Annotated in this window: 47 protein-coding genes and 5 tRNA genes (2 of these 52 cut by a window edge); 26 read left to right on the forward strand and 26 right to left on the reverse strand. The window is 68.5% G+C overall.

The genetic code is table 11. From position 1 onward, the window contains the following. Nucleotides 1–945: the 5' portion of an XdhC family protein gene (locus tag HUN07_RS17655; RefSeq protein WP_174911509.1), read on the reverse strand. It extends 183 nt beyond the left edge of the window; the window shows 945 of its 1,128 coding nt (coding positions 1–945); it begins with the start codon at nucleotides 943–945; its stop codon lies beyond the left edge, outside the window. A gap of 88 nt (nucleotides 946–1,033) precedes the next feature. Between HUN07_RS17655 and HUN07_RS17660 the strand changes: the two genes are divergently transcribed. Next, nucleotides 1,034–1,990, forward strand: a complete 957-nt coding sequence (locus tag HUN07_RS17660; RefSeq protein WP_114724095.1) for a LysR family transcriptional regulator — start codon at nucleotides 1,034–1,036, stop codon at nucleotides 1,988–1,990. A gap of 47 nt (nucleotides 1,991–2,037) precedes the next feature. Next, nucleotides 2,038–2,114: transfer RNA gene (locus HUN07_RS17665), tRNA-Arg, on the forward strand. A 19-nt stretch (nucleotides 2,115–2,133) separates the two neighbouring features. Here the strand turns inward: HUN07_RS17665 and HUN07_RS17670 are convergent. Next, nucleotides 2,134–3,096, reverse strand: coding sequence for an esterase/lipase family protein (locus HUN07_RS17670; protein ID WP_174911512.1), 963 nt, complete (start codon nucleotides 3,094–3,096; stop codon nucleotides 2,134–2,136). Between the two features lie 199 nt (nucleotides 3,097–3,295). Beyond that, nucleotides 3,296–4,672 (reverse strand): DUF4185 domain-containing protein, encoded by a 1,377-nt coding sequence (locus HUN07_RS17675; protein WP_174911515.1) that lies wholly within the window; start codon nucleotides 4,670–4,672, stop codon nucleotides 3,296–3,298. A gap of 425 nt (nucleotides 4,673–5,097) precedes the next feature. On the opposite strand from HUN07_RS17675, the gene gdhA reads away from it, so the two are divergent. After that, entirely contained in the window at nucleotides 5,098–6,441 is a 1,344-nt protein-coding gene (gdhA, locus tag HUN07_RS17680; protein ID WP_174914830.1) for an NADP-specific glutamate dehydrogenase, read from the forward strand. A 66-nt stretch (nucleotides 6,442–6,507) separates the two neighbouring features. Here the strand turns inward: gdhA and HUN07_RS17685 are convergent, their stop codons facing one another. The 3 genes from HUN07_RS17685 to HUN07_RS17695 are packed head-to-tail and all read right to left on the reverse strand — an operon-like array spanning nucleotide 6,508 to nucleotide 9,075. Further along, a complete protein-coding gene (locus HUN07_RS17685) occupies nucleotides 6,508–6,738 on the reverse strand; it encodes a hypothetical protein (protein ID WP_114724092.1) in 231 nt (76 codons plus the stop codon). Between the two features lie 14 nt (nucleotides 6,739–6,752). Next, entirely contained in the window at nucleotides 6,753–7,940 is a 1,188-nt protein-coding gene (locus HUN07_RS17690; protein ID WP_174911518.1) for a fatty acid desaturase family protein, read from the reverse strand. Between the two features lie 34 nt (nucleotides 7,941–7,974). Then, the gene (locus HUN07_RS17695) at nucleotides 7,975–9,075 is read right to left on the reverse strand and encodes a ferredoxin reductase (RefSeq protein WP_217487142.1); all 1,101 of its coding nucleotides are present in this window, start codon (nucleotides 9,073–9,075) and stop codon (nucleotides 7,975–7,977) included. Between the two features lie 173 nt (nucleotides 9,076–9,248). On the opposite strand from HUN07_RS17695, the gene HUN07_RS17700 reads away from it, so the two are divergent. Together HUN07_RS17700 and HUN07_RS17705 are read left to right on the forward strand one after the other, a co-directional pair. Then, entirely contained in the window at nucleotides 9,249–9,878 is a 630-nt protein-coding gene (locus tag HUN07_RS17700; protein ID WP_254622583.1) for a TetR family transcriptional regulator, read from the forward strand. Nucleotides 9,879–9,900: 22 nt separating this feature from the next. Next, a complete protein-coding gene (locus HUN07_RS17705) occupies nucleotides 9,901–10,746 on the forward strand; it encodes an alpha/beta fold hydrolase (protein ID WP_174911521.1) in 846 nt (281 codons plus the stop codon). 10 nt (nucleotides 10,747–10,756) lie between these two features. On the opposite strand, the gene HUN07_RS17710 is transcribed toward HUN07_RS17705, so the two are convergent. After that, nucleotides 10,757–11,326 (reverse strand): TetR/AcrR family transcriptional regulator, encoded by a 570-nt coding sequence (locus HUN07_RS17710; RefSeq protein ID WP_174911524.1) that lies wholly within the window; start codon nucleotides 11,324–11,326, stop codon nucleotides 10,757–10,759. A gap of 91 nt (nucleotides 11,327–11,417) precedes the next feature. Between HUN07_RS17710 and HUN07_RS17715 the strand changes: the two genes are divergently transcribed. Next, nucleotides 11,418–12,248 (forward strand): acyl-CoA thioesterase, encoded by an 831-nt coding sequence (locus tag HUN07_RS17715; RefSeq protein ID WP_174911527.1) that lies wholly within the window; start codon nucleotides 11,418–11,420, stop codon nucleotides 12,246–12,248. Between the two features lie 33 nt (nucleotides 12,249–12,281). On the opposite strand, the gene HUN07_RS17720 is transcribed toward HUN07_RS17715, so the two are convergent. After that, the gene (locus tag HUN07_RS17720; RefSeq protein WP_174911530.1) at nucleotides 12,282–13,652 is read right to left on the reverse strand and encodes an MFS transporter; all 1,371 of its coding nucleotides are present in this window, start codon (nucleotides 13,650–13,652) and stop codon (nucleotides 12,282–12,284) included. An 834-nt stretch (nucleotides 13,653–14,486) separates the two neighbouring features. Between HUN07_RS17720 and HUN07_RS17725 the strand changes: the two genes are divergently transcribed. The 7 genes from HUN07_RS17725 to HUN07_RS17750 all read left to right on the forward strand — a co-directional run bounded on the left by HUN07_RS17725 (nucleotide 14,487) and on the right by HUN07_RS17750 (nucleotide 22,263). Then, on the forward strand, nucleotides 14,487–15,800 hold the full coding sequence (locus HUN07_RS17725; protein WP_368077023.1) for a sodium:solute symporter family transporter: 1,314 nt from the start codon (nucleotides 14,487–14,489) through the stop codon (nucleotides 15,798–15,800). Nucleotides 15,801–15,863: 63 nt separating this feature from the next. Further along, complete coding sequence (locus HUN07_RS26665) at nucleotides 15,864–15,995, forward strand: putative transporter small subunit (RefSeq protein WP_217487143.1); 132 nt, start codon at nucleotides 15,864–15,866, stop codon at nucleotides 15,993–15,995. Between the two features lie 108 nt (nucleotides 15,996–16,103). Then, nucleotides 16,104–16,667, forward strand: coding sequence for a PadR family transcriptional regulator (locus HUN07_RS17730; protein ID WP_114724085.1), 564 nt, complete (start codon nucleotides 16,104–16,106; stop codon nucleotides 16,665–16,667). A gap of 19 nt (nucleotides 16,668–16,686) precedes the next feature. Continuing rightward, complete coding sequence (locus tag HUN07_RS17735; protein WP_174911533.1) at nucleotides 16,687–18,717, forward strand: NADPH-dependent 2,4-dienoyl-CoA reductase; 2,031 nt, start codon at nucleotides 16,687–16,689, stop codon at nucleotides 18,715–18,717. A 45-nt stretch (nucleotides 18,718–18,762) separates the two neighbouring features. Next, nucleotides 18,763–19,566 carry a mycolate reductase gene (cmrA, locus tag HUN07_RS17740; RefSeq protein WP_114724083.1) on the forward strand — a complete coding sequence of 268 codons (804 nt, stop codon included), beginning with the start codon at nucleotides 18,763–18,765 and terminating at the stop codon, nucleotides 19,564–19,566. Nucleotides 19,567–19,707: 141 nt separating this feature from the next. Next, nucleotides 19,708–21,051 carry a diaminopimelate decarboxylase gene (gene lysA, locus HUN07_RS17745; protein WP_174911536.1) on the forward strand — a complete coding sequence of 448 codons (1,344 nt, stop codon included), beginning with the start codon at nucleotides 19,708–19,710 and terminating at the stop codon, nucleotides 21,049–21,051. Between the two features lie 93 nt (nucleotides 21,052–21,144). Further along, nucleotides 21,145–22,263, forward strand: coding sequence for an NDMA-dependent alcohol dehydrogenase (locus tag HUN07_RS17750; RefSeq protein ID WP_174911539.1), 1,119 nt, complete (start codon nucleotides 21,145–21,147; stop codon nucleotides 22,261–22,263). A gap of 24 nt (nucleotides 22,264–22,287) precedes the next feature. Here the strand turns inward: HUN07_RS17750 and HUN07_RS17755 are convergent, their stop codons facing one another. Then, on the reverse strand, nucleotides 22,288–24,030 hold the full coding sequence (locus HUN07_RS17755) for a helicase HerA-like domain-containing protein (protein ID WP_174911542.1): 1,743 nt from the start codon (nucleotides 24,028–24,030) through the stop codon (nucleotides 22,288–22,290). A gap of 84 nt (nucleotides 24,031–24,114) precedes the next feature. Between HUN07_RS17755 and orn the strand changes: the two genes are divergently transcribed. The 3 genes from orn to HUN07_RS27300 all read left to right on the forward strand — a co-directional run bounded on the left by orn (nucleotide 24,115) and on the right by HUN07_RS27300 (nucleotide 25,366). Continuing rightward, nucleotides 24,115–24,714, forward strand: a complete 600-nt coding sequence (gene orn / locus HUN07_RS17760; protein WP_114724110.1) for an oligoribonuclease — start codon at nucleotides 24,115–24,117, stop codon at nucleotides 24,712–24,714. A gap of 83 nt (nucleotides 24,715–24,797) precedes the next feature. Beyond that, nucleotides 24,798–24,870: transfer RNA gene (locus HUN07_RS17765), tRNA-His, on the forward strand. 361 nt (nucleotides 24,871–25,231) lie between these two features. Beyond that, the gene (locus HUN07_RS27300; protein WP_258558152.1) at nucleotides 25,232–25,366 is read left to right on the forward strand and encodes a hypothetical protein; all 135 of its coding nucleotides are present in this window, start codon (nucleotides 25,232–25,234) and stop codon (nucleotides 25,364–25,366) included. A gap of 107 nt (nucleotides 25,367–25,473) precedes the next feature. Here HUN07_RS27300 and HUN07_RS17770 read toward each other — a convergent pair whose 3' ends face one another. Both HUN07_RS17770 and HUN07_RS17775 read right to left on the reverse strand, forming a co-directional pair. Further along, nucleotides 25,474–25,707 (reverse strand): hypothetical protein, encoded by a 234-nt coding sequence (locus tag HUN07_RS17770; RefSeq protein ID WP_114724079.1) that lies wholly within the window; start codon nucleotides 25,705–25,707, stop codon nucleotides 25,474–25,476. Between the two features lie 46 nt (nucleotides 25,708–25,753). Continuing rightward, complete coding sequence (locus HUN07_RS17775) at nucleotides 25,754–26,998, reverse strand: L,D-transpeptidase (protein WP_254622584.1); 1,245 nt, start codon at nucleotides 26,996–26,998, stop codon at nucleotides 25,754–25,756. A 274-nt stretch (nucleotides 26,999–27,272) separates the two neighbouring features. Here HUN07_RS17775 and HUN07_RS17780 point away from each other — a divergent pair. Continuing rightward, nucleotides 27,273–27,345: transfer RNA gene (locus HUN07_RS17780), tRNA-Lys, on the forward strand. A 41-nt stretch (nucleotides 27,346–27,386) separates the two neighbouring features. Then, nucleotides 27,387–27,459: transfer RNA gene (locus HUN07_RS17785), tRNA-Lys, on the forward strand. Between the two features lie 158 nt (nucleotides 27,460–27,617). On the opposite strand, the gene HUN07_RS17790 is transcribed toward HUN07_RS17785, so the two are convergent. Next, nucleotides 27,618–27,839: a DUF3618 domain-containing protein gene (locus HUN07_RS17790; RefSeq protein ID WP_031936604.1), complete on the reverse strand. Its 222-nt coding sequence runs from the start codon at nucleotides 27,837–27,839 to the stop codon at nucleotides 27,618–27,620. A 186-nt stretch (nucleotides 27,840–28,025) separates the two neighbouring features. Between HUN07_RS17790 and bcp the strand changes: the two genes are divergently transcribed. Next, nucleotides 28,026–28,496, forward strand: coding sequence for a thioredoxin-dependent thiol peroxidase (bcp, locus tag HUN07_RS17795; protein WP_174911545.1), 471 nt, complete (start codon nucleotides 28,026–28,028; stop codon nucleotides 28,494–28,496). A 10-nt stretch (nucleotides 28,497–28,506) separates the two neighbouring features. Here bcp and HUN07_RS17800 read toward each other — a convergent pair whose 3' ends face one another. Beyond that, a complete protein-coding gene (locus HUN07_RS17800; protein ID WP_114724076.1) occupies nucleotides 28,507–29,880 on the reverse strand; it encodes a dipeptidase in 1,374 nt (457 codons plus the stop codon). Nucleotides 29,881–29,938: 58 nt separating this feature from the next. Beyond that, nucleotides 29,939–30,667 (reverse strand): TetR/AcrR family transcriptional regulator, encoded by a 729-nt coding sequence (locus HUN07_RS17805; protein ID WP_174911548.1) that lies wholly within the window; start codon nucleotides 30,665–30,667, stop codon nucleotides 29,939–29,941. Between the two features lie 104 nt (nucleotides 30,668–30,771). Between HUN07_RS17805 and HUN07_RS17810 the strand changes: the two genes are divergently transcribed. The 3 genes from HUN07_RS17810 to HUN07_RS17820 all read left to right on the forward strand — a co-directional run bounded on the left by HUN07_RS17810 (nucleotide 30,772) and on the right by HUN07_RS17820 (nucleotide 33,281). Beyond that, complete coding sequence (locus HUN07_RS17810; RefSeq protein WP_174911551.1) at nucleotides 30,772–31,725, forward strand: ATP-binding cassette domain-containing protein; 954 nt, start codon at nucleotides 30,772–30,774, stop codon at nucleotides 31,723–31,725. Continuing rightward, nucleotides 31,722–32,522 (forward strand): ABC transporter permease, encoded by an 801-nt coding sequence (locus HUN07_RS17815; RefSeq protein WP_397484757.1) that lies wholly within the window; start codon nucleotides 31,722–31,724, stop codon nucleotides 32,520–32,522. Before HUN07_RS17810 ends, HUN07_RS17815 begins: the two co-directional genes overlap by 4 nt. Nucleotides 32,523–32,627: 105 nt before the next feature. After that, nucleotides 32,628–33,281 (forward strand): TetR/AcrR family transcriptional regulator, encoded by a 654-nt coding sequence (locus HUN07_RS17820; protein WP_397484756.1) that lies wholly within the window; start codon nucleotides 32,628–32,630, stop codon nucleotides 33,279–33,281. Between the two features lie 22 nt (nucleotides 33,282–33,303). Here the strand turns inward: HUN07_RS17820 and HUN07_RS17825 are convergent, their stop codons facing one another. Together HUN07_RS17825 and HUN07_RS17830 are read right to left on the reverse strand one after the other, a co-directional pair. Next, nucleotides 33,304–34,896, reverse strand: a complete 1,593-nt coding sequence (locus tag HUN07_RS17825) for an MFS transporter (RefSeq protein WP_174911554.1) — start codon at nucleotides 34,894–34,896, stop codon at nucleotides 33,304–33,306. Nucleotides 34,897–34,903: 7 nt separating this feature from the next. Then, nucleotides 34,904–35,338 (reverse strand): hypothetical protein, encoded by a 435-nt coding sequence (locus HUN07_RS17830; RefSeq protein WP_114724072.1) that lies wholly within the window; start codon nucleotides 35,336–35,338, stop codon nucleotides 34,904–34,906. On the opposite strand from HUN07_RS17830, the gene HUN07_RS17835 reads away from it, so the two are divergent. Beyond that, nucleotides 35,337–35,474, forward strand: coding sequence for a hypothetical protein (locus HUN07_RS17835; RefSeq protein WP_174911557.1), 138 nt, complete (start codon nucleotides 35,337–35,339; stop codon nucleotides 35,472–35,474). The two genes, HUN07_RS17830 and HUN07_RS17835, sit on opposite strands and share 2 nt — an antisense overlap. Nucleotides 35,475–35,689: 215 nt before the next feature. Here HUN07_RS17835 and acpS read toward each other — a convergent pair whose 3' ends face one another. Both acpS and HUN07_RS17845 read right to left on the reverse strand, forming a co-directional pair. Beyond that, the gene (gene acpS / locus HUN07_RS17840; RefSeq protein WP_114724071.1) at nucleotides 35,690–36,091 is read right to left on the reverse strand and encodes a holo-ACP synthase AcpS; all 402 of its coding nucleotides are present in this window, start codon (nucleotides 36,089–36,091) and stop codon (nucleotides 35,690–35,692) included. After that, entirely contained in the window at nucleotides 36,091–45,405 is a 9,315-nt protein-coding gene (locus tag HUN07_RS17845; protein ID WP_174911560.1) for a type I polyketide synthase, read from the reverse strand. The genes acpS and HUN07_RS17845 overlap by 1 nt, the downstream gene beginning before the upstream one ends. A gap of 446 nt (nucleotides 45,406–45,851) precedes the next feature. Here HUN07_RS17845 and HUN07_RS17850 point away from each other — a divergent pair, with 446 nt between their 5' ends. Together HUN07_RS17850 and HUN07_RS17855 are read left to right on the forward strand one after the other, a co-directional pair. After that, the gene (locus HUN07_RS17850; RefSeq protein WP_174911562.1) at nucleotides 45,852–46,559 is read left to right on the forward strand and encodes a hypothetical protein; all 708 of its coding nucleotides are present in this window, start codon (nucleotides 45,852–45,854) and stop codon (nucleotides 46,557–46,559) included. A gap of 78 nt (nucleotides 46,560–46,637) precedes the next feature. Then, a tRNA-Leu gene (locus HUN07_RS17855) sits at nucleotides 46,638–46,719 on the forward strand. A 68-nt stretch (nucleotides 46,720–46,787) separates the two neighbouring features. On the opposite strand, the gene HUN07_RS17860 is transcribed toward HUN07_RS17855, so the two are convergent. Together HUN07_RS17860 and HUN07_RS17865 are read right to left on the reverse strand one after the other, a co-directional pair. Further along, nucleotides 46,788–48,053: a glycosyltransferase gene (locus HUN07_RS17860; RefSeq protein ID WP_217487144.1), complete on the reverse strand. Its 1,266-nt coding sequence runs from the start codon at nucleotides 48,051–48,053 to the stop codon at nucleotides 46,788–46,790. After that, nucleotides 48,050–48,763: a TetR/AcrR family transcriptional regulator gene (locus HUN07_RS17865; RefSeq protein ID WP_174911565.1), complete on the reverse strand. Its 714-nt coding sequence runs from the start codon at nucleotides 48,761–48,763 to the stop codon at nucleotides 48,050–48,052. Before HUN07_RS17865 ends, HUN07_RS17860 begins: the two co-directional genes overlap by 4 nt. Nucleotides 48,764–49,156: 393 nt before the next feature. Between HUN07_RS17865 and HUN07_RS26670 the strand changes: the two genes are divergently transcribed. Beyond that, nucleotides 49,157–50,152: an ester cyclase gene (locus HUN07_RS26670; protein ID WP_217487145.1), complete on the forward strand. Its 996-nt coding sequence runs from the start codon at nucleotides 49,157–49,159 to the stop codon at nucleotides 50,150–50,152. Between the two features lie 182 nt (nucleotides 50,153–50,334). Here HUN07_RS26670 and HUN07_RS17880 read toward each other — a convergent pair whose 3' ends face one another. The 6 genes from HUN07_RS17880 to HUN07_RS17905 form a co-directional block, all read right to left on the reverse strand. After that, nucleotides 50,335–51,420, reverse strand: a complete 1,086-nt coding sequence (locus HUN07_RS17880; RefSeq protein ID WP_174911568.1) for a metal-dependent hydrolase family protein — start codon at nucleotides 51,418–51,420, stop codon at nucleotides 50,335–50,337. Nucleotides 51,421–51,428: 8 nt separating this feature from the next. Beyond that, nucleotides 51,429–53,009: a signal recognition particle protein gene (ffh, locus tag HUN07_RS17885; protein WP_114724065.1), complete on the reverse strand. Its 1,581-nt coding sequence runs from the start codon at nucleotides 53,007–53,009 to the stop codon at nucleotides 51,429–51,431. A 190-nt stretch (nucleotides 53,010–53,199) separates the two neighbouring features. Then, on the reverse strand, nucleotides 53,200–55,737 hold the full coding sequence (locus HUN07_RS17890) for a [protein-PII] uridylyltransferase (RefSeq protein ID WP_174911572.1): 2,538 nt from the start codon (nucleotides 55,735–55,737) through the stop codon (nucleotides 53,200–53,202). Next, the gene (locus tag HUN07_RS17895) at nucleotides 55,727–56,065 is read right to left on the reverse strand and encodes a P-II family nitrogen regulator (protein WP_114724063.1); all 339 of its coding nucleotides are present in this window, start codon (nucleotides 56,063–56,065) and stop codon (nucleotides 55,727–55,729) included. Before HUN07_RS17895 ends, HUN07_RS17890 begins: the two co-directional genes overlap by 11 nt. Before the next feature lie 58 nt (nucleotides 56,066–56,123). Further along, nucleotides 56,124–57,383, reverse strand: a complete 1,260-nt coding sequence (locus tag HUN07_RS17900) for an ammonium transporter (protein ID WP_174914840.1) — start codon at nucleotides 57,381–57,383, stop codon at nucleotides 56,124–56,126. A 205-nt stretch (nucleotides 57,384–57,588) separates the two neighbouring features. Next, nucleotides 57,589–57,671: the 3' end of a phosphodiester glycosidase family protein gene (locus tag HUN07_RS17905; protein ID WP_174911575.1), read on the reverse strand. It continues 1,078 nt past the right edge of the window; the window shows 83 of its 1,161 coding nt (coding positions 1,079–1,161); its start codon lies beyond the right edge, outside the window; its stop codon occupies nucleotides 57,589–57,591.

Consider the following 57,671-nt stretch of genomic DNA (forward strand, 5'->3'; position numbering starts at 1 on the left):
CTCACGCAGGCGCGCGAGCCGGTCGAGATGCGTGCGCTCGGACCCCATCGCCCCCACGTACCCCACCTCCGGCAGCCGCAGCGCCACCTCGAGCAGCGGGACGTCGAACTTGGGATCGTGCGTGAGGACGCAGACCACGGTGCGGCCGTCGATCCGGCCCGCCGCGGCCTCGGTGGCCAGGTAGCGGTGCGGCCAGTCGACCACCACCTCGTCGGCCGTCGGGAATCGGCTCGCGGTCGCGAACACCTCGCGGGCGTCGCACACCGTGACGCGGTACCCGAGGAACGCACCCTGCCGAGCCACCGCGGCAGCGAAGTCGATCGCCCCGAACACCAGCATCCGCGGCGGTGGGGCGTAGCTCGCGACGAACACGCGCATCCCCTCGCCGCGGCGCTGGCCGTCCGGCCCGTACTCGAGCACCGCCGTCCGCCCCGCCGCGAGCAGGCCGCGTCCGTCGTCGGCGACGGCCTCGTCGGCGCGCGGGGAGCCGACCGAACCGGTGACGGTGTCAGGGCGGATGACGAGGTGCCGGCCGACACGCGCCCGGTCCTCGTGGTCGACCACCGTAGCGACGGCCACGGGCCGACGGGCCTCGATGTCGGCGGCGATCTCCGCGAGATCCGGGAACGTGCGCGGTGAGACGGGCTCGACGAACACGTCGAGGATGCCACCGCACGTGAGCCCGACCGCGAACGCGTCGTCGTCGCTCACGCCGTAGCGCTCGAGCACCGGCTCGCCGGTGGCGACCACCTCCGACGCCAGCTCGTACACGGCGCCCTCGACGCACCCACCGGACACGGATCCGGCGACGACACCGTCGGACGCGACCACCATCGCGGCGCCCGGGGCACGCGGCGCGGACCGGAATGTGGCGACGACGGTGGCCAATCCGGCGGTGTCCCCGGCCCGCCAGATTTCGAGCAGATCGGACAACACGTCACGCATCGAGTCGGCCTCCAGCCCCGGCCGTCGACGCAGGTCCGACGGGCCGAATCGCGGATGTCGATCTTTGCCGGGACGTACCCTCGAATCCGTGACACCCGCCCAACTGCGAGCCTATTCCGCGGTGGTGCGGCTCGGATCGGTTCGAGCGGCCGCCCGCGAATTGGGCATGACGGATTCGGGCGTGTCCATGCATATCGCCCAACTCCGCAAGGAACTCGACGATCCGCTGTACTGCCGCCGACCGTCCGGTCTCGCGTTCACCCCCGGCGGGCTGCGCCTCGCGAGCCGGGCCGTGGAGATCCTGGGGCTCCAGCAGCAGACGGCGCTCGAGGTGAGCCAGGCCGGGCACGGACGACGCCTCCTGCGGCTCGCGGCGTCACCGCTGTTCGCCGAGCACGCCGCCCCCGGGTTGATCGACATGTTCGCCGGGCGGGCGAAGGACCTGGCGGTGGAGCTGAGCGTCCACCCGGTCCGCCAGTTCGCGAGCCTGATCTCGTCGCGCGCGGTCGACGTCGCTCTCGGACCCCGCATCGTCGGCAGCGGCGAACCGCTGTGCGTGCACCCCTTCCTGCACTACGAGGTACTCACCGTCTGCGCACCCGATCACCCACTCGCCCACACACACCCGTCGCGGTCCCGACTGCGCGAGCAACAGTGGTTCCTCGGCCCGTCCGCGGCCGGCGGCGACGGCGCGATGCGGCACCTGCTGCGCGCCCTCGACATTCCCCGGGACCGGCAGCGGATCTTCCAGAGCGACGCCGCCGCCGCCGAGGCCGTCCGGCGCTCGTCCGCGCTCACGCTGGCCCTGGGCTTCACCGTCGGCGACGAACTGTCCGACGGGTCGCTCGCCCGGGTCGACGGCCCCGACCTGCGCGCCACCGGCGAATGGTGCGCCACCACACTGCACCACCAGCATCTACAGCCCGCGGCATCCGAACTGCTGCGCTTCGTCAGCACACCCAGATGCATCCAGGCCATGATCCGTGGCACCGGCGTCGAGGTGACGCACTTCAAGCCGAAGGTGCACGTGACGCTCTGGAGCTGACCCGGATGCACGGATCATCCCCATTCAGCGGGTATGCTTTTCCGCGCGCCTCCGTAGCTCAGTTGGATAGAGCAAGAGCCTTCTAATCTCTAGGTCGCAGGTTCGATTCCTGCCGGGGGCACCACAACCGCAGGTCGAATCGTTCACCCGACCGGTGAGCCGGTGAGCGGCGAGATCACCATGCACGGCACCGGACGCGGGTGCTCCGGATCGAGCGCATTGAGCACGTGCGCGGCCGCGATCGGCGACGCCCCGAGCGCGGCGTGCTCGGAGTAGTCCTGCGGGCACTGGTCCTGCACCACGATGTTGGTCGTGTCGGGTCCGGGCACCAGTCCGCTGGTGTACGGCACCACCAGTTCGTCGTAGCGGGTGGCGATGTTCGTGTAGGTGACGCCCGGTGCGTAGGGGCTTCCACCTTCGTTGATCTTGTCGACGAAATCGGCGCCCGGTGCCATGTCGAGACACGAGGCGCAGAGTTGGCCGAACGTCTGTTCCTGCAACGGCATCAGCCCGTTCTGCTTGGCGAAGGCGGTGATCTCACCGGCCCAGAAGGCGCCGGCCCCGCCCCACAGTGGCGCCAACGAGACGTACTTGTCCACCTTCGCGGCGCCGCCGAGGAACTTCACGTAGTAGTTCGGCATCAGGGTGCCCTGCGAGTGCCCCACGATGTCGACTTCGGTTGCACCGGTGGCCGCGAGAACCTCGTCCACGAAGTCGGAGAGTTGCCCGGCGCTCTGGTCCAGAGGTGTCAGCGCGCCGAAGGCACTCGCCGGCCACGTCGCACCCGGTCGCGTGCCGTAGGTGGGAGCGAAGACGCAATAGCCCTCGTTCTTCAGCAGCGGAACATAAGTGGCCCAGTTGGTTTGCCGGTTGGCGCCGGTGCCGTGAACCAGGACTACCGGCTCGGGGTGTTCCGGAGTCGGCCTGCAGGTCCAGTCGTTCGATCCGGGAATCGACCCGCCGGGATTGGCGGCCTCCAGCCCGATCCCGTCGTAGAAGTTGTGCGGGACCGGCATCGGGTCGGCCGCAGCCGTCGGCTGTAGTGCCGCCGGACCGAATCCGGCTATCGCCGCAAGCGCGAGCACGGCAATGAACGACGTGCGCATCTGGTTCCCCCTGAGTCGTCGCTCTGACGTCCCCGACCGGTCGAAACCTAACACCCGGAGGGCAATCCGGACCCAGAATTCCCCGCTGTGCGCACTTATCGTTCCACGGCCCCGCCCTCGAACACCGATACGTGCGCAAAACGCGGGCGGCCCGCCCCCGGATGCCGGGGACGGGCCGCACTTCACGAAGCCGGCGAACTCACTCGCCGTCGACGGTCTCGACGAATCCCTCGGGAGTCTGGAAGCCCTCGAGCTTCTGCTCGCCGGTGGCCGCCGGGTCGGGGCTGTCCGCCGGAACCGCGGTCCGGAGGTTCATACCGCCCAGGTCGGTCTTCATGTAGATCACGTTGTACCGATCCCAGGTCGTCAGCACGAAGTACAGGTCACTGCCGGTCGACCAGGGATGCATGAAGCCGCCGTACAGCGACGGCAGCGTCGTTCCGCTGATGAGGGTCTGCTTGCCGACCCACGGGCCCTCGGGGCTGTCTGCGACGCGGATCACAAGACCGTTGAGGTCGGTGTACATGGCCACGTACTTGCCGAGGAAGTCGTTCCACTGCACCGACAGCTCGCTGACCTTCCCACCGATGACCGGGACCGCGTCTGCGATGTTCGAACTCCACGCCGAACCGTTCCAGTACTCGTAGGCACCCAGGTTTCGGATGTCCGCCTTGGGCACACGAGCGAGGCGCGCCTCCCCGGATCGGCCGGAGGGCGTGCCGAACTCATAGACGTAGCCGTCACCCTGAGCCGGCACGAACGCACTCATCTGCCAGTTCTTGTTGCGTGGCGAGAAGGCCGGGATCTGATCGACGCCGGGGATCGGGATCGGCGTATCGAAGACCCCTTCGCGATTGACACGCACGGTCGCCGGGTCCGTCTGCCAGTGGTCTCCGTTGTCAGTGGAGTAGGCGAGCCCGGAGTAGTTGGTGGTCCACTCGCCCGGCGTGTCCCACGAACGGACGGACATCCACCGCACGTACTGCACACCGTCGACGGCGACGCCGCCGGTCGGGATCACCGTGAACTCGGGGAAACCGCCCGGCTTCTCAGAGAGCAGACCCTGGATGACCTGCCTGGAGAAGTTCGGCGGCGCCGCCGCGAGCGGTGAGTCGTCGATCCGCATGCCGTCGGTCAGGTTAGCGTCCGTGCTGCGGAACAGGACGTTGCTGCGCCACTGATCGCCCTCGATGCCACAGTCGCCGACAGTGTCACCGAACAGCATCATGACGCCGTGGTCCGCGTCTCCGCTGTCCCACATGATCCCGAGGTCGGTACCGGAGACGCTGTACTTCTCGATGCTCTTGTTCGGGCTACCCGGTCCGGTAACCATTTCGATGGCCTTGGTCTTGCCCGACAACACCGGCAGCGCACCGTTGGGCGCGCCGGTGATCCACGGGAGCGAGTTGATGAGCGAACCCGTCGCGCTGCCGAGGCTGCCCGAAGCCAGGCTGCCGAGACTGCCGGAGCTCCCCGCGCTGCCGGCACTTCCCTGGCTACCCGAACTTCCTGCGCTACCGAGACTTCCGCCGTTCTGCCCGCACGGACCCCCGACCGCGTTCGCGGGTGTCGCCATTGCAACCGAGAGTCCGACAGTGACTGTCGCAGCGGACAGTGCCGCCGTCCATCTTCTCTTCGTTGCTCTCACAGACCGTTTTCCTTCCAGTGGTCGGGGAGGCAATGTGTGCGCGGCCCAACCGCTGTATCCCCCCGGAGACGTGCATCGATCAATGAGCAAACCATGAAACGCCCAAGATTCGGGTGTTACTCATGGGATTTCTGTGGAAATTGAGACGTGAATAGGGTAATCGCGCCCGGTCTCCGCCGCGAACACCGTCCGGGTTCAGGTGACGCCGAACCGATCTCGCCCATCCTGCGTAACACGATGTTTACACGTGGCCAATCTCACTTTCCCCAGGTAACCGTCGAAGTGTAGGCCAGCTACGGACTATCGTGTAACGGAAAGATTAATAAGTTCTCACGGAATCAGGTAGGTGAATGTTGTCTGTACGCGACCGCGTTGAGGAGATCTACGAGCAGGTCCTGCTGCGCAATGCCGGCGAGCCCGAATTTCACCAGGCAGCAGCCGAGGTCTTCGAATCTCTGCATGTGGTCCTCGAGCGTCACCCTCGCTACGCCGATTCCGGCCTGATCGAGCGGCTCTGCGAGCCCGAGCGTCAGATCATCTTCCGCGTGCCGTGGACCGACGACAACGGCAACGTGCACGTCAACCGCGGTTTCCGTGTTCAGTACAACAGCGTGCTCGGCCCCTACAAGGGCGGCCTGCGCTTCCACCCCAGCGTCAACCTGGGCATCGTCAAGTTCCTCGGTTTCGAGCAGATCTTCAAGAACGCGCTCACCGGCCTGCCCATCGGCGGCGGCAAGGGTGGCTCGGACTTCGATCCCAAGGGTCGCTCCGAGGCCGAGATCATGCGCTTCTGCCAGTCGTTCATGACCGAGCTGCAGCGCCACATCGGTGAGTACACCGACGTGCCCGCCGGCGACATCGGCGTCGGCGGCCGCGAGATCGGCTACCTGTTCGGCCAGTACAAGCGCCTCACCAACTCGTTCGAGTCGGGCGTCCTCACCGGCAAGGGCCTCAACTGGGGCGGCTCGATGGTCCGCACCGAGGCCACCGGCTACGGTGTCGCCTACTTCACCGCCGAGATGATGGCCGCCAAGGGCGAGAGCCTCGAGGGCAAGAAGGTCGTCGTGTCGGGCTCCGGCAACGTCGCGATCTACGCCATCGAGAAGGTCCACCAGCTCGGTGGCACCGTCGTGGCCTGCTCCGACTCCGCCGGCTACGTCGTCGACCCCAAGGGCATCGACCTCGAGCTGCTCAAGGAGATCAAGGAAGTCAAGCGCGCCCGCATCAGCGAGTACGCCGACCAGGTCCCCCACGCCACCTACGTCGAGGGCGGCTCCATCTGGGATGTCGAGTGCGAGATTGCACTCCCCTGCGCCACCCAGAACGAGCTGGACGAGGTCGCCGCCAAGAAGCTCGTCGCATGCGGCGTGCAGGCTGTGGCCGAGGGCGCGAACATGCCCACCACCGCTCAGGGCATCAAGGTCTTCCGTGACGCGGGCGTCGCGTTCGCACCCGGCAAGGCCGCCAACGCCGGTGGTGTCGCCACCTCCGCACTCGAGATGCAGCAGAACGCCTCGCGCGATTCCTGGAGCTTCGAGTACACCGACGAGCGCCTGTCGAAGATCATGCGCGGCATCCACGAGCGCTGCATCACCACCGCTGCCGAGTACGGCCAGCCGGGTGACTACGTGCACGGCGCCAACATCGCCGGCTTCGTGAAGGTCGCCGACGCGATGTTCGCCATGGGTGTCATCTAGTCCTCACGCACCGCAAACGGCTCGGGCCCGGCATCGACTTCGATGCCGGGCCCGAGCCGTTTCGTACTACCGATCGGGTCGGTCCTCGTCCGGATCCGTCCGCGCCTCCTCCGAATCCTCCCGCGCCTTGCGCGCCGCCTCCCGCATCTCGATGCCGTCGGTGATCCAGTCCCCGATCTCGCGGGTGACGTCCCGGACCGCGCCGGTGATGATCACGGCGATCCTGCCGACGTGGGTGGCCGCCGATTCGGTGATGTCCTGCACCGTGTCCTTGCCCCGCTCGAACTTCCCCACCATGTTCGACGCACCTCTCATGCAGCGGTCTTCCGACGCTCGACGATAACACCGTGCACCGGAGCGGGGCCGACCAGCGACGGCGGCAGCGCGAGCCGGAAGATCTTGGCCCACACCGAGCCGATCTGCCGGAAGAATCCGCCGGTGTTGTACGGCAACCCGTACTGTTTGCACAGTTCCCGCACCCGCGGGGCCATCTGCGGATAGCGGTGCGCCGGAATGTCCGGGAACAGGTGGTGCTCGATCTGGTGTGACAGGTTGCCCGACATGATGTGGAACAGCGGGCTGCCACTGATGTTCGCGCTCCCCAGCATCTGCCGCAGGTACCACTGGCCGCGGGTCTCGTCGGCCGTCTCCTCCTCGGTGAAACTCTGTACGCCCGAGGGGAAGTGGCCGCAGAAGATGATCGAGTACGCCCACACGTTGCGGACCACGTTGGCGGTCGCGTTCCCGAGCAGCGTCGAGACGAACAGCGGCCCCGCCAGCGCCGGGAACACCACGTAGTCCTTGAGTACCTGACGGCCCGCCTTCCGCCACCAGCCCACCATCAGTGGTTTGACGTCCGCCCAGCTGCGCTTGCCCTGGACCACGTTCTCGGCCTCGAGGTCGTGCAGCATCACACCCCACTCGAACAGGAACATCAGCCCCGTCGCATACACGGGATTGCCGAGATAGTAGGGGTTCCAGCGCTGCGCGTCGTCCATCCGCAGGACGCCGTATCCGATGTCGCGGTCCCGGCCGACGATGTTCGTGTACGTGTGGTGCATGTAGTTGTGCGAGTGTTTCCACTGGTCAGCAGGGCACACGGTGTCCCATTCGAACACCCGCGAGTTCAGGCCGGGCTCGCGCATCCAGTCGTACTGGCCGTGCATGACGTTGTGGCCGATCTCCATGTTGTCGAGGATCTTCGAGATCGACAGCGCCCCGACGCCGGCGAGCCAGAACGGCGGCAGGAACCCGAGGTACATCAGACCACGGCCCGCGACCTCGAACCCCCTCTGCGCCTTGATGATCCGATAGATGTACTCCCGGTCGACCTGACCGAGGTCCGCGACGGTCTCGGCGCGCAGGGCATCGAGTTCGCGGCCGAGATCCTCGACGTCGTCGTAGCTCAGGACGGCGATCTCGCCGGCCTTCTCCGGCTCCGGTTCACGCTCCCAGAACCTCAGGAAGCCGGGCACACCCGGCAGACTGACTCCCAACATCGTGTTCTCCTGTCCAGTCGTGCGATCGGGTCGCTCAGATGTCGATGTCGACGTCACCGAGCGGCGCGGAGATGCAGAGTTGGATCGGCTGATCCGGGTCGTCGTGGGTATCGCCGGTACGGACGTTGCGGGTCCGGCCGGATCGCTTGAGCGCGGTGCACGAGAAACAGATCCCCATCCGGCAGCCGTACTCGGGCACCAGCCCGGCGGCCTCGGCCTGCTCGAGGATGCTCGCCCCCGAGTTCTCGACGGTGACACCGCTGCGCGCGAACGACACCGTCCCACCCGCCGCGTCGACCGGACCGGTCGAGCCGATCACGAACCGTTCGGTGTGCATCTGTTCACCGAACCCGTCGGCATCGAGCAGGTGGCGCACGGCCGCCGTGAGCGCGTCCGGTCCACACACGAACACCTCGGTGCCGACCCCGAAACCGGGGGCCACCCGCTGCAGGTGTGCGCCGCAGAAGCGCCCGCCGGGCACGGTCTCGACCAGGTCGATCGTGACGTTGTCGTGCGCGGCGTCGATCGCGCGCAACTCGGCGCGGTCTGCGATGTCGGCGACGGTCCGCACATAGTGCAGGAACGCGATCCGGCCGGAGTAACCCTCGTCGATGAGCGTGCGCAGCATCGACAGCACCGGCGTGATGCCGCTGCCGCCGCTGACGAGCAGCACCGAATCGGGCCGCGGGTCCGGCAGCCGGAACTCACCGGCGGCCGGAGCCAGGTCGACGACCAAACCCTCCTCGACGTGGTCGTACAGGTATTGCGACACCAGCCCGCCCGGGTGGGCCTTCACGGTGAGCCGGATCGGATCGCCCGCGCGGTGCTGCGAACCGGTCGGCGAGTAGCAACGGACATGGCGGACCCCGTCGATCACGACGCCCACCTGCACGAACTGTCCGGCGGCGAATCCGCGCCACTGCCGGGTGGGCCGCAACTCGAGGCATACCGAACCCGCCGTGGGCCGCGACACCGACACCACGCGGGCACGCATGTCGCGCACGGTCGCCATCGGATCGACCAGTTCGAGGTAGCGGTCCACGGCGTGCGGGGTGGCCATCGACTCCAGCAGCGCGAGCAGCGGGCGCCGTATGCGGCCGGTGGAACTCACGGAAGGTTCAGATCTCACAGCCATGGTCTCTCCTCGTCGGAGCGCCGATTCGATGTCGGCCACACGGTTTCAGTGCACAGTCGTACACTAATTAGTGTGAACGCAGTTACCCCACGCCTGTCAATCCCGGACATCAGTGACGCCGGTCACGCTCCGGATGCGGCGGGTGCGGGATCTCGGTGAATACACTCGACGCCGTGACGGAGCCGGTGGAGACGCGAGCGCAGCGCAAGGAGCGCACCCGCCAGGCACTGCTCGATCGCACGCTCGACCTCCTGGCGGACCGCAGTTTCGCGAGCGTCAGCCTGCGCGAAGTCGCGCGCGCGGCCGGGATCGTGCCGACCGCCTTCTACCGCCACTTCGCGTCGATGGACGAACTGGGCGTGGTCCTCGCCGAGGACAGCATGCGGGTGTTGCGCCGGATGCTGCGCGACGCCCGACGCACACCCAGCACCAAGAACGCGACGGCCTCGCTCGACATTCTCGTCCGCCAGGTGCGCGCGCACGAGGCGGAGTTCCGCTTCATCGCCCGCGAGCGGTACGGCGGCGTCACCGAGGTCCGGCGCGCGATCGCCACCGAACTGCGCCTGTTCGTCAGCGAACTCACGATCGACCTGTCCCGCATGCCGGGGCTCGCCGACTGGGACGTCGAGGATCTCGAGATGGCCGCCGACCTCATCGTGCAGGCGATGCTCGCCGCGGTGATCGACCTGCTCGAGGTGGAGCGTCCGGGGTCGGCCGACGAACGCGCGGTGATCGAGCGGGCCGAGAAGCAGTTGCGGCTCATCATGCTCGGCATCGGGAGCTGGAAGCCCACGCGCGCGTAGCGGTTCGGCTACCGTGGCCACCATGACAGCCGACGCGCGCCACGACCGAGTTCGCCTGGGCGACCTGACTTTCGACGTCAACGTCACCGGCCCGGACGACGGCGTCCCGATCGTTGCGCTCCACGGCTTCCCGGAGAGCGCAGCGTCGTGGCGGCCGATCACGCCGCGACTCGTCCGCGCCGGATTCCGGGTGATCGCGCCGGATCAGCGGGGATACTCCCCCGACGCTCGCCCCGAGGCGGTCGAGGACTACCGGTTCGACCACCTCGTCGCCGACGTCGTCGGGCTGCTCGACGCGTACGACCTCGACTCGGCCCACCTGGTGGGTCACGACTGGGGTGCGGCCGTCGCGTGGCAGGTGGCGGGCCGGCACCCGGAGCGGATCCGCAGCCTCACGGCGGTGTCGGTGCCGCACGCGGCGGCCTTCGGATGGGCCCTGCGCAACGACGCCGACCAGCAGCGGCGGTCCGGCTACATGCGACAGTTCCGCACCGAGAGCAACTCCGAAGCCGTTCTGCTCGAGGAGAACTCACGGCGCCTACGGGCGGTCTTCGGCGACGGCAACGACCCCGATCTGGTCGAGGAACACGTCCGGCTGCTGTCGGAGCCGGGCGCCCTGACTGCCGCGATGAACTGGTACCGGGCGTTGGTCCACGAGTTCGGCGACCTGCCGCCGGTGCGGGTTCCCACCACGTACGTGTGGAGCACCGCGGACCCCGCCATCGGCCCGGCGTGCGCGGAGCGCTGCGGCGACTTCGTCGACGCGCCGTACCGCTTCGTCGTGCTCGAGGGCGGAAGTCACTGGATCCCTGAGGAGAACGCCGACGCACTGGCCGACGCGATCCTCGCCCGAGCTGCCCAGAGCTGACGGTCGGCCGTCACCCGCCGAGGAACACCTCGAGCTCGTCCACCACCGCATCGAGCGGCGCCGACGTACTCTGCGCCTGCGCCATCACCAGCGCACCCTCGAGCGCGCTCACCACGAGCACCGCCAACGACGCCGACCGCGCCTGCGCGACGCCGTCGCCGACGAGCGACGCGGCGATCAGGTCGCACCATTCGGAGAACGTCGCGCCCGCCACCTCGCGCGCGCCGCGTTCGGTGCCGAGCGCGGCCGCGACGATCGGACACCCGGCGGCGTAGTCGGTGGCCTCGAGCCCCCGACGCCACAGGTCCACCAGCGCCCGCAGCGCCGAGACGGTGTCACCGGACTCGAGAACGCGGGCGACGCCCCGCCCCAGGTAGGCCGCGGCGGACCGGGTCGCCTCCTCCACCAGCTGGGACTTCCCGTTCGGGAAGTGGTGGTAGATCGAGCCGCGCGGGGCACCGCTGTGGGCGAGCACGTCGGCGAACGACGTCGCGGCCACACCCTGCTCGCGGATGAGTGCGACGGCGCTGTCGATCATGGCCGCGCGCGGACCGTTCACGGGATCGCTTCGCCTCGCCATGTCGTCGCCCTTCCGTCGATCGCACCGTTGCCGTCCGGTTCTATGTATGTTGTCATACCTAGAACCGGATCGTCACCCACCAGGAGCAGCCGTGACCCAGATCGTCGCACCCCCGCACCCGTTCGACGCGGCCGTCGAACTCAGCGCGTTCGACGCAGGCCGGTCACACGGTCACACCGACCCGGCCTACGCGAACATGGTGGGCCCGTTCGGCGGCATCACCGCTGCAACCCTGCTCCGCGCGGCGCAGCAGCACCCCGAGCGTCTGGGCGAGCCACTCTCCCTCACGGTGAACTTCGCCGGCCCGATCGCCGACGGCCCGTTCGAGGTCACCGCCCGCCCCACCCGCACCAACCGCTCCACCCAGCACTGGAACATCGAGCTGACCCAGGACGGCGTCGTCACCACCACCGCCACCGCGGTGTTCGGCATCCGCCGCGAGACATGGACCTCCACGGACATCACGCCACCCGCCGTTCCAGCGGCCGATGCCGTTGCGGTCCAGGGGTTCCCCGACTTCATCGCGTGGGCCCGCAACTACGAGATGCGGTTTGTCGAGGGCGCGATCCCCGACGTCGCGGACGACACCGCCGGCGAGCAGCCCGACTCGACGACGACGCTGTGGGTACGTGACAACCCGCCCCGCGCACTGGACTTCCCCGCCCTGGCATCGCTGTGCGACGTCTTCTACCCGCGCGTGTTCCTGCGTTTGGGCCGCATGCTCCCGGCAGGCACGGTGTCGCTGACCGTGTACTTCCACGCCGATGCGGCGATGCTCGCCGCGCAGGCCGACGAGGCCGTCCTCGGCACCGCCCGCGCCCAGAACTTCGGCAACGGCTACTTCGACCAGTCCGGCGAGATCTGGGGACGCGACGGCGTCCTGCTCGCCACCACCCACCAGTTGGTCTACTTCAAGTCCTGACAACCCGTCCTTCTGGCCGAATGTCACACGCGTTCAGTCGGACTGAACCGATGTGACATTCGGCCCGGTGCGCGGCCCGGGGTCCCGCTCGGGCGGGCGGACCATCAACAGCGCCGCCAGGCCGATACCGAGGACCACGAGCAGACCGACGATGCCGGCCCGATCGGCGCCGAACCACCACGCGAAGAAGCCGAACAGCGTCGGCGCGAGGAACGAGACCGCGCGGCCGGTGGTTGCGTACAGCCCGAACAGCTGCCCCTCGCGTCCGGGCGGGGTGATCCTCGCGAGGAACGTACGCGACGACGACTGCGCCGGTCCGACGAACAGGCACAGCAGCAGGCCGAAGATCCAGAACATCAACGTGCCTGAGACGGCGAGCAACACGGTGCCGACCACCAGCATCGCGATCAGCGAACCGGCGATCACCACCTTGGGGCCGATCCGGTCGTCGAACCGTCCGGCCACGATGGCGCCGAGGGCGGCGACGACGTTGGCGGCGACACCGAAGAGCAGCACACTGTCCGACGCCATTCCGTACACGTTGACGGCCAGCACCGCGCCGAAGGTGAAGACGCCGGCCAGGCCGTCGCGGAACAGCGCGCTCGCCACGAGGAACCAGACGGTGCGCCGGTCGGCGGCCCACAGTTCCTTCAGATCGCGCCACAGCACCCGGTACGACTCGACGAAGCCCGCCTTCGCGGCACCGGGGTCGGCCGCGGTGCGCGGCACCTCGGGGACCGCGAGCAGCACCGGGATCGCGAACACGAGGAACCACACCGCCGCAAGCAGTGCGACGAGCCGGATGTTGAGGCCGCCGTCGGTGCTCAGCCCCAGGAGACCGCGGGTGTCGCCGTCGCCGGCGATGAACCCGAAGTAGCAGACCAGCAGCAGCACGATGCCGCCGAAATAGCCCATGGCCCAGCCGAACCCGGATACCCGGCCGATGTTCTCGGGAGTGGACACCTGCCGCATCATGGCGTTGTACGGCACGCCGGCGAGTTCGAAGATCACCGATCCGACGCCGAGCAGCACCAGTCCCAGCCACAGGTAGTGGTAGTCGTCGACGACGAAGAACATGCCCGCCATCGCGGCGACCGTGAGGAACGTCAGCACCGCCAGGGAGCGTTTGCGCCGACCGGCGGCGTCGAACCGCTGGCCGCTCACGGGCGCGAGGACGGCGATGAAGAAGCCGGCGATACCGAGCGACCACCCGAGCCACGTGCTCGCGGATATCGATCCGGGCAGATCGTCGCCGACGGCGTCGGTGAGATAGACCGAGAAGACGAAGGTGACGACGACGGCGTTGAACGCTGCCGAGCCCCAGTCCCACAAGCCCCACGCGGCGACCTGACGACGGGTCGCCGCCTGCCCGATGCCGGCGCCCCCAACCACTTCGGTGCTCATGGCGGCGAGCCTACGTAGTCGGACGTGCCCTGCACGGTGACACACCCGCACGCCGGTCGAATTCGAAACAAACACGAGGTGGACATCGAAATCCATACTTCCATCAAATCTCTCGGATCAATTCAATTTCGCGACTCGAAAACCGCCCCGGCAATTCTTGCGTGTTACACTGCCTGGCGACTGATGGGAATGCGTCGACGACCCGCGCACAACTGCGCGGACGCCCGATCCGGAACACGTCGACCCTCGCGAACGAACGGCGAATACTCGCGTTTCGTGCACACCGCACGACCGTCGACGCGGGCAACTCCCGCGCCGCCGGCGTCGCGTGCCGCCACCGGCCCCGTCGGTCCACGAGCCGTGTCGAGGGACACGACCCGCTCGCGCGGAACAGTTTTCGCGTTCACCCGGAGCGGACATCGCTGCGCCGCGGCGCCGGTACGACGACGCAGATGCGCCCGTCGACCAGTACAGACACCCCTCGGTCTCGCCTGCTCGCATCAAAGATTCGCGAGCCGAATTCTCACGAAGAAATGTCAAGGAGATAACGAATGGACGTACCCGAACTCGTCCAATTCAGCGCCGTGGCGATTATTCTGCTACTAGTGTTCTTCTACGGCGGAACATTTCTCATCTCCCTCCGCATCGGCCGGAAGAGGGAAAACGCCGACAACTTCATGACGGCCGGAAACCAGGTCGGTTTCGGCATCTCCGCGGCCAGCATGACGGCCACCTGGATCTGGGCATCGTCGATGTACGCATCGGCGACTGGCGCCCCGGGCCCACACCCTCGCGGAGATCATGTACGCCCGGCACGGGCGATCGAGCCAGCTCATGCTGGCCGGATCCAACGTCGTCGGCAGCCTCATCAGCCTGATGTCGAACTTCATCGCGGGCGGCGTACTCATCTCCCTGCTGTCACCGCTCAACTTCATCCAGGGTGCGCTCGTCATCGCGGGCGGTGTGCTGCTGTACACGTTGTGGTCGGGATTCCGGGCCTCCGTGTTGACCGACGTGATCCAGTTACTGGGCATGCTCGGCGCCGTCGCCATCCTGATCCCGATCGTCTTCTTCGCCGCGGGATTCCCGGCAGCGTTCGAGACGGGTGCCGCGAATCTGACTCCCGCCCAGGGCAACTTCTTCTCGAGTGAGGCGTTCTTCAATCAGGGCGCCCCCTACATCGCCGCCGTCCTCGCCTACGCGATCGGAAACCAGACCATCGCGCAGCGACTGTTCGCGGTCCGCGAGGACCTCATCAAACCGACGTTCATCACCGCCGCGGTCGGATACGGCGCCACGGTGATCGGCATCGGCATGTTCGGCGTCCTCGCGTTGTACCTGGGCATCGATCCGCTGGACGGGGACGTCAACAACCTCATTCCGCAGATGGCGGGCACCTACCTGCCGGCGGTACTGGTCGCACTGTTCTTCCTGCTCATCCTCGGAGCCTTGTCGTCCACCGCGGACTCCGATCTGGCGGCGCTGTCGTCGATCGTCATGACCGACGGGTACGGCCACACCGTCGCCGTCCGAGCGGCCGCCGATCCACGCCGGATGCTGCTGATCGGCCGCGCCACCATGGTCGTCGCGACCGCGCTGGCCGTGGCGTTCGCGAGCATGCGACTCAACATTCTCGATCTCCTGGTGTTCGTCGGCGCCCTGTGGGGCGCGCTGGTCTTCCCGGTGATCGCGAGCTTCTACTGGAACAAGGTCTCCAACAAGGCGTTCACGATCTCGACCCTCGCCGCAGTGGCCACGTTCCTGCCGGTGCGCTTCGGTTGGTTCCCCACCGACGGGGCGAGCGGGTTCCTCATCGATGTCGTGTCCGTCGTCGGCGTCGGTGTGGTGCTCGCCCTGATGGCCTTCGGGTTCTTCGGACTCCGCGTCGCGAAGATCGTCGGCGCGGTCGCGATCGTCGTGGTCGCGCCCTTCGGCATCGGCTTCCTGCACGACTACGCCACCCTGAGCGGCTCACTCGTCGCGTACGCCGTGAGCACGGTGGTCTGTTACGTGATGTCGGTGCGCAACCCCGAATCGTTCGACTTCGCGACGATCAAGGAACGGGTCGGCGACTTCGACAGCGAGCCTGGGTCCACCGACATCGACGACGACCGTCCGTCGCTGGGGGAAGCGGCCGTCCGGGACTGACCGCTCCGAACCGGCCCCGGCTCGATCCGACTGCAGACTCGATCCGATTACAGAGGAGTACCTGTGAACACCGTGTTCCTGACCGTCTACGTCCTGATATGGCCGATCGTCGTCGCCGCGACACTGTTCGTCATCACCCGCGGCGCCGTCCGCGAGTGGGCCGCCGCCCGCAGGAAGGGCGAGCGCCTCGTCTGACCCGACGCGCGTGACCACGGGGTGTCCCGGACCGAACAAGGTCCGGGGCACCCCGTACGCGTTATACGCACAGTTGCATATTCACCTCGTTGCATACAGACTGGGGACGTGGCACTCGAACACGCGATCCTCGTCTCCCTCAGCGAGCAGTCCGGCTCCGGATACGAACTCGCGCGCCGATTCGACAAGTCGATCGGCTTCTTCTGGAGTGCCACCCACCAGCAGATCTACCGCGTACTCAAGCGGATGGACGACGCCGGCTGGGTCACGGGAGAGGCGATCGCACAGGACGGCCGCCCGGACAAGAAGGTGTACCGCGTATCCAGCGCGGGCCGGGCCGAGCTGGCCCGCTGGATCGCCGAGCCCACCGAGCCCGGCCACCTGCGCAACGAACTCGCCGTGAAGATCCGCGGCGCCGCGTACGGCGACATGGCGTCGCTCATCGCAGAGGTGCGCCGGCACCGCGACGAGCACGTCGCACGCCTGGACCTGTACCGCAGGATCCAGGACCACGACTTTCCCGAATCCCGCCGTCGCGCTGGGTCCGTCCTGCACCAGTACCTCGTCCTGCGCGGCGGCATCCGCGTCGAGGAAGGGTTCGTCGGCTGGTGCACCGAGGTGCTCGCCGCCCTCGAATCCGAACAGCATCCCGATTCTTCTTCACAGCCCTGACCTGACCGAAAGGCCCGGCATGACTTCCCAGTTCCCGCATCTGCTCTCGCCACTCGACCTCGGATTCACGACGCTGAGGAATCGCGTGATCATGGGGTCGATGCACACCGGCCTCGAGGACCGCGCGAAGAACACCGCCCGTCTGGCCGAGTTCTACGCCGAACGCGCCCGCGGCGGCGTCGGCCTCATCGTCACCGGCGGCTACGCCCCCAACCGGACGGGCTGGCTGCTGCCCTTCGGCGCGAAGCTCACCAACCGGTTCGAGGCCCGTCGGCACCGCGTCATCACCCACGCCGTCCACGACGAGGGCGGCAAGATCGCGCTGCAGATCCTGCACGCCGGCCGGTACAGCTACCAGCCGCTGAGTGTGTCCGCGTCGTCGATCAAGGCGCCCATCAACCCGTTCCGGCCGCGGCGCCTGACGAGCCGTGGCGTGCGCTGGCAGATCCGCAACTTCGTCCGCTGTGCCCGTCTGGCCCGTTCGGCCGGGTACGACGGCGTCGAGATCATGGGCGGCGAGGGCTACTTGATCAACCAGTTCCTGTCCGAGCGCACCAACCGTCGCACCGACGAGTGGGGCGGCACCCCCGAGAAGCGTCGCCGGATGGCTGTCGAGATCGTGCGCCGCACCCGCGCCGCCGTGGGCCCGCACTTCATCATCCTGTTCCGGCTGTCGATGGCCGACCTCGTCGAGCGTGGACAGAGCTGGGACGAGATCGTCGCGCTCGCACAGGAAGTCGAGGCCGCCGGCGCCACCATCATCAACACCGACATCGGCTGGCACGAGTCGCGGGTGCCGACGATCGTGACGTCGGTACCGCGCGCAGCGTTCGCCGACATCACCGACAAACTCGCGAAGCACGTGTCCATCCCGGTCGCGGCGTCCAACCGCATCAACATGCCCGAGACCGCCGAGGAGATCCTCACCCGCGGCGACGCCCGGCTGATCTCGATGGCCCGGCCGATGCTCGCCGACCCCATGTGGGTCCGCAAGGCCGAGGCCGGCGCACCCGACGAGATCAACACCTGCATCGCCTGCAACCAGGCGTGCCTCGACCACGCGTTCGTCAACAAGCACGTCTCGTGCCTGCTCAATCCGCGTGCGGGGCGCGAGACCGAGCTGGTCCTGCTGCCGACGCGACGAAAGAAGACCCTCGCGGTCGTCGGCGCCGGACCGGCCGGACTGTCGGCGGCACTCAACCTCGCGCAACGCGGCCACACCGTCACCCTGTTCGAGGCACGTGACGACATCGGCGGCCAGTTCGGTATCGCGCAGAGGATCCCCGGCAAGGAGGAGTTCGCGGAGACCATCCGCTACTACCGCCGCCAACTCGACCTCGCGGGTGTCGACGTCCGGCTCGGCACCCGCGTCACCGCCGCCGACCTGATCGCCTCCGGCTACGACGAGGTGGTCCTCGCGACCGGCGTGACCCCACGCGTCCCGAACATCCCTGGCGTCGACCACCCGAAGGTGCTGTCGTACGCCGAGGTTGTGCGGGACAGGAAGCCGGTCGGCAGGACGGTCGCGGTGATCGGCGCCGGCGGCATCGGCGTCGACGTAAGCGAGTTCCTCACCCACGAGCACTCCCCCACTCTGGACCTGAAGGAGTGGAAGCAGGAGTGGGGCGTCACCGATCCCGAGTCCGCTCCCGGTGCGCTGACGACGCCGCGGCCCGCACCGTCGCCACGCGAGGTGTACCTGCTGCAACGCAAGCCCGGACGGATCGGCGCCGGGCTCGCCAAGACCACCGGCTGGGTGCACCGCGCCGCGCTGAAGGCGAAGGGCGTGCACGAGCTGTCGGGCGTCAACTACGAGCGCATCGACGACGCCGGTCTGCACATCACGTTCGGCGAGAAGCACGAGCGTCCTCGGACGCTCGACGTGGACACCGTCGTGATCTGCGCGGGGCAGGAGTCGGTGCGCGACCTCGTCGACGAACTGACGGTCGCCGGTGTGACCACGCACATCATCGGCGGCGCCGACGTCGCCGCCGAACTCGATGCCAAACGCGCGATCGAGCAGGGCACCCGGCTGGCGGCGAGCATCTGAGCGCATGACCACCACGAATCCGGGCACCGACTACGCTGCATTCTCGTGAGCCTGCCGAACCCCACCCCAGACGCCCGCGCGGTCGTGACCGGCGCCTCCTCCGGCATCGGCGAGGCCCTCGCCGCCGAACTGGCCGCGCGCGGACACTCGCTGATCCTCGTCGCCCGCCGAGGCGACGTCATGGAGAAGCTCGCCGCCCAGCTGCGCGAGAAGTACGGCGTCGAGGTCGAGGTCCGCGCCGTGGACCTGTCCGACCGCGAGGGCCGCGCCCCGCTGGTGACCGAGCTGTCCGAGCGCGAGATCTCGATCCTGTGCAACAACGCCGGTATCGCGACGTTCGGTCCCGTGAGCGAGCTCGATCCGTCGTACGAGCGCGACCAGGTCGAGCTCAACTCCGTCGCCGTGCACGACCTCACCCTCGCGGTCCTGCCGGGCATGGTGGCGCGCAAGTCGGGCGCGATCCTGATGGTGGGCTCGGCGGCCGGCAACATGCCGATCCCCAACAACGCCACCTACGCCGCCACCAAGGCGTTCGTGAACACGTTCTCCGAGTCGCTGCGCGGCGAACTCAAGGGCAGCGGCGTCAACGTCACGCTGCTCGCGCCGGGCCCGGTGCGCACCGAGACCCCCGACCCCGCCGAGGCGTCGATCGTCGACAAGCTGGTCCCCGACTTCCTGTGGATCTCGAGCGAGTACGTCGCGAAGGTCTCGCTGGACGCGCTGGCCGAGAACAAGATGCGGATCGTGCCGGGCATCCTGAGCAAGGGCATGTCGGTGGCCGGGCAGTACAGCCCGCGCGCCGTCGTCGCCCCGATCGTCGGCACGTTCTACCGGAAACTGGGCGGCTGACGCACCGCGCGTCAACCGCGCGTCAGGGCTCGGGCGGGCGCCGTCAAGTACCCGTCAAGAACCGACCGATGAGCACGAGACCGGCGTAGTCCTGAAGGTGACCCCGCTCCACCTGGATGCGGGCACCCTCAGGAGACGCCGGTGACCCTGCTCGATCTCTTTCCGTCCCTTCGCACGACGATGACGCCGCGACTGGATCCGGCGCTGTGGCCGACCACCACCGACCACGACGACCGGGGCCGGATCCGGGTCGGCGGAGTCGCGCTCGACGACATCGCCGACCAGTTCGGCACACCCACCTACGTCCTCGACGAGACCGACGTGCGGCACCGTTGCCGCGCATACCGCGCCGCGTTCCCCGAGGCCGAGATCGCCTACGCGGGCAAGGCCCTGATGATCCGCGCGGTCGCGGACTGGGTGACCCGCGAGGGGCTGTCGATCGACGTGTGCTCGGGCGGCGAACTCGCGATCGCGCTGTCCGCGGGCGTCGATCCGGCTCGGATCATTCTGCACGGCAACGCCAAGACCGCGACGGAACTGCGGGCCGCGGTGGACGCCGGAGTGGGTCGGATCGTGGTGGACTCTCTCACCGAGATCCGCCTCCTCACCGCGATCGCGAACCGGCGCGTCCAGGTGCTGGTGCGGGTCACGCCCGGCATCGACATCAACGGCCATCGCGCGGTGGCGACCGGGGTCGACGACCAGAAGTTCGGATTCCCGTTGTCCCACGATCAGGCGGGCGATGCCGCGCGACTGGTCCTCGAGCAGCCGAACCTCGAACTCGTCGGCCTCCATTGCCATCTCGGGTCCCAGATCGCCGACGCCGAGTACTTCCGGTCCGCCGTCGCCCGCCTCGTCGGGCAGATGGCGCAGATCCGCAGCGATCACGGCGTCATCCTGACCACCCTCGACCTGGGCGGCGGACACGCCGTGCCCTATCGTCCCGGCGACCCGGAGTGTGATCCGGCGGTCCTGGCCGCCGTCGTCGACGACGCCCTCGACGACGCCTGCGCGCGCAACCGCTTCCCCCGCCCACAGATCGTGCTCGAACCGGGACGGGCGATCGTCGCCCGGGCCGGGGTCACCCTGTACCGCGTTGTGTCGACGAAGACTCATGCCGGCGGACGCACCTTCGTCGCCGTCGACGGCGGCATGAGCGACAACCCCCGGGTCGCGCTGTACGGCGCCCGGTACGACGTCGTGATCGCCAACCGGCATCCACTGGGCCGCCACACCACGGTGACCGTGGTGGGACGGCACTGCGAGGCCGGCGACGTCGTCGCCGAGGACGTCTCACTCCCCGTCGACCTGCATCCCGGGGACGTCCTCGCCGTGCCGTGCACCGGCGCCTACCACCACAGCCTCGCCTCGACGTACAACGGCGTCGGCCGGCCACCGGTAGTCGCGGTGCGGGACGGGCACATTCGCGAGCTGATCCGCCGCGAGACCGTCGCCGACCTCATGGCGCGCGAATCCGACGCCTGACCGATTCCAGTGAGTGGGATCACATCCGCCACGCGGACCCGCCGGGACTGATAGTGATGCACAACACACTGTTATGTCCACTGGGAGGAACCTGTGAAGACCCGCGGCGCCGTCATCACCGAAGCACCTGGGACCTACAAGGTCGTCGAGCTCGAACTCGCCGGCCCACGACAGAACGAGATCATGGTCAAGATGTTCGCGTCCGGCCTGTGCCACTCGGACGATCACCTCGCCAAGGGCGACCACGCTTACAGCCACCTGCCGATCTGCGGCGGTCACGAAGGCTCCGGCATCGTCGTCGAGGTCGGACCGCACACCGACGGCTGGGAGGTCGGCGACCACGTCATCTTCTCGTTCCTCGCGGGCTGCGGGCGGTGCCGCTGGTGCGCGAAGGGGCTGCAGAACCTCTGCGACCGCGGCGCCACCATCATGAGCGGAAGCCGCCCGGACGATCCGGAGAGCTTCCGGCTCTCGATGGACGGCACCCCCGTGGCGCAGATGTGCGGGCTCGGCACCTTCAGCGAGTACTCCACCGTGCACGTCGATTCCGCGGTCAAGGTCGACAAGGACCTCCCGCTGGACAAGCTCTGTCTCCTAGGGTGCGGTGTCGGTACCGGCTGGGGTGCGGCCGTCAATTCCGCCGAGGTCTATCCCGGCCACACGGTCATCGTGATGGGTATCGGCGGGATCGGCATCAACGCCGTCCAGGGCGCGGCTCACGCCGGCGCGGCGCACATCATCGCCGTCGACCCGGTCGAGTTCAAGCGCACCACCGCCCTCGAACTCGGCGCCACCCACGCGGTCGCGACGATGGAGGAGGCCACCGAGATCGCCCGATCGTTCACCAATGGTCAGGGCGCGGACTCCGCGATCGTGACGGTCGGCGTGACCACTGGTGAGCATGTGGCGCAGGCATTTTCGTCCATCCGCAAGGCGGGCACCGTCGTCGTCACCGGTCTCGGCAAGGGCACCGACATCGGCATCCCGGTCAGCCTGCTCGAGCTCACGCTCTACCAGAAGCGCATCCAGGGTTCGCTGTTCGGCGCGTCCGCGCCGAGTGCCGACATCCCGTGGATGGTCGAGCTGTACCGCAGCGGCAAGCTCGAGCTCGACAAACTGATCACCACCACCTACACGCTCGACAACATCGCCCAGGGGTACATCGACATGCACGAGGGCAAGAACATCCGCGGCGTCGTCCTGTTCGACTGACCGCCACCTCGGTGCCGGGCGCACTCACCTCCGTCGCCTGCGCCCGGTACCGAAGATGCTCCGCGAGATCTCCCGCCCGGCAGCCGACGCCGCCGACCGGAGGAAACTCTTGACCGCCGTGTTGCCGAGGATCTGCTCGGCAACACTCGGCCCCTCGTTCGGGGCGGGCGGCGGCGGCAGATCCGGAAGGTCCGGCAAGGGCGGCACATCCAACGTCGGGTCGAGGTTCGGCGCGCCCACGACCTTCGCCGTCAGCAATTCGTACGCCGACTCCCGGTCCACGGTCTGCCCGTACTTCGCCTGCAACCCGCTGGCGCCGGACGCCGCCCGGATCCCGTCGTCGCCGATCGTGTCCATCAGCGACCGCGGCGGCCGGATCCTCGTCCACGCCACCGGAGTCGGAGCGCCCTTCTCCGAGAGCACGGTGACGATCGCCTCACCGGTCCCCAGCGAGGTGAGCGCCTTCTCGAGATCGTAGTGCGCGGTCTTCGGATACGTACGGACCGTCTTGGTCAGTGCCTGCTGGTCGTCCGGGGTGAAGGCGCGCAGCGCGTGCTGGACCCGCGCACCGAGCTGCGAGAGCACGGCATTGGGGACATCGGTGGGCAACTGGGTGCAGAAGAAGACGCCGACGCCCTTCGACCGGATCAGCTTGACCGTCTGCTCCACCTGCGCCAGGAACGCCTTGGACGCGTCCTTGAAGAGCAGGTGCGCCTCGTCGAGGACGAAGACCAGCTTCGGCTTGTCGAGGTCGCCTTCCTCCGGCAGCGTCTGGAACAGGTCGGCCAGCACCCACATCAGGAACGTCGAGAACATCGCCGGACGCGCGGCCTGCGCGCCGAGTTCGAACAGCGTCACCACCCCGCGCCCGTCGGCGCCCATCCGCAACAGATCCTCGGTCTCGAACTCGGGCTCACCGAAGAAGGTGTCACCGCCGTCGGCCTCGAGATTGACCAGCGCGCGCAGGATCACACCCGCGGTGGCCGCCGACACGCCCCCGATGCCCTCGAGGTCGGCCTTGCCCTCGTCGGACGTGAGATGCGCGATCACCGCGCGCAGGTCCTTCAGATCCAGCAGGGCGAGCCCACGGGTGTCGGCCCAGTGAAAGATCAGCCCCAGCGTCGACTCCTGGGTCTCGTTGAGTCCGAGGACCTTGCTGAGCAGGATCGGCCCGAAACTCGTGACGGTGGCACGCACCGGGATCCCGATGCCCTCGGTTCCCAACGACACGAACTCGACCGGGTAGCCGGTGGGCACCCAGTCCGGGTCCCCGGTCTCCGCGGCTCGACCGGTGATCTTGTCGTTCGGTTCCCCCGGCGCGGACAGCCCGGACAGGTCGCCCTTGACGTCCGCCATCACGACGGGAACACCTGCCGCCGAGAGCTGTTCGGCGATGCCCTGCAGTGTCTTCGTCTTGCCCGTGCCAGTGGCGCCGGCGATCAGTCCGTGGCGGTTGACGGTCGCCAGCGGAATCCGCACGCGGGCAGCCGCATCCACTGCACCGTCGACGACGACCGTCCCGAGCTCGAGGGCCGCTCCCTCCGACGCGTATCCGGACGCGATCTCGGCGGCGGCGCCGAACCCCTCGGCCGAACCCCCGTTGTCCGGACCGGCCTTCGCGCCTTCACGCTCCGCCCGCTCCGCGTCGGCCGCCTCACGCTCGGCCGCTTCCGCAGCCGCTGCCGCTTCCGCAGCGACGCGAGCCGCCTCCTCGGCGGCCGCTTTCGCGATCCGAGCCTTCTCCGCCGGCGTCGGGTCAACCGTCATGTGGTGTCCTCCTCGAGCAGAAAGCGTGCGGGAAGTTCTCCACCGTGGACAATATCCCGCCCGGGCGTGACTACTGTGTTTCTCGTGCAGGACAAATTGGTATGGATCGATTGTGAAATGACGGGCCTTCGGCTCGGTACGGACAAGCTCATCGAGATCGCGGCATTGGTGACCGACAGCGACCTCAACATCCTGGGTGAAGGCGTGGACATCGTGATCCACGCCGACGACGACGCTCTGGCGGACATGCCCGACGTCGTGACCCAGATGCACGCCAAGTCCGGACTGACCGAAGAGGTACGCGCGTCGACGGTGACCGTCGCCGAGGCGGAACAGATGGTGCTCGCCTACATCCGCGAGCACGTGCCCGTCGCCGGCACCGTGCCGCTGGCAGGCAACTCCATCGCGACCGACCGCGGCTTCATCGCCCGGGACATGCCCGAACTGGACGGGCACCTGCACTACCGCATGATCGACGTCAGCTCGATCAAGGAGCTGTGCCGCCGCTGGTACCCGCGGATCTACTTCGGCCAGCCGGAGAAGGGCCTCTCGCACCGGGCCCTCGCGGACATCAAGGAATCGATCCGCGAACTGCAGTACTACCGGCGCACCGCGTTCGTGGCGGATCCGGGCCCCTCCACCACCGAGATCGCGGCCGTCGCGAAGGAGTTGGGACCGGCCTGACCAGCCGATTGGCACTTTCCTCGATCGACAGGCTAATATTCATCTCGCTGCAGCAACCGGTTCCGCCGGAAGCAACAGCGATGGTGACTGTAGTTCAGTTGGTAGAGCACCAGGTTGTGATCCTGGCTGTCGCGGGTTCGAGTCCCGTCAGTCACCCCGAAGAAAAGCCCCCGGCATCGCCGGGGGCTTTTCTCGTTTCTCCGGCGGCACCTCACCCTCACGTCGTGCGCTCCGCCGCCACCGCGCGTTCTGCGCACCGATCGCTCGCCGAGGCCCTCCGAAGTCCGCCGCATACACAAAAGGCGAGATAGCAACGCCGGCGTGATGCAGTTCACTTTTCAAGTACCCGGCGACACACACAAATCGCCCTGAACAGGAAAAACTCACAAGTCCCACTCAGTGGGACCTCCAATTAACCGTTTGTTCATCCGGCCCCTACTGTGACGCACAGCATCTTTGATGCAGCGGCATGACACATGCCACGCCCCCAATCCGCATCACATGAAGGAGCTTCACAATGGGTTCTTCCGACTCCGACCTCGCCCTGATCAAGCAGATCCAGCCGGTCATCACCGGCATCGGCGGCGCTCTTGCCGGCGTCGGCGCAATCCTGGGCCTGGTCGGTGCACTGAACGCCCTCTTCCCCGCGTAGAGGTCGACACACAGACTGCTCCACGAGAAGCGGCCGGCACCCGATGGGTGCCGGCCGCTTCTTGCTGTGTCTCACGCCACGATCTTGCAGTCGCGTCGCGACAGGTACTAGTCGAACAGCGTCGGCGAGTCGCCGCTGTCCGCGTCGTCTACCGAACGTGCGGCGCGCGCACCTGGTTCAGCCTTACGCACCACGGTCAGCGTCGTCGTCCGACGCGAGAGCCGGTGCCCATCCGCGTGTTCGAGCAACGCCATGCCATGCCGGACCTCGAGAACAGTCCACGGGCCCGCATGGCCCGCCGCCTGAACGAGATCCCCGACTCCCACCGCTACCACGCTCAGCTCCCGTTCCTTCGGACGATTCGGTCACACCCAGAATAATCGCCCGCTACGCGTTGCCGGCCCGCCAGGTCTCCCAAGGGATGTTCCAGTCCCCGAGTCCGTCGGTGCCCGACAGGGTGCCGCCCACCGTGTTCTTGACCAGGACGATGTCGCCACGCTTGGTGTTGTCGTAGATCCACTTCGCGTTGGACGGGCTCATGTTCAGGCAGCCGTGGCTGGTGTTGGTGTTGCCCTGCTCGCCGAGGGACCACGGCGCGGAGTGGAAGAAGATGCCGCTGTACGACATTCGCGTGGCCCAGTCGACCGGCGTCTTGTAGCCGTCCGGCGAACTCACCGGGACACCGTAGGTCGACGAATCCATCACCAGGTGATCGAACCGGTCTCCGACGATGTAGACCCCGTTGTCCGTGGGGGTGCTGTTCTTGCCCATCGACGTCGGCATCGTCTTGACATCGCGACCGGACACGTTGACGGTGACCTGCTTGGTGTCGTCGTCGGCGGTGATGACCACGGCGTCGCCGATCGTGAACGACGAGTGCACGTCCTCCTGCCCGAACAATCCCTTGCCGAGATCTCGGCCGTACGCCTTGACGTCGACGGTGACCGTGGTGCCCGGCGCCCAGTAGTTCTGCGGCCGCCAGCGCACCTCACGATTGTTGAGCCAGTAGAAGGCGCCCTCGACCGGCGGCGCGGTGACGATCTCGATCGCGCCCTCCGCAGCCTTGCGGTCGGGGATGTTCTCGTCGAACTGGATCGCGACGGGCTGGCCGATACCGACGACGCTGCCGTCGCCGGGCATCACGTACGGCTTGGTGAGGTTCCCGGGGGCACTGGTCGTGAACGACAGAGTGGTCGATGTCGAGCCACCGAGTCCGTACGCGTCGGCCTGGAGCGTGTACTTGCGGTTGTATCCGAGTGGTTCGGTGTTCGTCCACGACAGCCCGTCCGGAGCCACCGCTCCGGCGACCGTCTTGCCGTCCGGGTTGCGCAGCGCCACGTTCGCCAACCGGCCGTCGGCCACCCGGACCGAGACCGGGTCGCCGGGCGAGAAGCCCACGGCGCCGTCCACGACGGTGGTGGTGAGCTTCGGCTGGATCAATGCGACGAGCGGATTGGAGTCGACCGGCCCGGTATCGGAAGTGGAGGCGCCGGCCGCACCGGTCGAGATGGTGCACCCCGTGACGAGCATCACCATCCCCAGAGCCGCTGCGACCACTGCCGCGGCGGCAGGCAGCCTCGATCTCGTCGCTCCACCCCCGCGCCGACGACCCTCACCGCGACTGACCTTCATGAAAACCCCACTTCACACTGCACACCTACCGAGGCAAGTCCCTTCGACCCACCCCACCCACGTGCCGACCAGACAATCCCTCCGGCACCCGCGCTCCTGCATGATGCCAGGTTCGCGCAGCCGACTTCCCCGACGTGCCGGACACGTGAGTAACGGTCGAATACCAATCGCCACCTGCGGCTCGAGGGTTACAGGACCACTGATTTGCTTTCGCTCGAAGCCGTCCGCTAATGTTCTCCTCGCACCGAACGAGGGACACCTCGCGACGAGCAATGCGCCTATAGCTCAGTTGGTAGAGCAAGTGACTCTTAATCACTGGGTCCGGGGTTCGAGTCCCTGTGGGCGCACGCTAGTTCACTAGCAGCCGGTTCTCCGGCAAAATGGGCATGCGCCTATAGCTCAGTTGGTAGAGCAAGTGACTCTTAATCACTGGGTCCGGGGTTCGAGTCCCTGTGGGCGCACCGTGAAAGGCCCCCGCACATCATGTGCGGGGGCCTTTCGTCGTTTCCGATCGAAGGCTCGATGCCTCCGAAACGACGAACGGGACGTCAGGTCACACGATCCCGGGGAATGTGTGACCTGACGTCCCGTTCGAGCTGCCGGACCTGGTCCGGTCGCGTCAGCGGAAGATCTTGCGCAGCACCAGCAACCCGACGACAGCACCGGCACCGATGAGCGCCGCCTTCACGGCGGGCTCGTTCAACTTCGCGAGGACACTCTGCTTGGTCGTCTCGACGAGCCGCTTGGGGTTGGTGCGGACGGCGAGCACGTCGAGTGTCTGCGCGAGTTGATTGCGGGCGTTCTCGATGTCCCGCTCGATGCTCTCGGTGTCCCTGGGCACGTGTCCTCCAACTGGTTCGAATCGGTGCGGCTGTGATGCTGCTGTGCCGGTCACGCTACCGGCACAGCTCGACACAACCGTAGAGCAGAAGGGAGTGCGGGGCGTCGTGCGGACCGTCGCTCGTGCCGTCCGCGCCCGTCCGCGGTCGGCCACAGCCGTCGGGGGCCTTCGGTAGCCTCAGTCGCTGTGACCGAGAACAGGCTCGCCCCCGGCGACATCGCACCCGACTTCACCCTGCCCGACGCCGACGGCAGCGAGGTGTCGCTCGCCGACTACCGCGGCCGCAAGGTGATCGTGTACTTCTACCCCGCCGCGAGCACGCCGGGCTGCACCAAGCAGGCGTGCGACTTCCGCGACAGCCTCGCCGAACTCAACGAGGCCGGTCTGGACGTCGTCGGCATCTCCCCCGACAAGCCCGCCAAGCTAGCGAAGTTCCGCGACAACGAGGGCCTGACCTTCCCGCTGCTGTCGGATCCCGAGAAGACGACGCTCACCGCATGGGGCGCGTTCGGCGAGAAGAAAATGTACGGCAAGGTCGTCCAGGGCGTCATCCGCTCGACGTTCCTCGTCGACGAGAACGGCAAGATCGAGGTGGCCCAGTACAACGTGCGCGCCACCGGCCACGTCGCCAAGCTCCGCCGCGACCTGTTGGTCTGACGCCGCCCCGTCAGCCGAGGCCCTGTAGGAACAGGGCCTCGGCGACGGCCAGATTCTCGATCTCCGACGGGTCAACGCTCTCGTTGGGCGCGTGGATCAGCGCCCGCGGCTCCTCGACACCCATCAGCACGATCTCGGCGTCCGGGAGCTGTCCGGCCAAGGTGTTGCACAGCGGGATCGTGCCGCCCTGCCCCGCCACCGCCACGTCGGCGCCGAACGCCTCCGCGAGCGCGGACGTCAGAGCGGTGTAGCCGGGCCCGGACGTCTTCGCCCGGAACGGCGACCCGACCGCCTCACGTTCCACCGTCACGTGGGCGCCCCACGGCGCCGCTTTCTCGAGATGCGCGATGAGCGCGTCCTGCGCCTTGTGCGGATCCATCCCCGCCGGCACTCGCAGATTGAGCCGGGCCGACGCCCGCGGCTGGATCGCCGCCGCGGACCCGACGACCGGCGGAGCGTCGATCCCGAGGATCGTCAGCGCCGGACGCGCCCACACCGCGTCCGCGACCGAGCCCGAACCGGTGAGCCGGACCCCGTCCAACACGCCGGCATCCGCCCGGAACTGGTCCTCCGGATAGTCCACACCGTCCCAGTCCTGCGCGGTGTCGAGCCCGTCGACGACGGTGTTGCCGCCGTGGTCCCGCAACGTGGAGAGCATCTGGACGAGCGCAGCCAGAGCGTCCGGCGCGGAACCGCCGTACATGCCCGAATGCAGTTCGCCCGCGAGGGTTTCCACATGCACCACGACGTTCGCGATTCCCCGCAGACTCGTCGTGAGGGTGGGCCGGCCGACTGCGACATTGCCGGTGTCCGCGATCACGACCACGTCCGCGGCGAACAGTTCGGGCCGCTGCTCGACCAGATCCTCGAGCCCCCCGCCGCCCATCTCCTCGGAGCCCTCCGACACGATCCGGATCCCCACGGGCAGCGGCTCCCCTGCTCCCGCGAGCGCCCGCAGCGCGAGCAGGTGCATGACGACATTGCCCTTGCAGTCCGCGGCACCGCGCCCGTACCACCGGCCCTCGCGCTCGGTGAGTTCGAACGGCGGCGTCGCCCACAGCGCCTCGTCGCCCGCAGGCTGGACGTCGTAGTGGCTGTAGAGCAGCACCGTCGGCGCACCCTCGGGTCCCGGCTGATGCCCGACGACCGCGCGGGAACCGTCGGACGTCCCGATCAGTTCGACGTGGCCGATCCCGGCCGCCCGGAAGGCGTCGGCGACCCAGTTCGCGGCGGCGGCGCACTGCTCGGGCGGGGCCTGCCTCGGATCCGCGATGGACCGCAATGCCACGAGCGCGGCGAGTTCGTCACGCGCGGTCGGCATCAGCTCCCGAACCCGGGCCCGGATCTCGTCCGACTTCTGCACCACCACGGCCACCTCCAGCATTCTCGACGCGTCGCATCCGAGCCTACGAGCCGGAGACGGCCGACGTGGCGTACTGCCGCTAGGTGTCGTACTGCGCCACGAGACGTTCGACGCCATCGAGGAGCAGCGACAGCGCGAACCGGAAATCGGCGTCCTGCCAATCGACGTCGTCCTCCGCGAACGCACCGCTGTCCAGCGCCGACATCAGGGCCGGAAACTGCGCCGGGTCGAGGACCCTCGGCAGGATGCTGGCGTAGTTGTCCGCTTCCGCGTCGGGGACCAGATCGATGGTGAACCGGGCCCGGCCGATGACGTGTACCGAGACGTTCAGCGCAACCTGCACCTTGAGCGGCTCGGGCAGCGCCGTCGATGCCAGAGTTCCGAGAGCAGCCTCGAGCCACGCGATGTTGTTCGGCCCGAGAGGGGCCCCGCTGATCGGCAGGTGCAGCCACCACCGGTGGCGCATGAGCGTGTCGTACTCGGCGCGCGCCCACACCTCGAGCCCCTCCCGCCACGACAGCTCCGGCGGAATCGTCGGCGGCGGGCCGATGACGCGATCGGAGATCAACTCGAGCAGTTCGTCCTTGCTCTCGACGTACCGGTACAGCGACATCGTGGTGAAGCCCAGACGCTTGGCGACCCGCGCCATCGACAGCGCCGCCACGCCCTCGTCGTCGGCGAGTTCGATGGCGGCATCGAGGATCTCGCTCACGCTCAGGCCCCGCTTGGGGCCACGGCTGCCGGCTTCGCCCAGTCCCCAGGCGAGTTCGACGATCCGAGGCAGCGCCGCGCCCTCAGTGGTCTCCATCCGCGTCACCGCTCCTCTCTCGAGCCGACTCTTGCGCTCATCCTAAAACTGCGTATGTTGTAAACAGTTGTGTATCACGTACGCAGTTTTGGGGAGGACGGCTCATGTACCGACCACAGACCACGCACGCCATCTCGGCGACCGGGTTACGGAAGACCTTCGGCGACCGCACGGTGCTGGACGACGTGGATCTCCACGTGCCCACGGGCAGCGTGTTCGCGCTGCTCGGCGCCAACGGCGCCGGCAAGACCACCACGGTCCGCATCCTGTCGACCTTGCTGCCGTTCGACGCCGGGCAGGTCGAGGTCGCGGGACACCACCTGCCGTCACAGGCGCGTGCGGTCCGCGCCGACATCAGCGTCACCGGCCAGTACGCGTCGGTCGACACACTGCTCACCGGCCGCGAGAACCTCACCCTCATCGGCGACCTGCATCACCTCGGTCGCCGTGAATCACGGCGCCGCGCAGACGAACTCCTCGAGCAGTTCGACCTCACCGACGCCGCGAACCAGCGTGCCGACACCTACTCCGGTGGAATGCGACGACGCCTCGACCTCGCGATGAGCCTGGTCGCGCGGCCGCGGGTGCTGTTCCTCGACGAACCGACGACCGGGCTCGACCCCCGGAGCCGTCGAGACATGTGGGCGATGGTGCGCGAACTGGTCCGCGACGGCACCACGATCCTGCTCACCACGCAGTACCTCGACGAGGCCGACGAGCTCGCCGACCGGATCGCCGTCCTCGACGCCGGAAGGATCGTCGCCGAAGGCACCGCGGACGAGCTCAAACAGCTGGTACCGGGCGGGCACGTGGAGATCGCCGTCCACGACCCGGCCCAGCTCGCGCGGGCGAGCGCAGCGCTGTCCGACGCCGTCGTCGACCTCGACGCCTCGACGCTGCAGATCCCGACCGACGGCAGCATCCGCTCCCTCAAGGCGCTCCTCGACCGCATCGACGACCCGACGCTGTCCGTCGATCGGTTCACCCTGCACACCCCCGATCTCGACGACGTGTTCTTCGCCCTCACCGGTGGAGCCCGCAAGGAGGAAGTCCGATGACCGTGCCATCTACGACATCGACCCTGACCGTGAACGAACCCGTGTTCGCACTGTCCGACTCCTGGACGATGTTGTGGCGGAACCTCACCCACATCTCGCGCAGCCCGGACACGATGCTCACGGCCCTCGCCCTGCCGATCATGTTGATGGTGATGTTCGTCTACGTGTTCGGTGGCGCGATCGACACCGGCGGCGCCTACATCGATTACGTTGTGCCGGGCATCATCCTGTTGTGCGCGGCCTTCGGCGCGTCCACGACGGCGGTGAGCGTCTCCAGCGACATGACCGACGGCATCATCGACCGGTTCCGCACATTGCCCATCGCACGGTCCGCGGTCCTGAACGGACACGTGCTGGCGAGCGTCGTGCGGAACATGATCACGACCGCGATCGTCGTCGCATTCGCGCTGCTGATCGGGTTCCGCCCGACGGCAGACCCCGTGCGGTGGCTCGGGGCGATCGGGATCATCGCGTTGTTCGTGTTCGCGCTGTCGTACCTGTCGACCGCGCTCGGGTTGCTCGCGAAGAACCCGGAAGCCGCGAGCGGCTTCACGTTCGTCATCCTGTTCCTGCCCTACGTCAGCAGCGCGTTCGTGCCGGCTGCCACGATGCCGAGTTGGCTGCAGTGGTTCGCCGCGAACCAGCCGGTCACCCCCGTCATCGAGACGGTTCGGGGGCTGCTGATGGGCACGCCGATCGGCGACAGCGCCGTGCTGGCCGTCCTGTGGTGTGCCGCCGTCACCGTCGTCGGATTCGTCGGCGCCACGGTGCTGTACCGCAGGCGGACGACGCGTTAGCGGTACCGCGGGAAACACCAGAACGGGCAGGTCGTCGAATCTGACGGCAAAGACCGATAATCTGTGCTCGTGGAGTCCACTACCAGCCGCCGTCCCCCTCGCAGGGTGGACCCCGCGCTGGAGGTCCAGAGCGACCCCCAGGAACTCATGCCCCGGCGGCGCCCGACGCAGGAGCGCAGCCGCCGCAAATTCGACGCCCTACTGGCCTCGTCGCGGGAACTGCTGGTCGACGTCGGCTTCGAATCGTTCACGTGCGAGGAGGTGGCGGCCAGGGCGGATGTGCCGATCGGCACGCTGTACCAGTTCTTCGCGAACAAGTACGTGATCGTGTGCGAGCTCAACCGCCAGGATCTCGTGGGCGTGCAGCAGGAGTTGGAGGCGTTCAACGGCGAGGTACCGTCGCTCGACTGGCTCCGGTTCCTCAACAAGTTCGTCGATCACATGGCGGGGCTGTGGACGTCGGATCCGTCGCGGCGTGAGGTGTGGCTGGCGATGCAGTCGACGCCGTCGACCCGGGCCACCGGCGTGATCCACGAGAAACAGTTCGCCGAGCAGGTCTCGCGAATGCTGGCGCCGCTCACCCCGCACACGCCCCGCGAGCGCCGCAAGATGATGGCCGAGGTCCTGGTCCACGTCGTCTACTCGATGTTGAATTTCTCGGTACAGGACGGCCAGAGCCACGCCGACGCCGTCGCCGAACTCAAACGGCTCATGGTCGCGTATCTGCTGGTGGCCGAGAAGGAATCACGCTCGACCTGAGGTCCACCGCACCCGACCGGGGTCAGCGGGCCTCCACCTCCGCCACACCGTCGTAGCCACCGCAGGTCCTGCCACGCACCCGCACTGCTGCGACGACCGTGATGGCGGCCGCGACGAAGATCATGCTCGCGGAGACCAGCAGCGCCGTGTCGAGGCCGGCATGGAACGCCGCGTACGTCGCGTCGATGACCTGGTCGACGATCGGACCGTAGGCCGACGACGCCTCCTCACTTCCGCCGGCCGGCACGGCCCCGGTCTTGATCGCGTCGATGACGATGGACTGGAAGTTGGCGGGAATGTCCAGATCGTTGAGCCTGCCGGTGAGGTCCTCCGTCAGGTGGGAGTTGACCAGCGCGCCGAGCGCCGCGACCCCCACTACGGCCCCGATCTGACGCATCGTGTTGGTGGCCGCAGCCGCCATCCCCGAGTGCGCGGCGGGCACCCCGGACAGGACGGCAGACGTCAACGGCACCACCGCGATCCCGAACCCGAGACCCGCGACGGTGAGCGCGCCGGCCAACGGAACGAAGGACGGGTCGCCGCTCAGTGCCGCTCGGGTGAGCAGGATGCCCACCGCCGCCAGAATGCACCCCACGATCATGGGCACCGCGGCCGAACTGCGGGCCACCCAGAATCCGCACAGCGCGGAGCCGACCACGATCGCGACCGCCATCGGCGTGAACATCGCCGCGGCGTGCAGTCCCGAATAGGCGTAGACCTCCTCGAGATACAGCGCGGTGAAGAAGAAGATGGAGAACACCCCGAAGTAGACGGCGAACGCGACGATCAGCGCGCTGCGCACCATCGGCGGGTGCAGGTACCGGAAGTCGAGCATCGGGTTGCGGACCCGCAGCTCGACGATCACGAAGGCGACCAACGAGATTCCGCCGACGACGAACAGTGTGATCACCGACGGTGCGTCGTAGCCGACGTTCTCCCCCGAGATGCCCGCAAAGATGACGCATCCGAGGAAGGTGGAACCCAACACGAACCCCGCCAGGTCCAGTCGCCCCGGCTGCGGATCGGAACTCTCGGGAACGAATCGAACAGCCGCGACGAACAACACGGCGCCGAGGACGAGGTTGAACCAGAACACCGCGCGCCAGTCGTACGTGCCGACCAGCAGACCGCCGACCACCGGGCCCAGCGCGAGCGCCAGACCGGACACACCGGCCCACGCACCGAGCGCCTTGGCACGGTCGCTCCGATCAGGGAACACGTGGCGGATCACCGACAGCGTGCCCGGCTCGGATGCGGCCGCTCCCACGCCCATCACCGCGCGCCCCACGATGAGCACCGCGACGGTCGACGCGACCGCCGACACCGCCGAACCGACGCAGAAGATCACGATGCCCGCGACCATGACCCGCTTGCGTCCCCACCGGTCGCCGAGCGAACCCGCCGTCAGCATCAGAGACGCGAACACCAGCGTGTAGGCGTTCACGACCCATTGCAGCGACACCACACCCGCATGCAGGTCCGACTGCACGCTGCCGAGCGTGACACTGACGATCGTGGTGTCGAGGAACGTCAGGAACAGCACCGCGCAGACAGTCGCGAGCGCGGCGCGCGGTTGCGCCGTCGCGCCGATCGGCGCGACGACACCGCGGCTCATGTCGAACTCAGCTCGGTGTCGCCGCCGATGTCGTCGGCTGTCCGCACACCGGCGGCGGGTTTCCCTCGAGGGTCAGCAGGTCGCAGAACGTGCCCTGTGCGACCTTCCACTGGCCGTCCTGCTCGACGGCCTCACCGATCCGGTCTGCCAGCACGGGTTGACCGTTCATCTCGATCGTGTACGTGACGGTCGCGTGGCCGGGGGCGTCCATGTCCACGTTCGTCACGGTCGCCGTGGTGCCCTTCGCCATCGGCGATTCGGCCTGCGCGTTGATGGTGTCGGCGAACGCCTCGCCGTTCTGCACCAGCAGGATCTTCTGGCCTCCCGATGTCTCCCCGGAGAAGAATGCGACGAAGGCGTCGTTCACGTCCTTCGACGCCCCGGTCATCGGCATCGCCGTCCCCGTCCCGCTCGGGGAGGTCATCCCCGTCCCGAATGTCATGGACGCGGATGTCATGGAGGCGCTGGTCGAACCGGACGAGTTGTCGTCGTTCGACGAGCACCCGGTCACGGCCAGCAGTGCCGCGAACCCCACCGCGGTCACCGCCCGGATCGTGCCGGGCCTGCGGAAAATCTGATCGTTCTGTGTCGAGTGGAACACGGTTTAGCCCTTCCGTCTCGGATCACCCCGGAACAGGTTCGGAACAGCCTCGCCTCCGTTTCTACGCCGATTACCGTCCCTCGACCCCCTGTTCGGCGGCAATCCGGCGCGATTTCCGCCCGCGGTCCGGCAGAAACGACGAGACCGGCCGACGGATTTCTCCGTCGGCCGGTCTCGTTCGTCCGGGTCCGGTCAGGCGATCGGGTCCGGCTCCTCGATCACGACCATCGCTCCCGCCACGTCCCCGTCGTGGGTGAGCGACAGGTGGATCTTCGCGGACGGCAGGAACTGCGCGGCCTCGTCGTGCAGCTTGATCGTCGGGCGCCCCCAGGCGTCGTTGACGACCTCGACCTGCACGTAGGCGTTGTCGCCGACGGCCGGCGGCCGGGCGAACCGGGAGGCCGCCCACGCCTTGATCACGGCCTCCTTCGCCGCCCAGCGCACCGCGTAGTGCCGGGCCGGTTCACTCTTGGCCTCGCAGTAGCGCCGCTCCCCCGGACGGAAGCTCGACTTCATCGCCGTACCGGGACGCTTCAGCTGCTCCTCGAACTCCGAGATCGTGACGACGTCGAAGCCGATTCCGAGAATGGCCATCACTGGCACCCCGGATTCCCGAGGCGGTACACGTGATCGCTGCCCAGGCGCGCATCCTCGGCGAGGAGCATGTCGGCCTCGAGCTGCCGGGATGCCTTGGCGGGCACCGAGTCCCCGCCGAAGCGACGGTCCGCCGGACGCTCGTACAGGCTGTCGCCACCGCACATCGCCGCGGCCAGACGGCGCTGACCGTCGACGGTGCGCTGCTGTGCCTGCGCCAGGTAGGCCTCGCGCTGGTCCGCCGGGATCGACTCGACGAACGCCTGCGGGTGAACCACCGCGATCAGGCCCGACACGTGACCGAAGCCGAGGCTGGTCAGCAGGCCGGCCTTGAGCGCGAACTGGTCGCCGAAGCGCAGCGGGGTCCGCGGCCACACCAGGTGCGAGAACTCCGCCATCTTGTCGTCGACGCAGTCGAGGCTGCGGTTCGGCGGGATGACGCCCTGGCCGAGGACCTGGCACAGGCCGATCAGCTGGAACGCCGCCGCACCACCCTTGGCGTGACCGGTGAGGGTCTTCTGCGAGATCACGAACAGCGGGGCACCCTCGCTGCGGCCCAGGGCCGCGGCCAGACGCTCGTGCAGTTCGGCCTCGTTCGGGTCGTTCGCCGCGGTCGAGGTGTCGTGCTTGGAGACCACCGAGATGTCGTCGGCGGTGACACCGAGCGCATTGAGCGACAGCGCGAGCTGCGAGTCCTGTCCCCCGCGTCCGGCGCCGAGGGCACCGATGCCGGGGGCCGGGATCGACGTGTGGACACCGTCGGCGAACGAACCCGCCCACGCGACCACACCGAGGACCGGCAGGCCCATCTCCAGGGCCAGGTCGCCCCGGGCCAGCAGGATCGTGCCGCCACCGGCCGACTCGACGAATCCGCCGCGACGGCGGTCGTTGGCCCGCGAGAAGCGACGATCGCTGATGCCCTTGGCGGTCATCTCGTCCGACTTCGCGGTCGCCGACATGTCACCGAAGCCGATGATGCCCTCGATACCGAGGTCGTCGAAGCCACCGGAGACGACCAGCTTGGCCTTGCCGAGCCGGATCTTGTCGACGCCCTCCTCGACGGAGACCGCAGCCGTGGCGCACGCCGCAACCGGATGCACCATCGCGCCGTAGCCACCGACGTACGACTGGACGACATGCGCCGCAATCACATTCGGCAGGGCTTCCTGCAGGATGTCGTTCGCGCGGGACTCACCGAGCAGCGTGTCGATGTACAGCGAGCGCATCGACGTCATGCCGCCCATACCGGTGCCCTGGGTGTTGGCGACGAACGCCGGGTGCACCCAACGGAGCAGTTCGGACGGGGTGAAGCCGCCGGTGAGGAACGCGTCGACGGTCGAGACGATGTTCCACAGGCCCACACGGTCCACGGATCCGGCCATGTCGGCGGGGATGCCCCACTTGGTGACGTCGAACCCGGTCGGGATCTGGCCGCCGACCGTGCGGGTCAGCTTCGCCTTGCGCGGCACGCGGATCTCGGTGCCGGCCTTGCGGGTGACGGTCCAGTCGCCGCTCTCCGCGTCGACCGCGGCGGTCGTGTTCTCCGGATCGGAGTCGACGAACGCCCGGGCCTCGGCCTCGGAGCCGACCACGAACGACAGGTCCTTGTCGATGAACACCGACGTCAGCAGCGGCGCCGTGTTGTCGACCATCGCGCCCTCGTCACCGTAGGTGCGGATACCGCACCGCTCGACGACGGCGTCGTGGTAGCGGTCGGCGATCTCCGCCTCCGGCACCAGGTCTCCGGTCTCGGCGTCGTACCAGCCGGCGACGGGATCGTTCTCCCACGTCACCAGGCCGGTGTTCCATGCCAGCTCGAGTACGCCGGCCGCCGAGAGCTGCTCGTCGACCTCCATCTCGAAGCGGGTCCGGGACGAACCGTACGGGCCGAGCTCACCGGCGCCGACGATCACGACCAGATCGGCAGGATCGACGTCCAGCTCGGGCCAGGACCCGACGGCCGGCAGTTCGACCGCACGCGGCGGAGCAGGCAGCGCCGCAATGGAATTCGCGTCGACACCGGCCTCGTCGGCCTTCTTGCCGGCGTTCTCGGCCGCCTCGGCGGCCTCCTTCGCCAGCGCGGGCAGATCCAGGTCGACCTCGGCGAGTCCGCCGGTCAGGTCGACCACACGCGGTGCATCCGCAGCAGCACGCCGGACGTCCGCCGTGCACGAGCCCAGCAGTTCGGTGGCCATCTCGTCGGTGGACCAGGTGCGCACGCCCTTGGCCTCGACGGCCTCGACCATCGGGTCGTTGCCGCCCATCAGGCCGGTGCCGCGCACCCACCCGATCAGCGCGTGGACGATCGTGACCCGCTCGGCCCACGTGCGCTCGGCCGACCAGCGTCCGACGACCGCGTCGAGCGCGGCCTTCGACTCGCCGTACGCGCCGTCGCCGCCGAACAGGCCGCGGTTCGGGGAACCGGGCAGCACCACGTGCAGGTGGGTGTCGACGTCGCTGTCGTAGCCGATCTTCGACAGACCGCCGATCAGTCGCTCCACCGACCACAGCAGGACCCGCATCTCCATCTCGGCGCGGGCGCCGGCGTCGGAGAGCTCACCGGCCACGCGAGGTGCGGCGAACGGGAACAGCATCGTCGGAGTCATCGCCTCCTTGATCAGCTTCTTCGCGCCACCCGCGGTCTCCGTCTGGACCGTGCCGACCCAGTCGATGAGCGCGTCGACGTCCGCGTAAGACGCCATGTTCGCGGGGACCACCCACAGGGCGGCACCGGCGCGGGCGTTGTCGGCGTAGAGCTTCCGGTAGAAGCCCAGCCGCGCGTCGTCGAGGCGCGAAGTGGTCACGACCACCGTCGCACCGCCGCCGAGCAGCTTGCCCGCCACCGAAGAGGCGATCGAGCCCTTGCTCGCACCGGTGACGACCGCGATCTCACCGGACCACTGGCCGGCCTCGTCGATCGGGGCGATCGCGACCTGCGCGATGCGGCCGTAGATCTCGGCGAGCGTGGTGCGGCCGCCGTCGGTGGCGCGCTGCTGCCACCACTGGGCGTGGGCAGCCACGGCAGCACCGGCACCGTCGAAACGCTCGACGGTCAGCTCGGTCTCGCCGATCCAGGCACGGGCCAGGTCCTCGCGAGCGGTGGCCCAGCGGTCGTCGATCAGGACGGCCTTCTTGGCGTCGAACGCGGGGGCGACCAGGCGCGGCCAGTCCGAACCCAGCTCGGCCGACACGAGGTCGACGAGCGCGGTGTCCTCGGTTGCGACCGCGGCCGCCGCCGCGTCGCTGAAGCCGAGCTGCTCGAGCACCAGACGGGCAGCAGAGGCGAGAACGCCGTTGCGACCGGTGATGTGCTCGGTGAACTCGCCGAGCGCGGCAGCGTCGACGGTTCCGCCTGCACCGCCACCGGCGGCCGGCAAGGAAACTGCGAGACCGCGTCGCGAGGCGACCGACTGCACGGCCGCGTCGACGAGCGCGTCGACCGCTGCGCCGTCGGCGATCGCACCCTCGTGCAAGCCGCCCATCGCGCCACCGCGGACGCTGGAGCCGTCACGGGTGCCGAGTGCGACCTCGGCGGTCACGTGGTGGGCCCAGCCGTCGCCGAGCTCCCAGACCTTCTTGACGCGGTCCGCGATCGCGGCGGGGCGGCGACCGGACGGGCCGAACACCTTCCGCAGGTGATCGTTGATCGAGTCGGACAGCACCGGGCCGAACGGCTTGTAGGTGCGCGCCAAGCGGTCGACCGTCACTGCGAGCGAGCCCATGTCGGCATCCGCGGCGCCGTCGATCGCGCCGAGCGACAGCTCGGCGCCGAGGTCGACGAGCAGCTGGTTGCGGCGCGAGGACACGCCGTCGCACAGCGCCTCGATGGTGTCGGCGGGACCGATCTGGTCCGGGCGCAGCTTGGTCCACAGGGCGATGAGCACCTTGGTGGCGTCGGCGGCCTTGAACGCGATGTCGTCCGGGCGCGGACCACCGGCCGGCGCGGCCGGGGCCGCGGCGGGCGCGGCGACAGCCGGAGCGGCTGCCGCTGCGGGAGCGGCACTTTCGATGGGCTCGTCATCCTCCACCGGCGCCGGGTCGACATCGGTGCTGTAGACGACGGACGCCTCACGCTCGATGTTGAGGACCTCGACCGTGCTGTTCGCATGCTCGGGCAGCTTCATCGTCTGCGACGCGAGGTTCGCGACGGTCGGGGTGGCACCCAGACCGATCTCGACGAACCGCTCCACCCCGAGGCCGCCGTCGGCCTCGTCGGTGAACAGCAGGTCCTGCGTCTCGATCCAGCGGACCGGGCTCGCGAACTGCCAGGCCAGCAGCTCGACGAGGATGACGCGGGTCAGCGCGACGGGGCGCTCGCTCCAGCTGTCGAAGTCGGCGAGCACGGCCTGCAACTGCTGCGACGGCACCAGGTCGGCGATCTCCTGGACGAAGTCGCGGCGCAGGTTGAACAGCTTCGGCACCAGGTTCGGGATGTAGCGGCCGATCAGCACCGACGGATCGATGTCCTGCGGCAGCAGCTCGTCGAGCTTGGCGCGGAAGTCGTCGACACCGCCCCGCAGCACGGTCGAGTGGAACGGCACGTCGATGCCGGGCACCACAATGAACGCGCGCTTGCCGCCGAAAGCCTCACGGCGGATGTCGATCTCACGCTCGAGCGCGGCGAGACCGTTGACCGTGCCGGCGATCGCGTACTGCGAACCCTTCAGGTTGAGGTTCACGATCTGCAGGAATTCACCCGTCGCGTCCGCGACGCCTCCGACGAAGGCCTGCAGCTCGTCGTCGGCGACACCGATCTGCGACGGACGGATCGCGGCCATGCGGTAGTCGCTGCGGCCGGCCGCGTCGCGCGGGACCAGCTCGTGCATCGCCGAACCGCGCTGGAACACGACCTCGAGCAGCGCCTCGAGCGGCAGCACACCGGCGACCGCGGCGAGCGCGTTGTACTCACCGACCGAGTGGCCGGCCAGGTACGAACCCTCCACGTAGGCACCGGATTCGCGCAGCTCCGCGACCTGGGCCACGCCGAGGGTGGCCATCGCGACCTGCGTGAACTGGGTCAGGTGCAGCACGCCGTCCGGGTGGCGATGCTCGACGCCCCGCGCCTTGACCAGCGTCGGGTTGTCACGGACCACGGCCAGGATCGAGAAGCCGAGGGCCTCACGGGTGTGCTTGTCGGCGCGCTCCCACACCTCGCGGGCGGCCTTGCTGCGGGCGCGGGCGTCGAGGCCCATGCCCGGGCGCTGGATGCCCTGACCGGGGAACGCGTACACCGTCTTCGGCGTGGCGGTGCGGCCGGTGGCGACCATCACCAGGTCGCCGTCGACACGGCAGCCCACCTCGACGATCTCGGCACCGCGGTCGGTCGCGACACGGTCGACGCGGACGTCGATCTCGGCGCCGGGACGGACCATCCCGAGGAAGCGGGCGGTCCACGCGGTGAGACGACGAGCAGGAGTCTTCGACTGCGGATCGACGGCGGTGACGGCCTGCTGTGCCGCGGCGGACAGCCACATGCCGTGCACGATCGGGCTGCCGAGCCCGGCCAGCAGTGCGGCCGCGTCGGACGTGTGGATCGGGTTGTGGTCACCGGAGACGCGGGCGAACGCCGCCATGTTCCGCGGCGCCACCATCTTCAGGTCGCGGCGACGGCGACGCGGGGTCTCGGCGACGTCGTCGCCGAGCGAACCGCCGGCGCGGGCCGGATCGGCCAGCTCACCCTTGCCGGTGCGACCGCGGATCGCGAAGCGCTCGGTGAGCGTCGCGACGGCCGGGGCGTCGAGGCCCTCGCCGAGCATCGCGCCGACCTCGACGCGGACCTCGACGACGCGGCCCATGTCGGTGTCGACGATCTCGCCGGCCTCGGCACGGACCACGAGAATGCTGGTCTCCGTGGGCAGTTCACCCACCAGGTGCACGGCGTGGTCGAGGTGGACCAGGTCGAGCATGCCCTCGATGACGTGGACGCCCGCCGTGGTGGTCGCGGCACCCAGAGCGGCGAACACGGCCGGCCAGCAGGCGCCGACGACGACGTCGGGCACCGCATTGCCGCTGGTGCTCACGGTCTCCGGCAGGCCGACGCCGGTGACACCGGCGTGGTCGGCGACCAGGTCCGGGGTCCACGCGAGGTTGATGTGCGCGACACCACCCTTGACCGCCGGAAGCTCCTGTCCGGCAGCGACGCCGAGCAGTGCGGACATCGACGCCTCGGCGTCGGCCTCGGTGACGACCGGGGCACCGCCGTCGCGGACCGCGGCCGGGACGGTGATCCGGATCTCGACGGCCTTGCCCAGCGCGAGCGGGACCGTGAGGTCGACGTGCTCGGCGCCGGCGACGACCAGGCGGGCACCGGTCTTGTCGTGGCTCGCGACGGTGTCGGACTCGATGGTCCACTCGGCGACCTCGCCGAGGCGACGGACCGGGTTCTGCGTCAGGCGCGCGGCCCACAGCACGTCGGGCGCGGTGAGGACGGCGTCGAGCAGACCCGTGCCGAAGCCACCGTGGCGACGACCCGCGACCTGGGCCGGGGTGACACCGGTCGCGACGAGCTCGTCGGCCGTGGCCTTCTCGAAGCGGTCGAGCAGATCGCCCACCGGCTCGTCGACGCGGGTGATGCCGGCGACCGCGACGGTGCCGGGGATGACGCACACCTGGTCGGCGCCGTAGCGCGGATCGTGGGCCTGCCACAGCGAGTCCGAGCGCCACCAGCGACGGACGTCGCCGTCGACGACGGGCACGAAGTTGACGGGCTTACCGGGCGTCTTGCACAGCGCGGTGAAGAACGGGACATCGGCCGGGTGCAGCACCGTGGTGGCGTAGTCCGGGTATGCGGCCTCGAGCGCGCACAACGCGGCGAACGGCTGGTCGAGCGTGGCCGAATCCGCGAACAGGGTCTCGATCGGTCCGCGGTCGTTGCGGTGCAGGCGGGCCTCGGCACGCTGGAGCATCTCACCGAAACGGGCACGCCACGAGACGTCCAGCCACACCGACTGCGTGGCCTCCGCGATCGCGTCCTGCACGTCGCCGCCGCAGTCGAACGCCTGCGGGGAGTCGACGCCGACGGCGAGCTCGAGGTAGCGGCGCAGCCACTGCTGGTAGGTCATGGCCGCGACGTCACCGAAGTACGGCTTGGCGGTCACGTCCAGCGCGGCGATGATCTCGTCGCGGCGGGCAGCGACGGCCTCGGCGTCACCGGCGACCTCGTCGAGCAGACGACCGGTGCGCGATGCGGCGTTGTCGATCTCGTGGATGTCGGCGCCGAGCTGGCTGCGGCCGGAGGCCATGCCGCCCTCGGCGGTGCCCGCACCGACCCAGTCGGGGGTGCCGGGGGTGTCGACCAGCAGCTGCTTGACCTCGGGCGAGGTGGTGGCCTCGAGGGCTGCCATCGCGGCGGTGCCGACGAGGATGCCGTCGAGAGGCATTGCCGGGAAGCCGTATTCGGTGGACCAACGGCCGGTCAGGTAGTCGGCGGCCCGCTCCGGGGTGCCGATGCCGCCGCCGACGCAGAGCACCAGGTTCTCCCGGGTGCGCAGCTCGGCGTAGGTGTCGAGCAGCAGGTCGTCGAGGTCCTCCCACGAGTGGTGACCACCGGCGCGGCCGCCCTCGATGTGGACGATGACGGGGTACGTCGGGACCTCGTTGGCGATACGGATCACCGAACGGATCTGCGCGACGGTGCCCGGCTTGAACGCGACGTAGCTGAAGCCGGCCTCGGTGAGCTCCTCGATGATCGAGACGGCTTCCTCGAGCTCGGGGATGCCCGCGGTGACGACGACGCCGTCGAACGGGGCGCCCGCGGCCCGGGCGCGCGGCACGAGGCGCTTGCCGCCCACGTGCAGCTTCCACAGGTACGGGTCGAGGAACATCGAGTTGAACTGCACGGCGCGACCCGGCTCGAGCAGGCCCTTCAGTTCCTCGACGTGGTCGGCGAAGATCTGCTCCGTGACCTGGCCGCCGCCGGCGAGCTCGGCCCAGTGACCGGCGTTGGCCGCGGCGGCGACGATCTTCGGATCGACCGTCGTGGGGGTCATGCCGGCGAGCAGGATCGGCGAGCGACCGGTGAGCTTGGTGAACGCGGTCTCGACGGCGACGCGGCCGTCCGGCAGCTGAACTGCCTTGGGCGCGAACTCGGTCCACGCGCGCGGCACCTCGGGTGCGGCGCCCGGAGTGAGCAGGTTGCGGTGACCGCCGCGGGTGGACGCGGCGATGATGCCGACGCCGTGGCCGCGCAGGCCCGCAGAGGTCATGCGGGTGAGCAGGTCGCCGGGGCCCAGGTCCAGGATCCACGCGGCACCGGACTCGACGGCGCCGTCGACCGCGTCGACCCAGTCGACCGGATCGACCAGCACGGCCTGCGCGAGGGCGCGCACCTGCTCGGCGTCGAGGCCGCAGCGGGTGGCCCAGCCACCGATGATGTCGACGGCCTCGTTCAGGGCCGGGTGATGGAAGCCGACCTCGACGGACAGCGACTCGAAGACCGGCGAGAACACGGCGCCGCCGCGAGTCTTGGCGTCACGGGCGCGGGTCTCGTCGGCCGCGATCTGCTCGCAGCGCTGCTGCACGCGGGCCAGCTGGGCCGGCGGACCGGACAGCACGACACGACGGCGGCCGTTACGGATCGCCATGACGGCAGCGCGCTCAGGCTCCTGCCCCTCGGCGAGCTCGGCGACGATCGCCTCGAGACGATCGGGGTCGACGTTCGAGACGGCCAGCATCGGCGCGCGGTCGGCGGTGGCGATGATGCCGCGGCGACGGCCGACGAGACCGGCTGCGGCGCCGATGAGCTGGGCGGTGGCGAGCAGCGCACCATCAGCGGCACCGCCACCCTCCACGGCGGCGGCAGCGATGAGGCCCTGCGAGTGGCCGATCGTCGCGACCGGGGCGGTCTCGGCCGGATCGAGGCCCTGCTGCTGCAGCGCGCGCAGCGCCGCGAGCTGGGTCAGGAAGACGCCGGGCAGCGACACGGCGGCCGAGGTGAGTGCGGCCGCGGACGGGCCGGCGGGCGCGCCGGCAGTGTCTTCGTCGTCCGCGAGTTCCTGCTCGAGGATCCACGCGATCGGATCGAAACCGACCGGGCGAACCACCAGGAGGTCCTGCGCGACCGGCGCGAGGAGCGCGGCAGCCTCGTTCACCAGCTCGGTGAGCGTCGGCTCCAGGCCGCTGTCACGTGCGAGCTCCGCGAGGGCACTCAGCCACGGCGCGCCCTGGCCACCGAAAGCCAGCGCGTACGGCTCGCCTGCCCGCAACCGGTCCACGAGCGGACCCTGCGCGGAGGACCGGGCAGAACCCCGATCCGATCCGAACTGGCTGCTCTCCCTCGAGGTTCGTCCGTTTCCTGCAGTGTCGTCGATCGTCACTGAAGTTAAGTCCTCTCCTGGTTCCCTGACGGGAGGTAGGTCGTGGTCGGCCGCCCTCGGCAGAGCTGTCGCGGCGATGTCGCGGCACCCCTCGAACACGCTTCGAAATCCAGCGAATCCGGGCGCGTCAAGGTTGGCACAAAATCATGAGGGAAGCCTCACGTTTGCCACCGACCCCCTTCCCTACCAGCGAGTATCAAGTGACATTGCGCACAGGATCGCGCGAAAGTGACCCGCCAGTAGACCGCGTAACTGCGGGTCACAGGCCATGCATGGACGTCCACAAACCTGAGGGAACCCTCACGTTGATTGTTATCAATTCGTGACCTCCTTGACGGCGGGCCTCGAACGTGCGGTCGGTTCGAAATCGGGGGTCGCGGTCGCGTCGGAGTCTGTCGGGGTGCCCGGATAGCGTCCGCCCGGACAACCGAACACCAGGGGGGAACATGGATACACCGGAGGTTCACGGACTCGCCGATGCATTCGTAGATGATGCATTCGTCGATGCACTCGTCGAACACATCGCCGCGACACTGCCGAGCGAGCGGTCGCAGTGGCCGCCGGCCTGGCCGGAGGAGGCCGAGGCCGCCCTGCTCGACGCCGTCTTCTCGGCACGGGCAACGTACGGCACACCGCGCACCGGTGTCCGACGCGTGATCGAGAACTGGCGCTGTCATCGCGGCACGCGACTCGACGACATCAGCGCGCTGGCGGACTTCGCCGACACCCCGGACCGACTCGCCGAGATCCTGGGCAACCGGCAACGCGTTCCGGGCAACTACACCACCAAGGCCGAGGCGACCGCTCTCGCCGCCGCAGGCCTCGTGCACGCCGGCATCGACACCTCGCGGAAACTGTCCGACGGGCGCGGCGCCTGGTCCGTCATCACCGCCATCCCCGGACTCGGCACCACAACATGGGAGACGTTCGTGTTGCGCCTCGGGCTCATCGGCCCTCGAACGCTCGAGGCTCTGTGCATGTTCGTCACGGAGGCAACCGGATCGGCGCAACCGGTCACCGAGTCCCATGCCCTGGAGTTGCTGGCCGGAGCCGCGGAGACGGCCGACCTCGATCCGGCAGCGCTGCTGAACGCGGTATGGCGGCACCAGCGAGCACGGGCCGGCAGGCGGGCACCGAAGCCGTTGTCCGCGTAGACGAACAGCCGTACGCCGACCGTCGGCCGGTCCTGACGATGGAGACCGGTCGACGGTGGCGTAGTCTGACAAGCGCTCGCGCGAGTGGCGGAATTGGCAGACGCGCTGGATTTAGGTTCCAGTGTCTCAGGACGTGGGGGTTCAAGTCCCCCCTCGCGCACTCAAATCAAACGAAATGACCCCCGACTCGGTTTCATGAATCTCGGGTCGGGTGTCATTGCCTGTTCGTCAGTGGCTCTCATGCATGCCCCTGCGGGCGGGGTCGAGGATCGCTGCAGCACTGTTCACGGCGCCGACTGGCTGCGCCAGCGGCTGCACCGTACGGGCGGCGTGCCGGAGACTCTCGTCGTGCAGCAGGCGCTCCACGATATGGGGCAGTCTTCCGCGACGGATGTCCCGCGGGGTGAACCGGAGGGCGTTGCCGTACCGGGCGCACTCGTCGAGGTTGATTCGCCGTTCCGGCTGCAGGCCGATCCCCGCGAAGGGCGCTCCGGATGCGCAGGCGGTCTGCACGGTGCCCTCGCCACCGTGAATGATCGAGGCGTCGATCATCCCCGCCAGCAGGTGCGCGGGCAGGAAGTCGTACACCTGCACGTTCTCGGGGAGGGCCGCGCAGTCGTCCTCGGTGACGTATCGCCCCGCGCTCGACACGATGTCGATGTCCATCCGGGAGAGCTGTTTCAGCACCTCGAGCACGAGTCGTCGTCCCGCGGACGACCCCATACCGATGTACACGGCGGGTCGCTTCCTTTCCGCAAGAGACGCTACGCGATGCGGAAGCTCGCCAGCGCTCTGAGCGAAGAGGGGGCCGACCGCGATCTCCCGGGCCGCGAGGGGCCGCTGGTCGGCGAACGGAAACAATGACGCGATCAGATTGAGGTCTGCGTCGAGCGCTGCCAGCGTGCGCTCGGGCAGGTGGACGGCATGCTCGGCGGCAACGCGGCGGAAGGAGCCAGGTTTCCACCGGGCCTTGGTAGCGGCCTGGCGCAAGAACCATGCGGCTGCACGGTTCACGTCAGCGGCCGCCGCACCCTGGCCGGCCGTCAGCGGGAACATGGCCATCCGGGTCAGGTGACCATGGCTCATCGCATAGGGACGGACATACACGAGAGGAACCCGCGCCGCCCTCGCCGAGATGAACAGCGTCAGCGTGGTGCCGATCACGATGCAATCGGGCAGCCACCGTTCGATCAACGCGAGTTCACTCGCAACCCGCGTTCGCACCATGGAGTCGGTGAACGGGTGCCGCAGCGCGCGCCCCTGATCCACCGCGATGAGCTGCTCCGCTTCCCGTTCGCTCAGTTCAGGGTCGAGAAGCTCGAGCGCGAACCCTGCCTCCCGGACGTAACCGGCGAAGCGTCGCGAGTATCCCATGAAGAGCACGTCATGCCCGTCGGCCCGTACCTCCTTCGCGACCTCGACCGCACGGGAGGTCTCGCCGAGATTGAACGTTTCCGGCGCGAACAGGACCCGCAGGCGCCGGGTACCGCTCATCCCTCCTGCCCTTCCGGGAAGTACGCAGCGACGGATCGAAGCATGAGGTCACGAACGTGACGAGCGCTCGACAGGGATGCTGGTTCCCCGTCGCTTCCAGTCCGAGACAGTCCAGCGAGATGGGGGTACCGCTCGCCGGACAACCGCCGGCCTGCACTCACGGCGGATTCCAGCAGAAAATCAAGATCATCGACAGGATCGCCCGCTGCCTTTCGTCGGCGAGCCTCGAACCGGATGTTCTCGGTTATCAGCAGCACCGTGCTCAAGCGCTCACTCGATGGAAGCAGACTCTCATCGAACAGGCTCAGTGCCCTGTCGATCCACGCGAGATTCTGCGGAGTCACGCCGTTCACGTCCGTCGGCAGTTCGAGTAGCCAAGGGTCGGACGCATAGATACCGAGCAGGGCATCCCACAGTGCCGTAAACCGTTCTCGCCAAGAGCCATTCAGCTGCGGTGGTTCACCGAGTGCTCGGTCGAGCATGGCGGAAAGTAGATCGTCCCGGTCGCTGACGTGGCGGTACAACGCCATCTTCGCGCACAGTGCGGTCTCGGCCACGCGCGCCATCGTGACCGCCGCCAGCCCGTCGGTCCGGGCGAGCGTGATCGAGGCATCGACAATTTCGGTGAGCGACAGCCTCGGCTTCGGACCCGGGCGGAGCACCGAAGGAGTGCCCCAGAGTCGCGAGAGCGCCAAGCCCGGTTCAGTCATGCACCCCTCCGGTAAAGATTCCTCAGACATCCACAATAGCGTCCTATGGACGCAGATAGAGTTCCGGGCCCGAGTGTCACGCGACGACGAGCTCCGCCGATAGCGACGCCCCTTACCGGGTGACAACGGAACGAGACAGCGGCGGAACGAACCGGCAGAACGCGCCTACGCGTCCTCCGGCGCGAGGAGAGTCAGCGCGAGGAGTACCGGCCAGTTCGCATCCTCGCTCGCACACCAGACCGGTCGGGCACATCGCGAGTGTCTGTGTTGCAAACATCTGCGGATCCGGGTCCATGAGCACCCCCCTCCCGACTAGCGTCGGTTCTCACCGCCCGTCCCGTGCACGGCGCGGCGGTCCACCGAGGCAGCTCTCCACCACGACGGGAGGCCGGGATGTCCACTCGAACGCTCTCCGACTCGACCTTCACCCACATCATCGATGTGCAGGCAGACAAGGTCGACATCGCCGAATGGCTGTTCACGCTTCCCGAAGCGGAGTTCCAGCAATGTTGCCCCCCGGACCACGTCACGGTGGGCGTCGGCACCGGGGCGGATGGTAGGCCGTTGTCCATCGGCGTGGAGCAGATCGGCAAGACACTGCTGATCCACCACTACATCGGTGAGGTAGTCGCGCCACACCACTGCCGGATGGTGTCCACGTCCGACGCCGTCACCGCCGACGGACGCACGACCGTCCAGGCCACGTGGGAACTGCGTGCGGAGGCCACCGACGACGGACGCTGCACCATCACCAACCGTCTCATGCTCACGCCGACCGGCGACTACTTCGCGTTCCTCGACAGGCACGGCATCACCTACGAGGACGCCGCCGACACCACCACCGCCGCGGCGGCCGACCACAACCGACGCGAGACACCGGGCTTCGCGGCAAGCATCGCCCGCCGCGCATCGACGCCGAACGGGCGACACGCGATGGATTCCGTTCCGGCAGCGAAGATTCGGAACGGCGATTCCGCGGCCGGACCCGACGGCGATGCCGCCAAGGCCGTGGTCCGCCGGAACACCGAGGAGGTGCAGGGCGGCGGCGATTACGCGGTGTTCGACGAACTGTTCGCGGACGACTACGTCGACCACACCCCGCAACCCGGCACCACCCCGGACAAGGCGGGCACGAGACTGCTCTACCAGTCACTACGGGCGGCGTTTCCGGACTTCCACCCCGAGATCCATTGGCAGGCAGTGGACGGCGACCTCGTGACCACGCACAAGACGTATCACGGCACCCACCGGGGAGTGTTCCTCGGCGTCGCACCGACCGGCCGCGAGATCCATTTCGAGACCGTCGACGCGATGCGGGTGCGCGACGGCCGGATCGTCGAGCACTGGGGTGTGGCCAACCTGTACTCACTGATGAAGCAACTCGGCTGAGTCGACGCGACCACCCTCCACCGGAGCAACGTCGCCTACATGGTGTCGCACACCCGGTGCCGTTGTCGCAGGGGTATTCAGTGCTGAGAAGCTCTGCGACACCGACACAAGGCATGCGACGACCGCTCGTCGGACGTGGGTCCCGCCGACCTCATCGGCCGGCACCGCCAACAGAATCGGGGTCAGTCCCGCGTCGTAACGACTTGTCCCCCGACCATCACGAGCGACGGCTCTGCGAGAACTTGCGGCCCGGTGCGCGGATCCTGTTCGTACACAATGAGATCGGCCGGGGCGCCCGGCTCGAGTCCGCCACCGCCGAGCCACGTCTGCGCATTCCAGCACGCGGCGCCGAGAGCCTCGGTGGGCGTCATGCCGACCTTGCCGAGCGAGGCGACCTCGTCGGCGATCCGCCCGTGCTTCACGTGTCCGCCGGCGTCGGTGCCCGCGTAGATCGCGATGCCTGCATCGCGCGCGGCACCGATGGTGTCGTTCACCCGCGCGTACAGGTCGCGCATGTGCGCGGCGTACACGGGGAATCGCGTCGCGCCGTCGGCGATCTCCGGGAAGTTGTCGATGTTGATCAGCGTCGGCACCAGCGCGGTGCCGCGTTCGGCCATCATCGCGATCGTGGTGTCGGTGAGCCCGGTGCCGTGCTCGATGCAGTCGATCCCGGCGTTGATCAGACCGGGCAGCGCGTCTTCGCCGAACACGTGGGCGGTGACCCGGGCGCCCTCGCGGTGCGCCGCCTCGATCGCGTCGACGAGGATGCCGTCGCTCCACAGCGGTGCCAGGTCACCGACCTCGCGGTCGATCCAGTCGCCCACGAGCTTGACCCAGCCGTCACCGGCGCGAGCCTGCCGCACCACCTCGTCGGGCAACTGGGACTCGTCCTCGAGATCCACCGGCAGCCCGCGGATGTACCGCTTCGGGGCGGCGATGTGCCGTCCGGCGCGGATGATCCGCGGCAGCCCCGCGACGTCGTCGAGCGAGCGGGTGTCCACCGGCGATCCGGCGTCGCGGATCAGCAGGACGCCGGCGTCACGCTCGGTGCGGGCCTGTGCCAGCGCACCGTCCAGGTCCTCCGCACCGCCGCCGTACCGGATCCCGACGTGGCAGTGCGCGTCGACGAGACCCGGCAGGATCCAGCCGTCCGTGCACAGCGTCCTCGCGCCGGGCACCGGCTCGGCCGAGAACACACCGTCGCGCACCCACATGTCGAACGGTTGCTCGTCGGGCAGTCCGGTGCCCCGCAGGTGGAACGAGCTCACGGATGTGCCTACTTCTTGGGGAGCTTGAGCTGCGACAGATCGATGCCCTCGAGTCCCGGCGGCAACTGGTCGAGACCCTTGGGCATGTTCGACAGGTCCGGCATGCCGGCGGGCATGCCACCCATGCCCGGCATTCCGGCGGGGAAGCCGCCCGGGAAACCACCCCGGATCTTGGGCTGCGTCGGGCCCTTGCCGCCCTTCTTGCCCTTCTTCCCCTTCTTGCCCTTCATCTGCTTGCGCGCACCGGGCATGCCCATGCGTCCGGCCATCGCGGCCATCATCTTGCGGGCCTCGAAGAAGCGCTCGACGAGCTGATTGACGTCGGAGACCTTGACGCCCGAGCCGTTCGCGATCCGCAGTCGACGCGAACCGTTGATGATCTTCGGGTTCTCGCGCTCCTCCGGGGTCATGCCTCGGATGATCGCCTGGATCCGGTCGAGCTGCTTCTCGTCGACGTTGGCGAGCGCGTCCTTCATCTGCCCCGCGCCGGGCAGCATGCCCAGCAGGTTGCCGATGGGGCCCATCTTGCGCACGGCCATCATCTGGTCGAGGAAGTCCTCGAGCGTCAGCTGGCCGGAGCCGATCTTGTGCGCGGTCTCCTCAGCCTGCTGCGCATCGAACACCTGCTCGGCCTGCTCGATGAGGCTGAGCACGTCGCCCATGCCGAGAATGCGGCTGGCCATACGGTCCGGGTGGAAGACGTCGAAGTCTTCGAGTTTCTCGCCGGTCGACGCGAACAGAATCGGCTCGCCGGTGACCTCGCGGACGCTCAGCGCGGCGCCGCCGCGGGCGTCGCCGTCGAGCTTGGTGAGCACGACGCCGGTGAAACCGACGCCCTCACGGAACGCCTCGGCGGTGCTGACCGCGTCCTGACCGATCATCGAGTCGAGCACGAAGATCGTCTCGTCGGGCTGGACGGCGTCGCGGATCCCGGCGGCCTGCGCCATCAGGTCCGCATCGATGCCGAGACGTCCGGCGGTATCGACGATCACGACGTCGTACTGCTTGTTGCGGGCTTCCTCGACACCGGCCTTGGCGACCTCGACGGGGTCGGCGGCCGAGACACCGAGCGCGTTGTCGCCACCACCGATCGACGTGCCGGGATGCGGCGCGAACACCGCGGCACCCGCGCGCTCACCAACGATCTGCAGCTGGCTGACGGCGCCGGGACGCTGGAGGTCACACGCGACGAGCAGCGGGGTGTGGCCCTGGTCCTTGAGCCACTTCGCGAGCTTGCCGGCGAGGGTGGTCTTACCGGAACCCTGCAGACCGGCCAGCATGATCACCGTCGGCGGCGTCTTCGCGAACTGCAGACGACGCGTCTCGCCGCCCAGGATGCCGACGAGTTCCTCGTTGACGATCTTGACGACCTGCTGCGCCGGGTTGAGCGCGCCGGAGACCTCAGCGCCCTTCGCGCGTTCCTTGATCTTGGCGATGAAGGAGCGGACGACGGGCAGCGCGACGTCAGCCTCGAGGAGTGCGAGACGGATCTCGCGGCACGTGGCGTCGATGTCGGCTCCGGAGAGTCGACCCTTGCCACGCAGATCCTTGAGGGCTCCGGTCAACCTGTCGGAAAGGGATTCGAACACCGAGTGCGCTCCTGAGCTCTGAGAGAAGGCCGTGAATATTCTCGCAACCAGGGTAACCGCTCGACGCGGTCGGACCGCGCGGCAACCCTGTACCCGGCACCGATGAACCGGCGAACGGCGCCGCGGGCGGTTCCTGCGACAACGCCCGAGAGCGCACCGCAGCAACCGCCCGATGTCGACCGCGCCGGGCTCAGGTGGACTCGGAGTCCGGCTCCTTCTCGGGTTCCGGCGCCGGGACGACGGACAGGATCGCACGCTCGAGCCGCTCGCGCCCGGCCCTGGTGTCGGACTCCGACAGCCGGATACAGAACGCGTCCACCACCGACGAGCCCAGCGTGCTCACCCGCGCCCAGCGCACGTCGGCGCCGTTTCGCTCGAGTACCCGGGCCAACCGGCTGAGCAGGCCCAACCGGTCCTCCGCACGCAGTTCCACGATCACCTGACCCGATTCGTCGGCTCCCTCGGTTTCGAACCAGATCACCCGAGGCGGAGCCTGCGCGTACTGCACCGGAACGGCCGCCGCGGTCCGATCCTCGAGCGGCTGCGTCCCGCGCGACTCCAGCTCCCGCGCGTCCAGTTGCTCGAGGACGTCCACCTCCCCCGCCATCGCCCGGATCAGCTCCTGCCGCAGCAGGCCGGCCTGGGGCGGGGCCCCGAACCGCGGCGCGACGACGAACGAGTTGATCGCCGAGGTGCCGTGGCTGCCCAGCGACGCCGACAGCACACGCAGCGAGTTGAGGGCCAGCACGCCCGCCTCGTGGGACAGCAGTCCGGGCGTGTCGGGCGCGACGACGGTGACCACGAACGTGTGCGCGGCAGACCCGGGATGGAGGGACACATGCACCCCGCCGCGGGCCGCCAGGTCGATCAGCGCAGGATCGATCGGATCCGGCACCGGCAGCTTCTCCCCCGCCATCGCGAGGCGGCAGCGCCGCACCAGCTCACCGATCAGGGACGACTTCCAGTCGCCCCACACACCCGGTCCGGTCGCCAGCGAGTCGGCCTCGGCGAGCGCGTGGAGCAGCTCGAGCAGCACCGGGTCGCCGCCCAGCTTGTCCACCACCATCTGCACGGTCCCCGGATCGTCCAGGTCCCGGCGGGTAGCCGTCTGCGCCAGCAGCAGATGGTGCCGCACCATCGCGGTCAGCAGCCCGATGTCCGACGGCCACAGCCCCAGCCGGGTCCCGATCTGCGTGGCCAGTTCGGCCCCGACCTCGCTGTGGTCGCCGCCGCGCCCCTTGCCGATGTCGTGCAGCAGCGCGCCGAGCATCAGCAGGTCGGGGCGCGCGACACGGGTGGTGAGCGCGCCCGCCTGCGCGACGGTCTCCACCAGGTGCCGGTCGACGGTCCACGTGTGGACGGCGTCGCGCGGCGGCAGGTCGCGCACCGCGCCCCATTCCGGCAGCAGCCGTCCCCACAGCCCGGTCCGGTCCAGGGCCTCGATCGTCGGGATCGCCCGCGTGCCCGACCCCAACAGCACCAGTAGGTCGCCGAGTGCGCCCTTGGGCCACGGCTCCCGCAGTTCGGGGGCGCTGTCGGAGAGCCGACTCAGCGTCGACGCGGAGATGGGCATCCCGGTCGACGCCGACGCGGCCGCGACCCGCACCACCAGGCCGGGGTCCCGCTTGGGCCGCGCGTCACGCGCCAGCACCACCTCGCCGGCATGCTCGACGACGCCCTCGTCGATCGGCCGTCGCACGGGAATCCCACGGAGCTTCGAAAGACCGCGCCGCGGAAGCGAATTGTTCGCCGTCCGCAGCCCGACATCCACCGAATAGCTGATGGTTCTGGCGCAGTCGCTGAGCGTGCGGGCCAGATCGAACCGATCGCCGATGCGCAGCGCCGCACCGATCTCGTCGGCGTCCTGCGCCCGCAACTGATCCCGCGAGCGGCCCGCAACCCGGTGCAGTTCGGTGCGCACGTCCAGCAGGCGCCGGTGTGCGAGCGCCAGCCCGCCACCCGGCGCGTCCGGCCCGAGACCGGGCATCCCGTCGGTGAGCTGCGCGATCGACAGTGCGTTGAGCAACTGGACGTCCCGCAGTCCGCCGCGTCCGTTCTTGAGATCCGGCTCGGCGCGGTGCGCGATCTCGCCGCTGCGCGCCCACCGGGAACGCGACTGCTCGACGAGTTCGTCGAAGCGCGAACGAATCCCGGTGCGCCACTGTCGCCGAACGCCACCGATGAGCAGGTGGCTCAGCTCGACGTCGCCGGCGATGTGGCGGGCCTCGAGCATGCCGAGCGTCGCGGTCAGGTCGGCTGTCGCGACCTGCAGGGCCTGCGGGACGGTTCGCACACTGTGATCGAGCTTGATGTGCGCGTCCCACAGCGGATACCACAACTGGTCGGCGACCTGCGAGACCACCGCGGGGTCGACGTCGTCGTGCAGCAGGATGAGGTCCAGGTCGGAGTAGGGCAGCATCTCGCGGCGCCCCAGTCCGCCGACCGCGACGATCGCGAACCCCGAGTCCGGGCGGATGCCCAGTTCGTTTCCTTTTGTGGTGAGCCAGAATTCGTGAAGATCGACCAGGGCGTGGCGCAGCGAGGGGGCGTCGAGACGGTGGTGACGGGAACCGCCCGTCAGCAACTGTTCCCGCGCCCGGGCAAGGTCCCGGGCCTCGTCCGGATGTCCCGACTCCGCACCGCGAGACGCGGACGGCCCCGACCCGGCCGCCGTGGCGGCGACGGGATCAGGGCCGTCGAATCCGGACCCGTGAGGGTCAGAGCGCATCCGAACCTCGTTCCCCGGTTCGCACTCGGACAACCGATTCGACCGGTGTGACCCAGACCTTGCCGTCACCGATCTTGCCGGTGCGGGAGGCCTCGACGATGACCTCGACGACCTTGTCGACCGCGGCGTCGTCGACGACCACCTCGACGCGAACCTTGGGCACGAAGTCGACCGAGTACTCAGCTCCGCGGTAGACCTCCGTATGGCCCTTCTGCCGCCCGTAGCCCTGCACCTCGCTGACCGTCATCCCGAGCACACCGGCCTGTTCGAGGCCGGTCTTGACGTCCTCGAGTGTGAACGGTTTGACAATCGCCGTGATCAGCTTCATCTCTGTATCCCTTCGAAAAGTCTCATGTGCCCGATGTTCACTTTCCTTCAGTATCGCGTCAGGCGAAGTCGTATGCAGTTTCTGCGTGCTCACCCTCGTCGATTCCGCGTGCTTCCTTCTCCTTCGACACCCGCCATCCGAGGGGCTTGAGTGCGAAGGCGATGACCGCGGTGAGAACTGCGGTGAAGATCAGCGCACAGGCGGCGATCACGATCTGGATCACCAGCTGCTTGTAGTCGCCGCCGTAGAAGAGCCCGGTCTTGGTCGCGAAGAATCCGATCGCGACCGTGCCCCACAGGCCGGAGACCAGGTGGACACCGACGACGTCGAGCGAGTCGTCGTAGCCGAACTTGTACTTCAGGCCCACCGCGAGGGCGGACAGGATGCCGGCGATGGCGCCGAGCACGAGCGAACCGACCGGGCTCAGAGAACCTGCCGCCGGCGTGATCGCGACCAGACCGGCCACGGCGCCCGATGCCGCACCCAGGCTCGTCGCCTTGCCGTCGCGGATCCGCTCGGTGGCGAGCCAGCCGAGGATCGCGGCCGCGGTGGCCGAGGTGGTATTGACCCAGGCGAGACCGGCAGCACCGTCGGCGGCGAAGGCCGAACCGGCGTTGAATCCGAACCAGCCGAACCACAGCAGCGCGGCGCCGAGCATCACGAGCGGCAGGTTGTGCGGACGGAACGCGGTCTTGCCGAAGCCGATCCGCTTGCCGACGATGACCGCGAGCACGAATGCGGCCATGCCGGCGTTGATGTGGACCACGGTGCCGCCGGCGAAGTCGATCGGTGCGACCTGCGCGACCAGACCGCCCTCACCGTCGTCCATGGTTCCGAAGATCTTGGCGGCCAGTCCGTTCTCGGAGCCGGAGAGCAGCCCGCCGCCCCACACCATGTGTGCCAGCGGGAAGTAGACCACCGTCACCCAGATCGCGGAGAACGCCATCCACGTGCCGAACTTGACGCGCTCGGCCAGTGCGCCGCTGATGAGCGCGGTGGTGATGATCGCGAACGTCACCTGGAACGCGATATCGATGACATTCGGGTAACCCCATGCGCCGGCGATGAAGTTGCCGTCGGCGTCGGTGATGCTGTCCTTGAGGCCGAAGAACTCGAACGGGTTCGCGAAGACCCCGCCGATGTCCTCGGTCCCGTAGGACATCGACCAGCCCCACAGCACGTAGATGACGCCGATCACGGCCATGGACCCGAACGACATCATCATCATGTTCAGGACCGATTTGGACCGCGACATCCCGCCGTAGAAGAACGCGACGCCGGGTGTCATCAACAGCACCAGCGACGCGGCCATCAGCATCCATGCGGCGTTGCCGGAGCTCGCCACCACTTCCTCGGGACTCACTAGAACCTCCCTCTCGCGCGCCGGGCAGCACGTCGTCATGGAGAAGAGTGGTCACGCGGTGTTTCCGGCAGGGCTCTCGGCTGTTTCGCGTAGGTGAACGCATGGCCAGACTATGTTGCGGGCACGTTTCATCAGGGAGTTTTCGCGAGGATCCTGCCCGTTACGAGCCCAACTGCTCGCGCATATCGACGCCCAACCACCCCGGAACCGGACGCTTGGGACCCGGCGAACAGTACGCATCCG

The sequence above is a fragment of the Rhodococcus sp. W8901 genome (assembly GCF_013348805.1).
Taxonomy (GTDB): domain Bacteria; phylum Actinomycetota; class Actinomycetes; order Mycobacteriales; family Mycobacteriaceae; genus Prescottella.

What these genes read in the sequence shown, in the direction of transcription:
- HUN07_RS17695 (WP_217487142.1), bottom strand. Translation starts at nt 9,075, where the DNA reads ATGGCTGTGAGATCTGAACCTTCCGTGAGTTCCACCGGCCGCATACGG.
- HUN07_RS17830 (WP_114724072.1), bottom strand. Translation starts at nt 35,338, where the DNA reads ATGACATTCGGGACGGGGATGACCTCCCCGAGCGGGACGGGGACGGCG.
- acpS (WP_114724071.1), bottom strand. Translation starts at nt 36,091, where the DNA reads ATGGCCATTCTCGGAATCGGCTTCGACGTCGTCACGATCTCGGAGTTC.
- HUN07_RS17670 (WP_174911512.1), bottom strand. Translation starts at nt 3,096, where the DNA reads ATGCGCACGTCGTTCATTGCCGTGCTCGCGCTTGCGGCGATAGCCGGA.
- HUN07_RS17800 (WP_114724076.1), bottom strand. Translation starts at nt 29,880, where the DNA reads ATGCTGGAGGTGGCCGTGGTGGTGCAGAAGTCGGACGAGATCCGGGCC.
- HUN07_RS17725 (WP_368077023.1), top strand. Translation starts at nt 14,487, where the DNA reads ATGCTGGCCGGATCCAACGTCGTCGGCAGCCTCATCAGCCTGATGTCG.
- HUN07_RS17675 (WP_174911515.1), bottom strand. Translation starts at nt 4,672, where the DNA reads ATGGCGACACCCGCGAACGCGGTCGGGGGTCCGTGCGGGCAGAACGGC.
- HUN07_RS17860 (WP_217487144.1), bottom strand. Translation starts at nt 48,053, where the DNA reads ATGAGCGGTACCCGGCGCCTGCGGGTCCTGTTCGCGCCGGAAACGTTC.
- HUN07_RS17705 (WP_174911521.1), top strand. Translation starts at nt 9,901, where the DNA reads ATGACAGCCGACGCGCGCCACGACCGAGTTCGCCTGGGCGACCTGACT.
- HUN07_RS17720 (WP_174911530.1), bottom strand. Translation starts at nt 13,652, where the DNA reads ATGAGCACCGAAGTGGTTGGGGGCGCCGGCATCGGGCAGGCGGCGACC.
- HUN07_RS17890 (WP_174911572.1), bottom strand. Translation starts at nt 55,737, where the DNA reads ATGCGCTCTGACCCTCACGGGTCCGGATTCGACGGCCCTGATCCCGTC.
- HUN07_RS17755 (WP_174911542.1), bottom strand. Translation starts at nt 24,030, where the DNA reads ATGACGGTTGACCCGACGCCGGCGGAGAAGGCTCGGATCGCGAAAGCG.
- HUN07_RS17850 (WP_174911562.1), top strand. Translation starts at nt 45,852, where the DNA reads ATGGATACACCGGAGGTTCACGGACTCGCCGATGCATTCGTAGATGAT.
- HUN07_RS17865 (WP_174911565.1), bottom strand. Translation starts at nt 48,763, where the DNA reads ATGACTGAACCGGGCTTGGCGCTCTCGCGACTCTGGGGCACTCCTTCG.
- HUN07_RS17805 (WP_174911548.1), bottom strand. Translation starts at nt 30,667, where the DNA reads ATGGAGACCACTGAGGGCGCGGCGCTGCCTCGGATCGTCGAACTCGCC.
- HUN07_RS17895 (WP_114724063.1), bottom strand. Translation starts at nt 56,065, where the DNA reads ATGAAGCTGATCACGGCGATTGTCAAACCGTTCACACTCGAGGACGTC.
- HUN07_RS17690 (WP_174911518.1), bottom strand. Translation starts at nt 7,940, where the DNA reads ATGTTGGGAGTCAGTCTGCCGGGTGTGCCCGGCTTCCTGAGGTTCTGG.
- HUN07_RS17825 (WP_174911554.1), bottom strand. Translation starts at nt 34,896, where the DNA reads ATGAGCCGCGGTGTCGTCGCGCCGATCGGCGCGACGGCGCAACCGCGC.
- HUN07_RS17735 (WP_174911533.1), top strand. Translation starts at nt 16,687, where the DNA reads ATGACTTCCCAGTTCCCGCATCTGCTCTCGCCACTCGACCTCGGATTC.
- HUN07_RS17710 (WP_174911524.1), bottom strand. Translation starts at nt 11,326, where the DNA reads ATGGCGAGGCGAAGCGATCCCGTGAACGGTCCGCGCGCGGCCATGATC.
- HUN07_RS17810 (WP_174911551.1), top strand. Translation starts at nt 30,772, where the DNA reads ATGTACCGACCACAGACCACGCACGCCATCTCGGCGACCGGGTTACGG.
- HUN07_RS17835 (WP_174911557.1), top strand. Translation starts at nt 35,337, where the DNA reads ATGGACGCGGATGTCATGGAGGCGCTGGTCGAACCGGACGAGTTGTCG.
- HUN07_RS17775 (WP_254622584.1), bottom strand. Translation starts at nt 26,998, where the DNA reads ATGAAGGTCAGTCGCGGTGAGGGTCGTCGGCGCGGGGGTGGAGCGACG.
- HUN07_RS17685 (WP_114724092.1), bottom strand. Translation starts at nt 6,738, where the DNA reads ATGGTGGGGAAGTTCGAGCGGGGCAAGGACACGGTGCAGGACATCACC.
- HUN07_RS26670 (WP_217487145.1), top strand. Translation starts at nt 49,157, where the DNA reads ATGTCCACTCGAACGCTCTCCGACTCGACCTTCACCCACATCATCGAT.
- HUN07_RS17815 (WP_397484757.1), top strand. Translation starts at nt 31,722, where the DNA reads ATGACCGTGCCATCTACGACATCGACCCTGACCGTGAACGAACCCGTG.
- HUN07_RS27300 (WP_258558152.1), top strand. Translation starts at nt 25,232, where the DNA reads ATGGGTTCTTCCGACTCCGACCTCGCCCTGATCAAGCAGATCCAGCCG.
- HUN07_RS17900 (WP_174914840.1), bottom strand. Translation starts at nt 57,383, where the DNA reads ATGCTGATGGCCGCGTCGCTGGTGCTGTTGATGACACCCGGCGTCGCG.